The 53,785-nt window shown below is 70.3% G+C and carries 57 protein-coding genes, 1 tRNA gene and 1 riboswitch (2 of these 59 running past the window's edge); of the genes, 25 read left to right on the forward strand and 33 right to left on the reverse strand.

Annotated elements, in window-relative coordinates:
• Both NVS83_RS01230 and NVS83_RS01235 read right to left on the reverse strand, forming a co-directional pair.
• A protein-coding gene (locus NVS83_RS01230; protein WP_258737692.1) for a cytochrome ubiquinol oxidase subunit I crosses the window boundary here: on the reverse strand, nucleotides 1–591 show its 5' end (the start). 825 nt of this gene lie to the left of the window's left edge; the window shows 591 of its 1,416 coding nt (coding positions 1–591); its start codon is at nucleotides 589–591; its stop codon lies beyond the left edge, outside the window.
• 172 nt (nucleotides 592–763) lie between these two features.
• Nucleotides 764–1,684, reverse strand: a complete 921-nt coding sequence (locus tag NVS83_RS01235; protein WP_258737693.1) for a uracil-DNA glycosylase — start codon at nucleotides 1,682–1,684, stop codon at nucleotides 764–766.
• Nucleotides 1,685–1,801: 117 nt separating this feature from the next.
• On the opposite strand from NVS83_RS01235, the gene NVS83_RS01240 reads away from it, so the two are divergent.
• Nucleotides 1,802–3,475: an electron transfer flavoprotein-ubiquinone oxidoreductase gene (locus NVS83_RS01240; RefSeq protein WP_258737694.1), complete on the forward strand. Its 1,674-nt coding sequence runs from the start codon at nucleotides 1,802–1,804 to the stop codon at nucleotides 3,473–3,475.
• Between the two features lie 10 nt (nucleotides 3,476–3,485).
• On the opposite strand, the gene NVS83_RS01245 is transcribed toward NVS83_RS01240, so the two are convergent.
• Entirely contained in the window at nucleotides 3,486–3,947 is a 462-nt protein-coding gene (locus NVS83_RS01245; RefSeq protein ID WP_258737695.1) for a hypothetical protein, read from the reverse strand.
• A gap of 229 nt (nucleotides 3,948–4,176) precedes the next feature.
• On the opposite strand from NVS83_RS01245, the gene NVS83_RS01250 reads away from it, so the two are divergent.
• From NVS83_RS01250 to NVS83_RS01270, 5 genes are all read left to right on the forward strand, one after another.
• Nucleotides 4,177–5,037: a phosphonate ABC transporter ATP-binding protein gene (locus tag NVS83_RS01250; RefSeq protein ID WP_258737696.1), complete on the forward strand. Its 861-nt coding sequence runs from the start codon at nucleotides 4,177–4,179 to the stop codon at nucleotides 5,035–5,037.
• 14 nt (nucleotides 5,038–5,051) lie between these two features.
• The gene (gene phnD, locus NVS83_RS01255) at nucleotides 5,052–6,053 is read left to right on the forward strand and encodes a phosphonate ABC transporter substrate-binding protein (protein WP_258737697.1); all 1,002 of its coding nucleotides are present in this window, start codon (nucleotides 5,052–5,054) and stop codon (nucleotides 6,051–6,053) included.
• Between the two features lie 184 nt (nucleotides 6,054–6,237).
• Nucleotides 6,238–7,059 (forward strand): phosphonate ABC transporter, permease protein PhnE, encoded by an 822-nt coding sequence (gene phnE / locus NVS83_RS01260; protein WP_258737698.1) that lies wholly within the window; start codon nucleotides 6,238–6,240, stop codon nucleotides 7,057–7,059.
• 157 nt (nucleotides 7,060–7,216) lie between these two features.
• The gene (locus tag NVS83_RS01265; protein ID WP_258737699.1) at nucleotides 7,217–7,462 is read left to right on the forward strand and encodes a hypothetical protein; all 246 of its coding nucleotides are present in this window, start codon (nucleotides 7,217–7,219) and stop codon (nucleotides 7,460–7,462) included.
• Nucleotides 7,463–7,705: 243 nt separating this feature from the next.
• On the forward strand, nucleotides 7,706–9,451 hold the full coding sequence (locus NVS83_RS01270) for an ABC transporter ATP-binding protein/permease (protein ID WP_258737700.1): 1,746 nt from the start codon (nucleotides 7,706–7,708) through the stop codon (nucleotides 9,449–9,451).
• Nucleotides 9,452–9,579: 128 nt separating this feature from the next.
• Here NVS83_RS01270 and clcA read toward each other — a convergent pair whose 3' ends face one another.
• The 5 genes from clcA to NVS83_RS01295 all read right to left on the reverse strand — a co-directional run bounded on the left by clcA (nucleotide 9,580) and on the right by NVS83_RS01295 (nucleotide 16,395).
• Complete coding sequence (gene clcA, locus NVS83_RS01275) at nucleotides 9,580–10,938, reverse strand: H(+)/Cl(-) exchange transporter ClcA (protein WP_258737701.1); 1,359 nt, start codon at nucleotides 10,936–10,938, stop codon at nucleotides 9,580–9,582.
• 160 nt (nucleotides 10,939–11,098) lie between these two features.
• Nucleotides 11,099–12,052: an ABC transporter substrate-binding protein gene (locus NVS83_RS01280; RefSeq protein WP_258737702.1), complete on the reverse strand. Its 954-nt coding sequence runs from the start codon at nucleotides 12,050–12,052 to the stop codon at nucleotides 11,099–11,101.
• Nucleotides 12,053–12,122: 70 nt separating this feature from the next.
• A riboswitch (TPP riboswitch) is annotated at nucleotides 12,123–12,239 on the reverse strand.
• A gap of 87 nt (nucleotides 12,240–12,326) precedes the next feature.
• On the reverse strand, nucleotides 12,327–13,523 hold the full coding sequence (locus tag NVS83_RS01285; protein ID WP_258737703.1) for a winged helix-turn-helix domain-containing protein: 1,197 nt from the start codon (nucleotides 13,521–13,523) through the stop codon (nucleotides 12,327–12,329).
• A gap of 146 nt (nucleotides 13,524–13,669) precedes the next feature.
• On the reverse strand, nucleotides 13,670–15,460 hold the full coding sequence (locus tag NVS83_RS01290; RefSeq protein ID WP_258737704.1) for a M23 family metallopeptidase: 1,791 nt from the start codon (nucleotides 15,458–15,460) through the stop codon (nucleotides 13,670–13,672).
• Nucleotides 15,461–15,642: 182 nt separating this feature from the next.
• The gene (locus tag NVS83_RS01295) at nucleotides 15,643–16,395 is read right to left on the reverse strand and encodes an ABC transporter permease (RefSeq protein ID WP_258737705.1); all 753 of its coding nucleotides are present in this window, start codon (nucleotides 16,393–16,395) and stop codon (nucleotides 15,643–15,645) included.
• A gap of 161 nt (nucleotides 16,396–16,556) precedes the next feature.
• Here NVS83_RS01295 and NVS83_RS01300 point away from each other — a divergent pair, with 161 nt between their 5' ends.
• On the forward strand, nucleotides 16,557–17,390 hold the full coding sequence (locus NVS83_RS01300; RefSeq protein WP_258737706.1) for a universal stress protein: 834 nt from the start codon (nucleotides 16,557–16,559) through the stop codon (nucleotides 17,388–17,390).
• Nucleotides 17,391–17,462: 72 nt separating this feature from the next.
• Here NVS83_RS01300 and NVS83_RS01305 read toward each other — a convergent pair whose 3' ends face one another.
• Both NVS83_RS01305 and yfdE read right to left on the reverse strand, forming a co-directional pair.
• Nucleotides 17,463–19,103 (reverse strand): Na+/H+ antiporter, encoded by a 1,641-nt coding sequence (locus NVS83_RS01305; protein WP_258737707.1) that lies wholly within the window; start codon nucleotides 19,101–19,103, stop codon nucleotides 17,463–17,465.
• A gap of 224 nt (nucleotides 19,104–19,327) precedes the next feature.
• Nucleotides 19,328–20,524, reverse strand: coding sequence for a CoA:oxalate CoA-transferase (gene yfdE / locus NVS83_RS01310; RefSeq protein WP_258737708.1), 1,197 nt, complete (start codon nucleotides 20,522–20,524; stop codon nucleotides 19,328–19,330).
• A gap of 286 nt (nucleotides 20,525–20,810) precedes the next feature.
• On the opposite strand from yfdE, the gene NVS83_RS01315 reads away from it, so the two are divergent.
• Both NVS83_RS01315 and NVS83_RS01320 read left to right on the forward strand, forming a co-directional pair.
• Complete coding sequence (locus tag NVS83_RS01315; RefSeq protein WP_258737709.1) at nucleotides 20,811–22,535, forward strand: DUF3141 domain-containing protein; 1,725 nt, start codon at nucleotides 20,811–20,813, stop codon at nucleotides 22,533–22,535.
• 168 nt (nucleotides 22,536–22,703) lie between these two features.
• On the forward strand, nucleotides 22,704–23,201 hold the full coding sequence (locus tag NVS83_RS01320) for a hypothetical protein (RefSeq protein ID WP_258737710.1): 498 nt from the start codon (nucleotides 22,704–22,706) through the stop codon (nucleotides 23,199–23,201).
• 28 nt (nucleotides 23,202–23,229) lie between these two features.
• Here the strand turns inward: NVS83_RS01320 and NVS83_RS01325 are convergent.
• A tRNA-His gene (locus NVS83_RS01325) sits at nucleotides 23,230–23,306 on the reverse strand.
• 307 nt (nucleotides 23,307–23,613) lie between these two features.
• Between NVS83_RS01325 and NVS83_RS01330 the strand changes: the two genes are divergently transcribed.
• Together NVS83_RS01330 and NVS83_RS01335 are read left to right on the forward strand one after the other, a co-directional pair.
• On the forward strand, nucleotides 23,614–23,844 hold the full coding sequence (locus tag NVS83_RS01330) for a DUF4089 domain-containing protein (protein ID WP_258737711.1): 231 nt from the start codon (nucleotides 23,614–23,616) through the stop codon (nucleotides 23,842–23,844).
• Nucleotides 23,841–25,277 (forward strand): AtzE family amidohydrolase, encoded by a 1,437-nt coding sequence (locus NVS83_RS01335; protein ID WP_258737712.1) that lies wholly within the window; start codon nucleotides 23,841–23,843, stop codon nucleotides 25,275–25,277. The genes NVS83_RS01330 and NVS83_RS01335 overlap by 4 nt, the downstream gene beginning before the upstream one ends.
• A gap of 21 nt (nucleotides 25,278–25,298) precedes the next feature.
• Here the strand turns inward: NVS83_RS01335 and dmeF are convergent, their stop codons facing one another.
• The 4 genes from dmeF to NVS83_RS01355 form a co-directional block, all read right to left on the reverse strand.
• Nucleotides 25,299–26,396, reverse strand: a complete 1,098-nt coding sequence (dmeF, locus tag NVS83_RS01340; protein ID WP_258737713.1) for a CDF family Co(II)/Ni(II) efflux transporter DmeF — start codon at nucleotides 26,394–26,396, stop codon at nucleotides 25,299–25,301.
• Between the two features lie 17 nt (nucleotides 26,397–26,413).
• Complete coding sequence (locus NVS83_RS01345) at nucleotides 26,414–26,692, reverse strand: metal/formaldehyde-sensitive transcriptional repressor (protein ID WP_258737714.1); 279 nt, start codon at nucleotides 26,690–26,692, stop codon at nucleotides 26,414–26,416.
• A 130-nt stretch (nucleotides 26,693–26,822) separates the two neighbouring features.
• Nucleotides 26,823–27,692 (reverse strand): TIGR02186 family protein, encoded by an 870-nt coding sequence (locus NVS83_RS01350; protein WP_258737715.1) that lies wholly within the window; start codon nucleotides 27,690–27,692, stop codon nucleotides 26,823–26,825.
• The gene (locus tag NVS83_RS01355; protein ID WP_258731182.1) at nucleotides 27,689–28,615 is read right to left on the reverse strand and encodes a sulfite exporter TauE/SafE family protein; all 927 of its coding nucleotides are present in this window, start codon (nucleotides 28,613–28,615) and stop codon (nucleotides 27,689–27,691) included. The genes NVS83_RS01350 and NVS83_RS01355 overlap by 4 nt, the downstream gene beginning before the upstream one ends.
• Nucleotides 28,616–28,999: 384 nt before the next feature.
• Between NVS83_RS01355 and NVS83_RS01360 the strand changes: the two genes are divergently transcribed.
• The gene (locus NVS83_RS01360; RefSeq protein WP_258737716.1) at nucleotides 29,000–30,292 is read left to right on the forward strand and encodes a PQQ-dependent sugar dehydrogenase; all 1,293 of its coding nucleotides are present in this window, start codon (nucleotides 29,000–29,002) and stop codon (nucleotides 30,290–30,292) included.
• Nucleotides 30,293–30,354: 62 nt separating this feature from the next.
• Nucleotides 30,355–30,684, forward strand: coding sequence for a c-type cytochrome (locus NVS83_RS01365; protein ID WP_258737717.1), 330 nt, complete (start codon nucleotides 30,355–30,357; stop codon nucleotides 30,682–30,684).
• Here NVS83_RS01365 and NVS83_RS01370 read toward each other — a convergent pair.
• The 3 genes from NVS83_RS01370 to meaB all read right to left on the reverse strand — a co-directional run bounded on the left by NVS83_RS01370 (nucleotide 30,662) and on the right by meaB (nucleotide 32,841).
• A complete protein-coding gene (locus NVS83_RS01370) occupies nucleotides 30,662–31,351 on the reverse strand; it encodes a pyroglutamyl-peptidase I (RefSeq protein ID WP_258737718.1) in 690 nt (229 codons plus the stop codon). The genes NVS83_RS01365 and NVS83_RS01370 overlap by 23 nt on opposite strands.
• Nucleotides 31,352–31,353: 2 nt before the next feature.
• On the reverse strand, nucleotides 31,354–31,731 hold the full coding sequence (locus NVS83_RS01375; protein ID WP_258731178.1) for a response regulator: 378 nt from the start codon (nucleotides 31,729–31,731) through the stop codon (nucleotides 31,354–31,356).
• A gap of 117 nt (nucleotides 31,732–31,848) precedes the next feature.
• A complete protein-coding gene (gene meaB, locus NVS83_RS01380) occupies nucleotides 31,849–32,841 on the reverse strand; it encodes a methylmalonyl Co-A mutase-associated GTPase MeaB (RefSeq protein ID WP_258737719.1) in 993 nt (330 codons plus the stop codon).
• Nucleotides 32,842–32,930: 89 nt separating this feature from the next.
• Here meaB and NVS83_RS01385 point away from each other — a divergent pair, with 89 nt between their 5' ends.
• A complete protein-coding gene (locus NVS83_RS01385; RefSeq protein WP_258731176.1) occupies nucleotides 32,931–33,134 on the forward strand; it encodes a CsbD family protein in 204 nt (67 codons plus the stop codon).
• 62 nt (nucleotides 33,135–33,196) lie between these two features.
• Here the strand turns inward: NVS83_RS01385 and NVS83_RS01390 are convergent, their stop codons facing one another.
• The 3 genes from NVS83_RS01390 to NVS83_RS01400 form a co-directional block, all read right to left on the reverse strand.
• Entirely contained in the window at nucleotides 33,197–34,057 is an 861-nt protein-coding gene (locus NVS83_RS01390; protein WP_258737720.1) for a branched-chain amino acid aminotransferase, read from the reverse strand.
• 123 nt (nucleotides 34,058–34,180) lie between these two features.
• On the reverse strand, nucleotides 34,181–35,563 hold the full coding sequence (locus NVS83_RS01395; protein ID WP_258737721.1) for a M20/M25/M40 family metallo-hydrolase: 1,383 nt from the start codon (nucleotides 35,561–35,563) through the stop codon (nucleotides 34,181–34,183).
• A 27-nt stretch (nucleotides 35,564–35,590) separates the two neighbouring features.
• A complete protein-coding gene (locus NVS83_RS01400) occupies nucleotides 35,591–37,285 on the reverse strand; it encodes a helicase HerA-like domain-containing protein (RefSeq protein WP_258737722.1) in 1,695 nt (564 codons plus the stop codon).
• A 182-nt stretch (nucleotides 37,286–37,467) separates the two neighbouring features.
• Between NVS83_RS01400 and folP the strand changes: the two genes are divergently transcribed.
• On the forward strand, nucleotides 37,468–38,310 hold the full coding sequence (gene folP / locus NVS83_RS01405) for a dihydropteroate synthase (RefSeq protein WP_258737723.1): 843 nt from the start codon (nucleotides 37,468–37,470) through the stop codon (nucleotides 38,308–38,310).
• Nucleotides 38,300–38,887: a 2-amino-4-hydroxy-6-hydroxymethyldihydropteridine diphosphokinase gene (gene folK / locus NVS83_RS01410; RefSeq protein WP_258737724.1), complete on the forward strand. Its 588-nt coding sequence runs from the start codon at nucleotides 38,300–38,302 to the stop codon at nucleotides 38,885–38,887. The genes folP and folK overlap by 11 nt, the downstream gene beginning before the upstream one ends.
• Nucleotides 38,888–38,914: 27 nt before the next feature.
• On the opposite strand, the gene NVS83_RS01415 is transcribed toward folK, so the two are convergent.
• Nucleotides 38,915–39,274 carry a hypothetical protein gene (locus NVS83_RS01415; protein WP_258731171.1) on the reverse strand — a complete coding sequence of 120 codons (360 nt, stop codon included), beginning with the start codon at nucleotides 39,272–39,274 and terminating at the stop codon, nucleotides 38,915–38,917.
• A gap of 192 nt (nucleotides 39,275–39,466) precedes the next feature.
• On the opposite strand from NVS83_RS01415, the gene NVS83_RS01420 reads away from it, so the two are divergent.
• The 3 genes from NVS83_RS01420 (at nucleotide 39,467) to NVS83_RS01430 (ending at nucleotide 41,321) form a co-directional block, all read left to right on the forward strand.
• Complete coding sequence (locus tag NVS83_RS01420; protein WP_258737725.1) at nucleotides 39,467–40,456, forward strand: zinc transporter ZntB; 990 nt, start codon at nucleotides 39,467–39,469, stop codon at nucleotides 40,454–40,456.
• Nucleotides 40,457–40,537: 81 nt separating this feature from the next.
• Complete coding sequence (locus NVS83_RS01425; RefSeq protein ID WP_258737726.1) at nucleotides 40,538–40,924, forward strand: hypothetical protein; 387 nt, start codon at nucleotides 40,538–40,540, stop codon at nucleotides 40,922–40,924.
• Between the two features lie 19 nt (nucleotides 40,925–40,943).
• Entirely contained in the window at nucleotides 40,944–41,321 is a 378-nt protein-coding gene (locus tag NVS83_RS01430; RefSeq protein WP_258737727.1) for a YkvA family protein, read from the forward strand.
• Nucleotides 41,322–41,415: 94 nt separating this feature from the next.
• Here NVS83_RS01430 and NVS83_RS01435 read toward each other — a convergent pair whose 3' ends face one another.
• The gene (locus tag NVS83_RS01435; protein ID WP_258731167.1) at nucleotides 41,416–42,012 is read right to left on the reverse strand and encodes a superoxide dismutase; all 597 of its coding nucleotides are present in this window, start codon (nucleotides 42,010–42,012) and stop codon (nucleotides 41,416–41,418) included.
• Between the two features lie 220 nt (nucleotides 42,013–42,232).
• Entirely contained in the window at nucleotides 42,233–42,448 is a 216-nt protein-coding gene (locus NVS83_RS01440) for a hypothetical protein (protein WP_258731166.1), read from the reverse strand.
• On the opposite strand from NVS83_RS01440, the gene NVS83_RS01445 reads away from it, so the two are divergent.
• Nucleotides 42,419–43,411 (forward strand): hypothetical protein, encoded by a 993-nt coding sequence (locus tag NVS83_RS01445; protein ID WP_258737728.1) that lies wholly within the window; start codon nucleotides 42,419–42,421, stop codon nucleotides 43,409–43,411. The two genes, NVS83_RS01440 and NVS83_RS01445, sit on opposite strands and share 30 nt — an antisense overlap.
• A 9-nt stretch (nucleotides 43,412–43,420) precedes the next feature.
• Here NVS83_RS01445 and NVS83_RS01450 read toward each other — a convergent pair whose 3' ends face one another.
• Together NVS83_RS01450 and msrB are read right to left on the reverse strand one after the other, a co-directional pair.
• Entirely contained in the window at nucleotides 43,421–45,565 is a 2,145-nt protein-coding gene (locus tag NVS83_RS01450; RefSeq protein ID WP_374115004.1) for a S9 family peptidase, read from the reverse strand.
• A complete protein-coding gene (gene msrB / locus NVS83_RS01455) occupies nucleotides 45,562–45,996 on the reverse strand; it encodes a peptide-methionine (R)-S-oxide reductase MsrB (RefSeq protein WP_258737729.1) in 435 nt (144 codons plus the stop codon). Before msrB ends, NVS83_RS01450 begins: the two co-directional genes overlap by 4 nt.
• Nucleotides 45,997–46,347: 351 nt before the next feature.
• Between msrB and NVS83_RS01460 the strand changes: the two genes are divergently transcribed.
• Nucleotides 46,348–46,770, forward strand: coding sequence for a Ros/MucR family transcriptional regulator (locus NVS83_RS01460; protein WP_258731162.1), 423 nt, complete (start codon nucleotides 46,348–46,350; stop codon nucleotides 46,768–46,770).
• 81 nt (nucleotides 46,771–46,851) lie between these two features.
• Here NVS83_RS01460 and NVS83_RS01465 read toward each other — a convergent pair whose 3' ends face one another.
• Complete coding sequence (locus tag NVS83_RS01465) at nucleotides 46,852–47,103, reverse strand: hypothetical protein (protein ID WP_258737730.1); 252 nt, start codon at nucleotides 47,101–47,103, stop codon at nucleotides 46,852–46,854.
• 202 nt (nucleotides 47,104–47,305) lie between these two features.
• Here NVS83_RS01465 and NVS83_RS01470 point away from each other — a divergent pair, with 202 nt between their 5' ends.
• Entirely contained in the window at nucleotides 47,306–47,659 is a 354-nt protein-coding gene (locus tag NVS83_RS01470) for a helix-turn-helix domain-containing protein (RefSeq protein WP_258737731.1), read from the forward strand.
• Nucleotides 47,649–48,185, forward strand: coding sequence for a DUF6456 domain-containing protein (locus NVS83_RS01475; RefSeq protein ID WP_258737732.1), 537 nt, complete (start codon nucleotides 47,649–47,651; stop codon nucleotides 48,183–48,185). The genes NVS83_RS01470 and NVS83_RS01475 overlap by 11 nt, the downstream gene beginning before the upstream one ends.
• Nucleotides 48,186–48,247: 62 nt before the next feature.
• Here the strand turns inward: NVS83_RS01475 and NVS83_RS01480 are convergent, their stop codons facing one another.
• Entirely contained in the window at nucleotides 48,248–48,697 is a 450-nt protein-coding gene (locus tag NVS83_RS01480) for a SufE family protein (RefSeq protein WP_374115015.1), read from the reverse strand.
• Nucleotides 48,698–48,783: 86 nt separating this feature from the next.
• Complete coding sequence (locus tag NVS83_RS01485) at nucleotides 48,784–49,281, reverse strand: DUF5330 domain-containing protein (protein WP_258731156.1); 498 nt, start codon at nucleotides 49,279–49,281, stop codon at nucleotides 48,784–48,786.
• 167 nt (nucleotides 49,282–49,448) lie between these two features.
• Between NVS83_RS01485 and NVS83_RS01490 the strand changes: the two genes are divergently transcribed.
• Together NVS83_RS01490 and NVS83_RS01495 are read left to right on the forward strand one after the other, a co-directional pair.
• The gene (locus NVS83_RS01490; protein ID WP_258737734.1) at nucleotides 49,449–50,195 is read left to right on the forward strand and encodes a peptidoglycan-binding domain-containing protein; all 747 of its coding nucleotides are present in this window, start codon (nucleotides 49,449–49,451) and stop codon (nucleotides 50,193–50,195) included.
• Between the two features lie 6 nt (nucleotides 50,196–50,201).
• Nucleotides 50,202–50,543, forward strand: coding sequence for a DUF1491 family protein (locus NVS83_RS01495; protein WP_258737735.1), 342 nt, complete (start codon nucleotides 50,202–50,204; stop codon nucleotides 50,541–50,543).
• A gap of 8 nt (nucleotides 50,544–50,551) precedes the next feature.
• On the opposite strand, the gene NVS83_RS01500 is transcribed toward NVS83_RS01495, so the two are convergent.
• The 4 genes from NVS83_RS01500 to NVS83_RS01515 form a co-directional block, all read right to left on the reverse strand.
• Complete coding sequence (locus tag NVS83_RS01500; protein ID WP_258737736.1) at nucleotides 50,552–51,880, reverse strand: DUF2336 domain-containing protein; 1,329 nt, start codon at nucleotides 51,878–51,880, stop codon at nucleotides 50,552–50,554.
• Nucleotides 51,881–52,262: 382 nt separating this feature from the next.
• Entirely contained in the window at nucleotides 52,263–52,808 is a 546-nt protein-coding gene (locus tag NVS83_RS01505; protein ID WP_258737737.1) for a DUF1254 domain-containing protein, read from the reverse strand.
• A gap of 25 nt (nucleotides 52,809–52,833) precedes the next feature.
• Complete coding sequence (locus NVS83_RS01510; protein WP_258737738.1) at nucleotides 52,834–53,421, reverse strand: DUF1214 domain-containing protein; 588 nt, start codon at nucleotides 53,419–53,421, stop codon at nucleotides 52,834–52,836.
• 77 nt (nucleotides 53,422–53,498) lie between these two features.
• A protein-coding gene (locus NVS83_RS01515) for a transglycosylase domain-containing protein (RefSeq protein ID WP_258738458.1) crosses the window boundary here: on the reverse strand, nucleotides 53,499–53,785 show its 3' end. The gene runs 1,927 nt beyond the window's last position; the window shows 287 of its 2,214 coding nt (coding positions 1,928–2,214); its start codon lies off the right edge, out of view — the gene reads right to left on this strand; the stop codon is at nucleotides 53,499–53,501.

A 53,785-nucleotide genomic window follows, 5' to 3' on the forward strand; every position in this document is an offset into this window, starting at 1 on the left:
CACGAAGGCGGTGGTGAGGTAGCAGGCCGTCACCATGTGGGCGAAGCGGTAGGGGAAGCTCGGGTTGAAGATGGTGTTCAGCCAGTCGGTCGGGTGGGCGACGCCGTCGATCATGGTGTGACCGGCCGGGGTCTGCATCCAGCTATTGGCCGAGAGAATCCAGAATGCCGAGAGCGAGGTGCCGAGCGCCACCATCAGCGAGGCGAAGACGTGCAGCCCGCGCGGCACCCGGTTCCAGCCGAACAGCATGATGCCGAGGAAGGTCGCCTCCAGGAAGAAGGCGGTGAGCACCTCATAGCCGATCAGCGGCCCGATGACGTTGCCCACGACATGGGAGAAATGGCTCCAGTTGGTGCCGAACTGGTAGGAGAGCACGATTCCCGACACCACGCCCATGCCGAAGGACACGGCGAAGATCTTGGTGAAGAAGCGCGCGATGCGGTGATAGCGCTCGTGCCCGGTGGTCATCCAGAGCACTTCGAGGGTCGCGATATAGGCCGCCAACCCTATGGTGAAGCTCGGGAATATGATGTGGAAGGAGACCGTGAAGGCGAACTGGATGCGAGCCAGAATGACAGGATCGAATTCCATCGGCCTCCCCCGAAATCGTCACCGCTGCCGGAAGGTGACGTCGCTAGACTAGCCTCACCCTTCACGGGATGGAACGACTCAAATCAGCTTGTTGCCAACTGTGCTCCGGTAGTGATGTCAGGAGCGAGACATCCACAGGTGCAGGGCGAGACCGCCGGCGACGTGCCGGCCCTCAGCGTGGGCCGGGCGCGTCCGCAAGCGGGGGCAGACCTGCGAGCCGGGCCTCGACGGCGAGCATGTCGCGCCAGGCCATGCGCTTGCCGAGCGGCGTGCGCAGCAGATAGGCGGGGTGGAAGGTGGCGAGCGCGGCGATCTCGCGCGTGCCGGTGTCGTAGCTCATCCAGCGCCCGCGCGCCTTGGTGATTCCCTCGCGTATGCCGAGCAGCGTCATCGCCGAGGGGCCGCCGAGGCAGACGAGGACGTCCGGGTCGGCGAGCTCGATCTGGCGGCGGATGAAGGGCAGGCAGATCGCGGTCTCCTGCGGCGTCGGGGTGCGGTTGCCCGGCGGGCGCCACGGCACCACGTTGGCGATGTAGGCGGCGCTGCGGTCGATGCCGATCGCCGCCAGCATGCGGTCGAGCAGCCGGCCGGAGCGGCCGACGAAGGGCTTGCCCTCGATGTCCTCGTCGCGCCCGGGGGCCTCGCCGACCAGCATCAGGCGCGCCGCCGGATTGCCGTCGGCGAACACCAGCCGGGTCGCGGTGTGCTTGAGTGGGCAGCCCTCGAAACCCTCCAGCAGGGCGCGCAGAGCCTCCAGCGTCGGGGCGCCGGCGGCAGCCTCGCGCGCCTCCAGCGCCGCCTGGTCGGGCGGCGGCGGCGCGGCCGCGGAGGGGGCGAGGGCGGGTGCCGCCACGGGCGCCGGGCGGGCGGCGGGAGTGGGTCGGGGCGCGGGTTGGGGCGCGCTCTCGGCGCGGGGGCGCGGGGCGACGTCCGGTGGCGCGAGATCGCGATTCGGGCGGCCGGCGGCGCGCTCGCGCGCACTTTCCTCGAAGCGGTCGACCGGCGCCTCGCCAAGCGCGACGTCCGCTCCCGCCTCGACATGGAAGGCGAGCAGTTCGGCGATGAGGTCGCGATCGCTAAGTGTCGGGTGCATCAAGCTGTTCTTTCGTCGTGAGGCTGATCCTAACCGGCGCGCGCGTGGTTGTCAGGACGCCCGCTCCATGAAAGAAGCATGGAAAAACTCCAATCTTCCCAGTCGCCGGAGAACATTATGGACGAGGCCGCCCTGCCTTCCCGCGAGGGGATGGACTATGACGTGGTGATCGTTGGGGCGGGTCCTGCGGGTCTTTCGGCGGCGATCCGGCTGCGCCAGCTCGGCGAGGAGAGCGGCCGCGAGATCTCGGTGGTGGTGGTCGAGAAGGGCTCGGAGGTCGGCGCGCATATCCTGTCGGGGGCGGTGATCGACCCGGTCGGGCTCGACCGGCTGGTGCCGGACTGGCGCGAGGACCCCGACCCGCCGCTGAAGACCCCGGTCAGCGAGGACCGCTTCTACCTGCTCGGCCCGGCCGGCGGGGTGCGGCTGCCGAACTTCCTGATGCCGCCTTTGATGAACAATCACGGCGCCTATGTCGGCTCGCTCGGCACGGTGTGCCGCTGGCTGGCGGCGCGGGCCGAGGCGCTGGGGGTCGAGATCTATCCGGGCTTCGCCGCCAGCGAGGTGCTGTTCGACGGGAACGGCGCGGTGGCCGGCGTCGCCACCGGCGACATGGGGGTCGGGCGCGACGGCGAGCCGACCGGCAACTTCACCCGCGGCATGGAGCTGCGCGGCAAGTACACTTTGTTCGCGGAAGGCGCGCGCGGCTCGCTGTCGAAGCAGCTCATCGCCCGCTTCGCCCTCGCCAAGGGGCGCGAGCCGCAGAAGTTCGGCATCGGGCTGAAGGAGCTGTGGCAGGTGGCCCCGGAGCAGCACCGGCCGGGGCTGGTGCAGCACTCCTTCGGCTGGCCGCTGGATTCGAAGACCGGCGGCGGCTCGTTCCTCTACCACATGGAGGACCGGCAGGTGATGGTGGGCTTCGTGGTCCACCTCAACTACGCGAACCCGTATCTGTCGCCGTTCGAGGAGTTCCAGCGCTTCAAGACCCATCCGCTGGTGCGCCCGACGCTGGAGGGCGGCAAGCGCCTCGCCTATGGGGCGCGGGCGATCACCGAGGGCGGGTTCCAGTCGGTGCCCAAGCTCGCCTTCCCCGGCGGGGCGCTGATCGGCTGCGCCGCCGGCTTCGTCAACGTGCCGCGCATCAAGGGCAGCCACAATGCGGTGCTCTCCGGCATGCTGGCGGCGCAGGCGGCGGCGGACGCGCTGGCCGAGGGGCGGGCGCATGACGAGCTCGCCGCCTATGAGACGGGCTGGCGCGGCTCGGCCATCGGGCGCGACCTCGCCCGGGTGCGCAACGTGAAGCCGCTCTGGTCGAGGTTCGGCACCTATGCCGGGATCGCGCTGGGCGGGCTCGACATGTGGGCGCAGACGCTCCTCGGCGTCTCGCCCTTCGGCACGCTCGGGCACGGCAAGCCGGACTACGCGACGCTGAAGCCGGCGGCGGCGTCGAAGAAGATCGACTATCCGCGCCCCGACGGGGTGGTCTCGTTCGACCGCCTGTCCTCGGTGTTCCTGTCGAACACCAATCACGAGGAGGACCAGCCGGTGCATCTGAAGGTGGCCGACATGGGGCTGCAGAAGGCGTCGGAGCACGACGTCTATGCCGGCCCCTCGGCGCGCTACTGCCCGGCGGGGGTGTATGAGTGGGTGGAGAAGGACGGGGACGAGGTGTTCGTGATCAACGCGCAGAACTGCGTGCACTGCAAGACCTGCGACATCAAGGACCCCAACCAGAACATCACCTGGGTCGCCCCCGAAGGCGGCGGCGGACCCAATTATCCAAATATGTGAACGGGCTTCCTCAGAACAGGCTCAGCACGAAGGCGATCAGCAGGACCGCCGAGCCCCAAAGGTCGCTCACCATCGCCACGCTCTCGCGCAGGCTGCGTTCGGGGCGGCGCAGGTGGTTGAGCCCGGCGAGGCCGAGGAACACGCCGCCGGTGAAGGCGACCGGCAGCACCCAGCTCGTGAACACCATGGAGAGCAGGCCCGCCAGCCCGATCGAGGTATTGGCGAAGCCGAGCTCCTGCGCGATCACATGGGCGCGCGGATCGTCGACGCCGAGAATGCTCTTGAGCGTGAAGCCGGGCTTCCAGATCTGCGAGACGCCGGCCAGCAGCAGCCGCACCCCGACCGCCCAAAAGGCGAACCACTTGATGCAGACCAGGAGGAAGCCGCCGATGCCGGTGGTGGTCGCCAGCTCGGCCGAGATGCTGACGATGGGCAGGACCACCATCGTCAGCAGGATGATCGCGTAATACATGAGCCTCCCCCGCGGGGCGCCATGCCCCTCCATCAGCCCGCCGACTGTGACGCCTCGATGCCGGCGCGGTCAATGAGAGCATCGCGCGCATCGGCCCGGGCGTTCAACGGGACGTTGACGCTGCGGCCGCGCCGGCCGGGGAGCGTCACGCAAACGTAACGCAAGGTTCATCCACGCGTCATTCCGCACCGATACCCCAGACCGGACTTCAACAGCCGGCGGGGGACCGATGGCGGCAGCGCTTCAACTCGACCGCGTGAGCAAGACCTATGGTGCGAAGGCGGGGCCGCAGCTGCGCGCCGTCGACAATGTCTCGCTCGTCATCGGCGAAGGTGAACGCGTCGCGCTGATCGGCGCCTCGGGGTCGGGCAAGTCGACCCTGATCCGCCTCGCCGCCGGCCTCGCCCTTGCCGATGCGCGGGGCGCGGGCTCGGGCGCCGTCCACGCCTTCGGCATGCGGGTGCAGGAGAACGGCCGCCTCGCCCGCGAGGTGCGCGCGGCACGGCGCAATATCGGGCTGGTGTTCCAGCAGTTCGCGCTGTCGGGCCGGCTGTCGGTGATGACCAACGTGCTGGTCGGCGTGCTCGGGCGCATCAGCGCGCTGCGCGGCTCGCTCGGCCTGTTCAACGCCGACGAGCGGCGCACCGCCTATGCCGCGCTGGCCGAGGTCGGCATCTCCCAGCACGCCGCCAAGCGCGCCCGCGAGCTCTCCGGCGGCCAGCAGCAGCGCGTCGCCATCGCCCGTGCGCTGGTGCAGGGCGCGCGGCTGGTGCTCGCCGACGAGCCGATCGCCTCGCTCGATCCGAAATCGGCCAAGCGGGTCATGGACACGCTGGTCACGATGAGCCGAGACCACGGCATCGCGCTCGTCGTCTCGCTGCACCAGGTCGACTACGCCACTGCCTATTTCGACCGCGTGGTGGCGATGAATGGTGGGCGCGTCGTGTTCGACGGCCCGGCCTCCCGGCTCGATGCGGCGTTCCTGACCGAGCTCTACGGCGCCAGCGCCGAGGAGCTGATCCTGCCGAGCCAGTTCGCGGTGACGGCCCCGGCCGGCGCCGACGCCAGAACGTCCCAGACCGTATCCTGACAGGAGCGACAACCATGAAACGCATTCTCGCGGCCGGCCTCGTGCTCGCCGGCCTGACCGCCCCGCTGGCGGCCGAGGAGATGAAGCAGCTCAATTTCGGCATCATCTCCACCGAATCCTCGACCGGCCTCGCCAAGAGCTTCGAGCCGATGCTCAAGGACCTCGAGAAGGCGGTCGGCGTTCCGGTGAAGGCCTATTTCGCGCAGGACTATGCCGGCGTGATCGAGGGCATGCGCTTCAAGAAGGTCGACCTCGCCTGGTACGGCAACAAGTCGGCCATGGAGGCGGTGGACCGCGCCGATGGCGAGGTGTTCGTCCAGACCACCAAGCCGGACGGCACCAAGGGCTACTATTCGCTCATCATCGCCAATGTCGACAACAACGCCGTCAACAATCTGAAGGACGTGGTCGACTGCTCGAAGGGCCTGACCTTCGGCAATGGCGATCCCAACTCCACCTCGGGCAACCTGGTGCCGAGCTACTACGTGTTCGCGCTCAACAAGGTCGAGCCGAACAGCTGCTACAAGCGCGTCGTGGTGTCGAACCACGAGGGCAACGCCCTCGCCGTCGCCAACAAGCAGGTCGACATCGCCACCAACAACACCGAGTCGATGGACCGGCTGAAGCAGCTTCGTCCCGACGACGCCGCCAAGATCAAGGAAGTGTGGCGCTCGCCGCTGATCCCGTCCGACCCGCTGGTGTGGCGCGCGGACCTGCCGGACGACATGAAGGCCAAGATCTACACCTTCTTCCTGACCTATGGCCGTCTCGGCCCGGAGGAGGAAGTGGCCCGCCAGCGCGCCGTGCTCGCCAAGACCTCGGACGGCTGGGGCGTGTTCGTGCCCTCCTCGAACGCCCAGCTCTACCCGATCCGCCAGCTCGAGCTGTTCAAGACCCGGGTGAAGACCCAGAACGACGACAAGCTCTCGGCCGACGAGAAGGCCGCCAAGCTGAAGGAGATCGACGCCCAGCTCGCCGATCTCGACCAGAAGATGAAAACGACCCCCGCCATGTGAGCGGAGGCGCACGATCGCGGCGGGCGGCCAACGTAACGCGTGCCGGCCGCCCGTCCGCGCTCCCTCGTGACTGGTCCCGGAAGGGCATGCCCGCCCTTCCGGGATCTTTTCGGATTTCGGGCCGGCCCGTGACGGCCGCCCCCGCGCGCCGCGCCCGCCGCGCCCCACATGACGAGGCCCCGCCATGTTCGCTTCCAACGCCGTCCACCGCGCCGCGACCGGCACCATGCCGCCGCCCCCGGTCACGCCGCTGGCGACCCGGCTCGCGCGCCTTCTGCTGGCGGCGCTGACCGTCGTGGTGCTGGTGTTCGCCTGGTATGAGGCGGAGATGAACCCGGCGCAGCTCGTGCGCGACGCCGGCAACATGGCGACGCTGGGCGCCGACTTCCTGCGTCCCGACTTCACCTATTGGGACCTCTATTTCGACAGCATGCTGGAGACGCTGGCGATCGCCATATGGGGCACGCTGCTGGCGGTGATCGCCGGCATCCCGCTCGGCGTGATGTCGGCCGACAATGTGGTGCCGGGCTGGGTCGCCTTCGGGGTGCGCCGGGTGATGGACGCCTGCCGCGCCATCAACGAGCTGGTGTTCGCGCTGATCTTCATCGCCGCGGTCGGCCTCGGCCCGTTCGCCGGCGTGCTGGCGCTGTTCATCCACACCACCGGCGTGGTGGCCAAGCTGTTCTCGGAGGCGGTGGAGGCGATCGACCCCGCGCCGGTCGAGGGTATTCGCGGCACCGGCGGGACGTGGCTGCAGGAGATCATCTTCGGCGTGCTGCCGCAGGTGCTGCCGCTGTGGATCTCCTACGCGCTCTACCGCTTCGAATCGAACGTGCGCTCGGCGACCGTGCTCGGCATCGTCGGCGGCGGCGGCATCGGCATGATCTTCAACGACACGATGCGCAGCTTCCAGTATTCGCAGGCCTCGGCGATCCTGATCGTGGTGATCATCACCGTGTCGCTGCTGGACATGCTGAGCCAACGCATCCGCAAGCGCTACATCTGAGGCGAACGCGACGTTCGGGTTGGGGGGCGGGTGCACGAGCGCGCCCGTCGCTTACATCGTCGTGCGTTTTCGCAATGAGCCGGCGTCTACCGGCGGCGGCCCCGTGCACATAGCTCCCTCTCCGAGGGGCGGATCACGCCCATACGGAGTGCCCTCAATGTTCAGCAAGACCCTTGTCGCCGTCGCGGCCGCGGCGGCCGTGGCCGCGTTCGGCGTCAGCGCCGCCTCGGCCGGCGGGCGCAGCAAGGATGACCGCGTCGACTTCTACCGCACCGTGCATGAATCGGTTCAGCCGTGGAAAGCCATGTACGGCATGAGCCCGGCGCCGACCGCGCCGGCGGGTGGCGCGGCCAAACCGGCGGCGAAACCCGCCCCGCGCCCGGCGGCCGGCCCGAAGGGCTGAGCCCATCGCGGGTGAAGACGACTGGGGCGCCCGGCAGCAGGGTCGGGCGCCCTTTCCATGTCGGCTCCCCGCCACCCTCGTTCTTCGCTTCTGGACCCGGCTCCGGAGGCCTGATGACGCAACGTCATTGCTTTCCAAAGTTTAATCCGCTGGCCATCTTTCGGCTGATATTGGCGCGGCTAGTATTCGCCGATCTCTCCTGCTCATCTGTTTTCCCCGGTCCTTGACGTCGGAGTAGCTTTCTTGCGCGCCATTCTTTCCCTGATCGCCGATGTCTGGCGGCTGTCGATCCCCTATTTTCGCGGCGACGACAAATGGCGGGGCGGGGTGCTTCTCGCGGCCGTCATCGCGCTGGAGGTCGGCTGGGTCTATGCCAGCGTGCTGATCAACGAATGGAACAACGCGTTCTACAACGCGATCCAGGAAAAGGACTGGACGGCCTTCGTCCACCAGCTCTGGCTGTTCGGCTTCTACGCCGCGGCGGCGATCGCGATCGCGGTCTACCAGATCTACCTGCGGCAATGGCTGGAGATCCGCTGGCGCACCTGGATGACGCAGAAATACCTCGCTGCCTGGCTCGCCAACGAGACCCACTACCGCATGCGGCTGAAAGGCGACAGCGCCGACAACCCGGACCAGCGCATCGCCGAGGACATCAGCGCCTATGTCTCGCAGACCATCTCCATCTTCATCGGCCTGCTCAGCGCGGTGATGACGCTGGTGTCCTTCGCGGTGATCCTGTGGGGGCTCTCGGGCGACTTCTCCTTCAACCTGTTCGGCCGCGCCTGGGACATTCCCGGCTATCTGGTGTGGGCGGCCTTCGCCTATGCCGCCTTCGGCACGCTGTTCGCGCACCTGATCGGGCGGGTGCTGGTGAAGCTCAACTTCGACCAGCAGCGCTTCGAGGCCGACTACCGCGTCGACCTGGTGCGCGTGCGCGAGAATGGCGAGCAGATCGCGCTCATGGGCGGCGAGGAGGTCGAGCGCGCGCGCCTGCTCGATCGCTTCACCCATGTCGTGCATAATTTCTGGGGCATCATGATCGCCCAGAAGCGTCTGACCTGGTTCACCGCCGGCTACAGCCAGGTGTCGGTGGTGTTCCCGCTGATCGTGGTCGCGCCGGCCTATTTCGGCGGCAAGATCGCGCTCGGCCAGCTCATGCAGACCGCCTCCGCCTTCGGCCAGGTGCAGGGCGCCTTCTCCTTCTTCATCAACGCCTATTCGACGCTGGCGGCGTGGAAGGCGGTGGTCGACCGTCTCACCGGCTTCGAGCGTTCGGTCGAGACCACGCAGGGCGAGGCGCTGAGCTCGGGCTATCGCCGCGTGCCCGCGAGCGACGGCGCCGCGCTGGCGGTGAGCGGGCTGGAGGTGCGCCTGCCGGGCGGCGAGGCGCTGCTGACCGTGGACGGCGTCACCGTGCGGCGGGGCGAGCGTGTGCTGCTCTCCGGCCCCTCGGGAGCGGGCAAGAGCACGCTGCTGCGCGCCATCGCCGGCATCTGGCCCTATGGCCATGGGGAGGTCGCGGTCGAGCCCGGGGCACGGGTGCTGACCCTGCCGCAGCGCCCCTATCTGCCGGTCGGCTCTCTGCGCGGCGCGCTCGCCTATCCCGACCAGATGGACCGCTATTCGGACGAGGAACTGCGGCTCGCGCTGGAGGCGGCGGGCCTGCCCGAACTCGCCGGCCGGCTCGACGAGCGCGGCCTGTGGCCGGCCATCCTGTCCGGCGGCGAGCAGCAGCGCCTCGCCGTGGCGCGCGCGCTGCTGATCCGGCCGGACGTGCTGCTGCTGGACGAGGCGACCTCGGCGCTCGACGAGCCGGGCGAGGCGGCGCTCTACCGCATGCTGCGCGAGAGGCTGGCCGACAGCGCCATCGTCTCGATCGGCCACCGCTCGACGCTGCTCGACCTGCATGAGCGGCACATCGTGCTGGAGCGCCCGGACGAGGGGCCGGCGCGGCTCTCCATGGACGGCGCGCTCGCGGCGGAGTAGGCGCGCCGCGCGATGCCTGAAGCGCGAGGCCGGGTGCCTCGCGCCAGCGGGCACGAAACTTTCGGAACGCCTTGGCCTGTTGAAAGTGCGCGGGCCGGCGCTTTGCCGTCGGCCCGCCTGTGCCGCCCTCAGCGCGCTTCCTGCGGCTGTGCCGCCGCGGGTGAGGGCGCCGGGGCGGCGGGGGGCGTCTCGCTCGCCTGCGCTTCCAGCGCCAGCGTGCGGTCGAGCAGGATCTCGTAGATCGGCCGCCCGCCCAGCCACTGCGCGACCATGTTGGCGAAGATGGTGGTGAGCAGCACCGGCACCAGGATCCCGTAGGAGCCGGTCAGCTCCATCACCAGCACCACGCCGACCATGGGCGCGCCGATGGTGGCCGAGAACAGCCCGCCCATCGCGGCAATGGCGAGCGCCTGCAGCCCGTGCTCGGGCAGCGGCATCACCGTGTCGATGGCGGTGCCGTAGCAGAGGCCGATGGTGGTGGCGAGCGCCAGGATCGGCGCGAAGATGCCGCCGGTGACGCCGGTCGAGTAGCTCGCCATGGTCATGGTGAAGCGCAGCAGCACGATCAGCGCGAGGATGCCGAGCGGCCGGCCCTCCTTGGCGAGCTCGACGGCGAGGATCTCGCCGCCCTTGGTGGCTTCCGGCAGCGCGAACACCAGCACGCCGACCACGAGGCCGACCACGGCCGGGAAGATGTAGAACGACCAGCGCAGCCCGATCCGGCGCACCGTGTCGAGCGACCAGACGAGGGTGCGGTTGAAGCCGACCCCGACCGCGCCGAGGATCACGCCCAGCAGGACGAACAGCGGGTACATGCCCATCGGCACGTCGGGCACCACCAGCAGCATGAAGGGCACGTTGCCGGTGATGGATTCGGTGGCGATGGCGCTGGCGATGGAGGACAGCACGACCGCGATATAGGTGCGCGCGCTGTAGGGGAACTGGCGGCGCGTCTCCTCGATCACGAACAGCACGGCGGCCAGCGGCGCGTTGAAGGCGGCGGCAAGGCCCGCCGCACCGCCCGCCGCGAGCAGGCCGCGCATGTCGCGCGCGGTCCAGCCCATGAGGTCGGACACGCCCTTGGCGATCGAGGCGCCGATATGGATGGTCGGGCCCTCGCGGCCGAGAACCATCCCTGAGCTCAGCGCCAGCAGGCCGCCGAAAAACTTGACCGGGAGCACGCGGCGCCAGTGCACCTCGCGCAGGCCCTCCATCGCGCCCTCGATCTCCGGCACGCCGGAGCCGGCCGCCTCCGGCGCGAAGCGGCGCACCAGCCACAGCGCGACCAGCGCCATGACGGCGGCGACGACCGCGGCGGCGGCGTAGAGCGCGACCCCGTCGAGCCCGAGCGTGTGGTCGAGGAAGGACGGCCAGCCATGGGCAAGGGCGTCGACACCGAGATGGAAGGCGGACCCGACCAGCCCGACGGCCGCCCCGATGAGGATCGCCGCCACATAGTACGCCGCGTTGCCCGACAGATTGGCCATTTCCCCTTCTACACCTCCGGACCGTTCGAATGCGGGCGCATCGGTATCACCCTCGAACCGTGACCGGAAGCACGGAGCGGGCCATTTCTGCCCTCCGGCGGCGCGTATCGTGTCGCGGCGGCCGCATTCGCGCGGCCGCCGGCGGTGCTGGAGCCTTCGATCACGGCAGGACGGGCGCGTAGGTGGCGACCGGCTCCACCGTGTCGATCAGCCCGTGCTGCTTCATGAAGGTGCCGAATCGGGCGTAGCGCGCGCTGTCGAGCGCCGCCGGGGCGTGGGCGAAGCGGCGCAGCGTGTCGTTCCACGCCGTGCGGTTGAGCTCGTCGTCGAGCTTGGGGTTGGCCTTGACGAAGACCGCCCAAGCGTCGTCCGGGTGGTTGAGGATGTAGATGGTCGCGTCCTCGACCGCGGCGAGGAAGCGCTTGAGGCGCGGGTCGCCGAGCTTGTCCTTGTGGGCGACGTAGATCAGCTCGTCGAACACCGGCACGCCGTGCTCCTCGGGGAAGAAGGCGACCGGCTCCTTGCCCGCGAGGCGGATCTGGGTGAGCTCGAAATTGCGGTAGGCGCCGATCACCGCGTCCACCTTGCCGGCCACCAACGCCGGGGAGAGGGCGAAGTTGACGTTCACCATGGTGACGTCGGACGGCTTCAGCCCGGCATCGGCGAGCATGGTGCCGAGCAGCGCGTCTTCGAGCCCGGCCACCGAATAGCCGACCGTCTTGCCCTTGAGGTCGGCGATCGACTTGATCGGCCCGTCCTTCAGCGCCACCAGCGCGGTGAGCGGGGTGGAGACCAGCGTGCCGATGCGGGCGAGCGGCAGGCCCTCCTTCACCGAGAGATAGAGGTTCGGCTGGTAGCTGACCGCGATGTCGGCCTGCCCGGCGGCGACGAGGCGCGGCGGGGCGGACGGGTCGGCCGGCGGCACCAGCTCGACGTCGAGGTCATGGGCCTTGAAGAAGCCCTTCTCCTTGGCGATCACCAGCGGCGCGTGGTCCGGGTTGACGTACCAGTCCAGCAGGACGGTGAGCTTGTCCGCCGCCGCGGCGGGGGTGAAGGACAGGGCGAGGGCGAGCGCCCCCGCGGCGAGGGTCTTCAGGGTAGCGGGCGTGAACATGGATCTCCTCCCGTTCGGAGATCCGGCGCATGAGCTTTCGGGGGGATTGCGGCGCGGGAACCCGCGAAGCGGCCCGCCGACGTTCCGTCCCTTCGCCGGCATGACCCGGATCAGGTTCAAAGGGTCTGGCGGCTGCCATCTCAGCCCCTTGGCCCATGCGGGCCGCGGGACACCCCTCGGATGCGCGAAGGCTAGCAGAGCGGGCGAAGCGGGGCAAATGGCCGGCTAAGCGACGGGCGGGAGCGGGGTAGGCGTGGGCTGGGCCGGGACGGGGTCAGCCGCCCCGCCAGCCGTCGAGATAGACGGTGCGCTCCACGCCGGCGAAGCGGGCGATGCGGGCGAGCTCGGCGTCGAGCGCGTCGAGGCGGCCGGCGGAGGCGCGCACGCCTTTCTCCAGCCACAGCCGGCGCACGTCGAGCGTGCCGGTCTTGCGGTCGGCCTTCATGTCGATCCGCCCGACCATGCGATCGCCCTCGAGGATCGGGAACACGTAGTAGCCGTAGACGCGCTTCGGTGCCGGGACGAACACCTCGATCCGGTAATTGAAGCCGAACAGGCGCTCCGCCCGGTTGCGGTCGCGCAGCAGCGGGTCGAACGGGCTGAGCACGCGCAGCCGCGAGGGCGGGGCGGGCAGGGCGTCGAACGCCTCTCGCGCGCCGGCGAAGGCATGCGAGGCGCGGGCGCGGCTGCCGTCGGCCAGCGCGATGGAGACCGGCTCAAGGCGGTGCGCGTTCTCCCCCACCCAGCGTTTCGCCTCGTCCGGCGAGACGAGGTCCCAGAAGGCGGCGATCTCGCCATGGGTGGCGAAGCCGAGCCGCTCCAGCGCCGAGGCGCAGGCCCAGTCGACGAAGGCGGCGCGGTCGACCTCGCCCGCATAGGGGCCGGCGGGGATCACCCGCTCGGCGAGGTCGTAGACCTTCTGGAAGCCCTCGCGCGCGGCGATGGCGAAGGTGCCCGTGCGCCAGTGATATTCGAGCGCGGTCTTCTCCGGGTGCCAGTTCCACCAGCCGCCGGGCGGGCGCTTGCCGGTTTCGGGGTCCTGCTCGAAGTCGCGGGCCATCAGCCGGCCCTCGCGCCGCACCCGCTCCAGCACGTGGTCGACATAGGATTCGAAGCCGTTCTCGTGCCAGCTCCGCCAGCGCTCGGCGAGGCGCTCGCGCGCCTGCGCGAAGCGGTGCTTCCAGTAGGGGTAGAAGGCGCTGGGGATGATGGCGGCGTCGTGAGTCCAGTGCTCGAACAGCGCGCCGTCCTTCTCCAGCAGCGCGGTGAGGTGCTCGCGCCGGTAGCCCGGATTGCGGGCGAACAGGATGTGGTGATGGGCGCGCTCGACCGTGGCGATGCTGTCCACCTGCACGAAGCCGATCGCCTCGATCAGGGCGAGCAGCCCGGCCTTGTCGAGCCGGCCGCGCGGCTGGCTCAGCCCCTGCCGGGCGATGAAGATGCGCCGCGCATCGGCGTTGGAAAGCTGCATCGCGACCTTCTCACCGATCCGGGGCGCTGGAGCGGACGGGAGGCGTCGGGGCCGCGGATGAGGGCCGTAAGGTGCCGATGCTGGTCATCTGAGGATTCGCAAGGCCAGTGGGTCGCGCGCGAACCCTGCCGCGTTCGCCGCGCCAGTCAAGGGCCGGCGGCGACGCCGACGGGCACGTCGAGCAGTTCGTCGATGCGCTGCTCCTCGTCCTGGAACTTGGAGAGCACCTTGCCGTCGAGCATCCGCCCGCCCGGAAGCCGCACCTTGAGCGGATTGACGCGGCGGCCGTTGATCCAGACCTCGTAATAGAGATGCGGCCCGGTCGACAGGCCGGTCGAGCCCACATAGGCGATGGTCTGGCCCTGGCGCACGCGGTCGCCGACCTTCAGGCCGCGCGGAAAGCCGGAGACATGGGCATAGGCGGTCTCGTAGCCGAGGTCGTGGCGGATGCGGATATATTTCCCGTAGCCCCATTCCTTGCCGATGATCTCCACCACGCCCGCCCCCGCCGCCGCGACCGGCGAGCCGTAGGGCGCGGCATAGTCGACGCCCTCGTGGAAGCGCCGGTCGTGCAGCACCGGGTGGGTGCGCCAGCCGAAGCCGTCGCCCAGGCGCCCGTCGGCGACCGGCTTGCGCAGCAGGAGCTTGGTGATCGAGTGGCCGTCCTCGTCGTAGAAGTCGGTGCTGCCGTCGTCGGGAGCGGTGAAGCGATAATAGCGCCTCGTCTTGCCCTGCGCCGACAGGGCCAGGAACACCAGCTCGGGTTGGCCGAGCGCGTTCGGCGCATAGAGGATGTCGGCCGTGTCGGTCGAGCCGAGCGGCTGGTCGAGGTCGAAATCGCGGTCGCACAGGCGCATGATTTCCGCGACGAGGCCGTCATCGACATGGTTGGACTTCGCCAGCGCGTCGAGGCCGTCGCGCAACGCCTCTCCGGTGAAGGCGTGCAGATCGAGCGCGGCCGGGGCGGAGGCGGTGTCCGGTGGACTGGCGTCGTCCTGCTCGGGCGAGACTTGCGCGTAGCCGCCGGCATCGGTGCGGGCGACGATGGTGACGTCACCGTCCGGGCGCGTGACGCTCACCTCGATGGGGGAGCCGGGCGACGGCCCCTCCGGCCGCTCGACGAGGGTGATCGTCTCGCCGCCCGCAAAGCTTTCCTTGCCGAACCAGTGGCGTCGCGGGAAGGCCGCGAGCACCGCGTCCCGGTCTGCGGGAGGCACCCCCAGCGCGGTCAGGATCGCCGCCAGCGTGTCGCCGTCCCGCGCGACGATCACGCGGCGCTCGGGCTTGGGCGAGGCGGGCAGCTCCGGGACCACGGACAGGTTGACGGGCTCACCGAGGATGCGGGCGCCCGGCCGCGGGGCCTCGTCGTCGGCGAAGGCGGTGACGTGGCGGCGCGGCGCGGGCTGCGAGCTGCCATAGAGGATGATCGGAGGCAGCTCCGGCCGGCGCGCCGGGTCCGCCTGCGGCCGGCCGCCGCCGGCGCTCGCCTGCGGCTCTTCCTGCTGGTCGTCCTCCTTCCGGTCCTCCTCCTTCCGATCCTCGTCGTCGGGCGGGTCCGGGTCGATCTCGGCCAGCCGGGCGGAGACGCGGATGAAGGGGCGCATCGAGCCGCTGTCGCCGAGCTGCTCGACGCGTACACGCGAACGGGCGCCTTCGCGCTGGTCGCGATGGCGGTTCTCGCGGTCGGCGCGGCTCCTCTTCGCCACCGTCTGCCGCGCGAAGCGGGGGGCGATGAAAACGGGCGGCTCGGCGAGCTGCGACCGCCTGCCAACGGCGCCCGCCAGCGCCCCGACGAGCAGGGCGGCGGCCGCGACGCCCATCAGGACGGTCGAGCTCATCCAGCGAAGACCGATCGCCCGCCTGTCGGGCAGGTCCTCGCCGTCGTTCAGCGGGGGATCGTCCCCCAGCCCGACGGCTTTCCAGTGACGCGGGCGCACTAGGTCCGCCCGTCCGTTTCGTGCCTCATGTTCCTGGGATCGTAGATGCGGCCGGGATCGGCCTGGCTGTCAGAGGGCGACTCGATCGAGATATAATGTATCGAGATTGAGGGCGGGAATGTGGCCCGGACCGCCCTTCGGGGCGCGGCGCGCCAGCTTTCCCCGCGGGCGGGCCGTCCCGCTCAGGCCGGCACGGTCTCCGGCGCCCACGGCACCATGCGGGTGAGCGCGCGGTCGACCAGCGCGAACAGCAGCAGCGCCACCGCGAGCAGCACCGCGAGGGCGGCGAACACCATGTCGGTCTGCATGCGGGCGTTGGAATAGATCATCAGATAGCCGAGCCCGGCCGAGGCGCCGACCCATTCGCCCACCACCGCGCCGATCGGCGCCACGGCGGTCGCCACCCGCAACCCCGAGGCGAGGGCGGGCAGCGCCGCCGGCACCCGAATGAAGCGCAGCGTCGCGAAGGTGCCCGCGCCCTGCAGCCGCGCAAGGTCGACGAGGCCCTGGTCGGTGCGCGCGAGCCCGTCATGGAAGGCGGAGGCGACGGGGAAGAAGATGATGAGGCTCGCCATCACGATCTTCGAGGCGAGGCCGAAGCCGAACCAGATGACCAGCAGCGGCGCGATGGCGAACACCGGCAGCGCCTGCGCCACCAGCAGCACGGGGCGCATCGCCCGGCGCGCCATCGGCGACCATGCCATGGCGAGCGCGCAGGCGATGCCCAGCGCCGAGCCGCAGGCGAGGCCGAGCAGCATCTCGCCGAGCGTGATCGCCGCATTGTGGCCGAGTATGGCCGCGTTCTCCCACCCCGTTACCGCGATGCGTAGCGGGCCCGGCAGGATATAGGCGGGGATCGCGAGCAGGCGCACGGCGCCTTCCCAGAGCCCGAGCAGGAGGAGGGTGACGGCGAGCGCGCGCCCCGTGGCGGCCATGCGAGGAATTCCTACATCAGTCGAGACCCTTATAGACGCGGGGACGCAAGGATGCGACTTCGCTTATGCGCATGGACGCGGTATCCCTTGACGCCCGTCAACAAGGCGCCAGTTGTTTGGTCCTAACGTTACGGAACGTAGAACGAGGAGTGAAACGCACCATGATCAAGGACATTCTCGTCAGCCTTCGCGTCGGTGAAGGCGTGGATACGGCGGCGGATTATGCAGTGTCCGCGGCGGCGGAGCTCGGCGCGCATCTGACGGGCGTGGCCGTCACCTATGAGATCGACGTGCCCCCGGTCTACACCGAAGCGTTCTCGACCGATTTCCTCGAGGCCCAGCGGGCCGAGAGCCAGCGCCTGGCGCAAATCGCGATCGACCATTTCGGCGAGGCGGCGCGCTCGATGGGTCTCAGCGGCGAAGTCCGCAAGGTCGACGGCACGCCGGGCGGCGCGGCCGAGCAGATCGGTGTCATGGCGCGGCTCTACGACCTCGCCATCGTCAACCAGTCCGACGCCGACCGCATGGGCGCCGAGGAGGTGATCACCGAGGCGGTGCTGTTCGATTCCGGCCGTCCGGTCATCATCGTGCCGCGCAGCCAGAGCAAGCCGTTCTCGGCCAAGCGGGTGCTGGTGGCGTGGGACGGCGGGCGCGCCGCGGCGCGCGCGGTGTCCGAGGCCCGGCCGCTGCTCGTCCATGCCGACCTCGTCGAGGCGGTGGTGGTGGAGACCGGCAAGAAGAAGGCGAACGCGCTTCCCGGCGCCGACCTCGCCCGCCACCTCGCCCGCCACGAGAAGACGGTCGAGCTGCGCAGCCTGGTGCCGGCGAGCGGGGAGAACGTGGTCGACGTGCTGCTGAAGGAAGTGGCGGCGCGCGACATCGACATGGTCATCATGGGCGGCTACGGCCATTCGCGGCTGCGCGAATTCGTGCTCGGCGGCGTCACCCGCGACGTACTGGACCGCATGACGGTGCCGGTGTTCCTCGCCCACTGAGCCGCGCCTTCCCGCGACGTTCGAGAGGCCCGGCGCCCGCGTGCCGGGCCTTTCTTTTGTCCGGTGCGGGGATCAGCCCTCGGAGGCGGCGCGGAAGGCGGCTTCCGACAGGTCGGTCTCGCGCAGCAGCTTCTGGGCGAGGTCGGTCGAGATGCGGTGCCCGCGCGCCAGCTTGGCGATGGCCGTGCGCTCGGCCTGCAGGGCGAGGATGTGCAGCGCCTCCTCCTGGTGCGTGTCGAGCGTGTCGGCGGCCGGCATGGTCGCCTCCGGCTGGAGCTGGGCGAGGCGGTGGCGGTAATAGTCCGCGACCTCCGCGACGGCGGCGAGATAGGCGCCGTTGCCGCTGTCCTTGGCCTCGCCGGCGCGGGCGAGCGCGGCGATCGCCGCCTTGGCGGTCTCGATGCGGGCGGCGCGCTCCTGCGCGTCATGGTGCGGCTCGGGCGGGGCGTCGATGCCGTTGAGCAGCCCCGGCAGGCTGACATTGGCCACCACCAGCGAGACCAGGATGACGCCGGCGGCGATGAGGATCACCAGGTCGCGCGAGGGGAAGGGCGTGCCGTCCGGCAGGACGAAGGGCAGGCTGAGCGCGCCGGCGAGCGTGATGGCGCCGCGCACCCCGGCGGTCGACATGGCGGTGACGAGCCGCCAGTTCGGCCGCGTGTGGCGCCCCGTCGGGTCCGGGTGCCGCCAGAGCGAGATGGCGATCGACAGCCATACCCAGGCGAAGCGCAGCGCGGCGAGCGCGACGGTGACGACGAGGATGTAGAGCGCCAGCCAGCCGAGCCCGGGATGCCCGCTCTCGGCGGCGCCGGAGCTCACGCGCGACATCACGTCCGGGAGCTGCTCGCCCAGCAGCAGGAAGATCGCGCCGTTGAGCGCGAATTGCAGCGTCTCCCACACCGCGTCGCGGCGGATGCGGGTCAGCGCCTGCGCGCGGCCGGAGACCTCGATCCAGCTCATGGTCATGCCGGCGGCAACCGCGGCCAGCACCGCCGAGCAGCCGATCGTCTCGGCGACCAGATAGGTGGCGTAGGGCGTGAGCAGGCTGATGAGGATCTGGGTCGAGGTGTCCTCGCCGAGCCGGGCGACGATCCAGAACTTCACCACCGACACCGCGAAGCTGAGCGCGAGCCCGACCGCGATGCCGCCTGCCGCCGCCCAGACGAGATTGCCGAGCGAGGGCCAGAACGGGAAGGTGCCGGTCAGCACCGCGGCGACGGCGATCCGCAGGCAGACGAGGCCGGACGCGTCGTTGAACAGCGCCTCGCCTTCGAGGATGCGCAGCATGCGGCGCGGGATCGGCACGTTCGCCGCCATCGCCGTGGCCGCCACCACGTCGGTGGGCGAGAGCACCGCCGCGAGCGCGAAGCACACGGCGAGCGGCATCGCCGGCACCATCAGGTGCAGCAGCAGGCCGATGCCCAGCACGGTGAAGAAGACGAGGCCGAAGGCGAGCGACAGGATGGAGGCGACGTTCGCCTGCAGGTCCTTCTTCGGCACGCGCCAGCCGTCGAGATAGAGCAGCGGCGGCAGGAACAGCACGAAGAACAGCTCCGGCTCCAGCCGCACGCCGAAATTCGTGGTGTGGCCGATGACGGCCCCCGCCGCGATCTGGATCAGCGGCAACGCGATGCGCCCGCCGAGCATGCGGGAGATCCACTGGGTCACGATGACCCCGGCCAACAAAGCCAGCAGAATCCAGATCGCGCTCACGGGGCCAGACCTCGCGCCGGGGAATCAGCGGCGCGCGGCCGGATGCCCCCGCTCGCCGGAAGAGAGGTGACGACGGAACAGGGCCCGTCGTCACCTGAAAAGTTGGAGGGGAGAGGACGACAGCTTGGCTGTCGACGACGAGGCTCGCATGGCGGAACGGGCGGGGCTTTCCGATCGGCACCACTGAGGGCGAAAACGCACGGCCGCGTCGGGAGGCGGGGACGTCAGGGCGTCTTTCCCCTGCCGGCGAATTCGCGCCGCAGGCGCGCGCCGTCGGCGTCGAGCCCGGGCGCGCCGGCCCGCACATGCGGATCGGGATAGCCCGCCATCTTGAACGGGGTGCCCGGCATGGTGATGCCGCCGGCCTCGACCAGCATGTTGCGGGCCGAGACCTGCGGTTGGGAGAGCGCCTGCGTGACGTCGAGCAGCGGGCCGACCGGCACCCCGGCGGCGTGGATCGCCTCCAGCCAGTGCTGCGCCGGCCGGCGCCCGAGCTCGGTCTCCAGCTCCGCCTTGAGGGCGTCGACATGGGCGACGCGGCTCGAATTGTCGCGAAAGCGCGGATCGGTCGAAAGCTCAGGGCGGCCGAGCACCGCGCACAGCGCGCCGAACAGGTGGTCGTTGCCGCAGCAGATGGCGATGTGCCCATCCGCGCAGGCATAGAGGTCGAACGGGGCGAGGAAGGGATGGCGGTTGCCGATCCGGCCCAGCGCATGGCCGGTGGCGGTGAACTCCATCGCCCCGTGCTCGAGGAAGGCGAGGGTGGCGTCGAACATCGACACGTCGACATGGGTGCCGCGCCCGGTCCTCTCACGGGCATAGAGGGCGGCGGCGATGCCGGCGAACATGTGCAGCCCGCCGAGCAGGTCCGAGAGCGAGGTGCCCACGCGCGTCGGCGGCCCGTCCGGAAAGCCGGTCATGCTCATCAGCCCGCTCATGGCCTGGATGATGGTGTCGTAGGCGGGCGCCGCCGCCAGCGGCCCGGTCTGGCCGAAGCCGGAGGAGGAGGCGTAGACGAGGCGGGGATTGATGCGGGCGAGGTCCTCATAGGCGAAGCCGAGCCGGGCCATGACGCCTGGGCGGAAATTCTCCGCCAGAACGTCGGCGCGGCACACCATGTCGAGGAATACGGCGCGGTCGGCCTCGGCCTTGAGGTCGAGCACGATGCTCTCCTTGCCGCGATTGACGAAGGCGAAATAGAGCGAGGTATCGCCGAGGAACGGGCCGTAGGTGCGGGTGTCGTCGCCCCCGCCGGGCGGCTCGATCTTGATGACGCGGGCGCCGAGGTCGGCCAGCATCATGGTGCCGAACGGCCCGTTGAGCACGTGGGTGAGGTCGAGCACCAGCAGCCCGGAGAGCGGGCCGGCCAGCGGGGCGGAATCGGCGCCGGTCTCTTCGGCGGTGCCTGCCCTCGTATCCACGTCCGTCCGCTCCGTCATGGCCCGTCCCTGTTCGCCTGCCGCTCGCCGTCCCGTCCGCGGCGCCGGGGCATGATGGCACTGCAGAACCTGCCGGTTCTACGGGATCACCCGACCTCCATCGGCCGGCGAATGCGATAGATGTGGATCGGGCCCGCCCGCCCGGGCCCATCCCGGAGACGCCGTCATCCCAAAGGCGGACGGCCGGACCGGCGGGCGAACGCAAAAGCGTCACGTCCCAGGCGCATCGAGGCGGGAGCGCCGCCGGGCGCGGCGAGGAGAACCGACTATGACCGGACCATCGGATGCCGTCTTCAACGCCTGGTCGGACTATGCGGTGGATGCCGGGCAGCGATGGGTGCTCTTCCTCGACACGCTGCGCCAGCGCGGCGACACGCAGATCCGCATGGCGGCCGAGCCGCGGGCGATGGTGCTGTGGTTCGACCATGAGGTGGTGATGAGCGGGCGCGGGCTGCCCCGGCCGATCAACTTCGCGCTCCACCGCATCCTGCCGCCGGCCAACATGCCGGCTGACCCGGCCAAGCGGCCGGTGATGGTGATCGACCCGCGCGCCGGGCAGGGGGCGGGCATCGGCGGCTTCAAGCAGGAAAGCGAGATCGGCGACGCGCTCGCCGCCGGACACCCGGTCTATTTCATCGGCTTCAGCGCCGAGCCCGAGCCGGGTCAGACCTTCCTCGACGTGATCGAGGGCGAGATCGCCTTCATGGAGCGCATCGCCGAGGAACACCCGGACGCACCCCGGCCGGCGGCGATCGGCAACTGCCAGGCCGGCTACCAGGTGCTGATGGCGGCGGCGCTGCGCCCGGACCTGTTCGGCCCCTGCCTGATCGTCGGCTCGCCCATGTCCTACTGGCAGGGCCGGCGCGGCGAGGCGGCGATGCGCTATCTCGGCGGGATGCTCGGCGGAAGCTGGCCCACCGCGCTGACCGGCGACCTCGGCAACGGCACCTTCGACGGCGCCTGGCTGGTGATGAATTTCGACCTGCTCGGCCCTGCCAACTACCTGTGGGACAAGCAGTACGACGTCTACGCCCATGTCGACGAGGGCGCCGAGCGCTACCTCGCCTTCGAGCGCTGGTGGGGCGATTTCGTGCTCTTCAACGCCGAGGAGATCCAGTACCTCGTCGACAACATGTTCGTCGGCGACCGGCTCGCCCGGGGCGCGCTGACCGCGCGCGACGGGACGAAGGTCGACCTGCGCGCGCTCAATTCGCCCACCGTGATCCTGACCTCGACCAGGGATCACATCTCCCCGCCGGCGCAGACGCTGGGCTGGATCCCCGACCTCTACCGCGACGTCGAGGAGATCCGCGCGGCGGGGCGCGTCATCGTCTACGCGGTCGAGGACCGGACCGGGCATCTGGGCCTGTTCGTCTCGGCCAGGGTGGCCGACCGCGAGGACGAGGAGTTCGTGCTCACCATGGACGCGATCAACGACCTTGCCCCCGGCCTCTACGAGATGGTGATCACGCCTGCCGTGCAGGATGGCATCGAGGGCGGGCCGCAATGGGCGGTGGCGTTCGAGCCCCGCACGGTGGACGACGTGCGCGCCTTCGGCCGCAACACGCCGGACGAGAACGCGGCCTTCGCGGCGGTGGACCGCATCTCGCAGATCAACCTCGCGCTCTACCGCGCCTTCGTGCAGCCGCTGGTGCGCGCGGGCGTCAATGAGGCGAGCGCGGAGGCGCTGCGCGCGCTCCACCCGCTGCGGCTGAGCTACACCCTGTTCTCTGGGCTCAACCCGTGGACCGCGATTCCCGCCGCGCTGGCGCCGGCGATCCGCGCCCATCGCCGGCCGGTCGCGGCCGACAACCCGTTCATGGAGGCGCAGGAATCGCTCTCGCGGACGATCTCGGCCTCGATCGACGCCTGGCGGGTGATGCGCGATCAGGCGACGGAGGACTGGTTCTTCGGCCTCTACGGCTCGGCGCCGATGCAGCTCTGGTTCGGCGAGGGCCGCAGGGCGCGCCGGCGTCGCCACGCCCCGGCCTAGCGTCTTCGGGCGCGGCGGGTTTCCGTTCGCGAAACCGATCGTCATTAGCCGTACCGGCTGGCCCCCGCGGGGAGGGTGTCGGCGCGCGGATACCTCGTCTAGTCTGCCGTGACGGAACGCTGCGGGTTCCCGCGAATGATTCCGCTGACGCGTGGTGGGGAGGATTCGATGAAGACCGCTGCTTTTGTGCTCGCGCTCGGCTTTGCCGGGGGAATCGCCGCCGCCAGGCCGGCGCTCGCCGCCGGGGCGGGATTCGAGTGCCCGACGCCCAGCGAGCCCGGCGCCAAGCCGACCATCGCCGATGTCCAGAAGCTGCTGCCCTCGGGCGATTCGATGGACGACCCGGCCAAGCTCAACGCCGCGATCGGCACGCTGCGCCAGGACGGGGCGAAGGCGCCCTACATCATCGACCACCTGATCGCCGCCTACTGCCCGACCGTGGCGCAGGACGGCGCGCTCGACGCGGAGGCCCGCACCGCCAAGATGCGCCGCTTCGCCGCGCAGATCACCTCGCTGGTCTATCAGCTCGGCGACACGACGCGGATCATCGTCAGCGTGCCGCTGCCGCCCGAGCTGCTGCAGTCGGCGCAGGCCGCGGCGGCCAAGGCAAAGGTGCCGCTCGACGCGTGGATCGCGCAGTCGATGACGTCGTCACTGTCGGAGTGAGGCGGGAAGGCGCGCGCGGCGCCGATTCTGGTACAGCTGGGTGGGCTCGAACCACCGACCTCCGGTTCCACAGACCGGCGCTCTAACCAACTGAGCTACAGCTGCGTGCCAGAACGGCGCGGAACCTACTTGCGCGGCATCCGCTTTGCAAGACCACCTGTGCAAGACCCCACGGCATGCGCGTCCGCGCGTGCGGGACGGCGCGCGGGAGGCGCCGCGCGCGACGCGAATTGCGCGTGGATCGGGCCGGCGGCGGTGGGTGTGCGGCCGGGAGCGGCGGACATGGGAAAGCCTGATGGCAGCGTGGAAGCCGAGGACATCGCGCCCTTTCTGCCTTGAGGCTGGAGCGGTCGCACGCTTAATGTATGCAATGACGCGTGAAGTGGCGCATAAACAGGCAGGAGCGGGTGCGATGGACGGACGGCAATCCGGGGGCGGGGGCGAGGCGGGCGCCTTTCTCGACACGGCGCTGGCGGTGATGGAGCTGCCGCTGGAGCCGGAGCTGCGCCCGCGCGTGGTCATGCATCTCGAGACCGCGCTCGCCATGGCGCGCCTCGTCAGCACCTTCCCGCTGCCGGATGAAGCCGAGCCGGCGCCGGTCTACCAGCCGGGCGACGCGGAAGCCGGGAGCGTCCGGCCATGAGCGCGCAAGCCGAAGCCGAGGCTGCCGCGCTCGATCCGCTGGCCGCCGAACTGCTCGCCGGCCCGGCGCTGGCGCTTGCCGCCGCCATCCGTGCCGGGAGGGTGAGCGCGCGGGCAGTGACCGAGGCGGCGCTGGCGCGCATCGCCGCTGTCGATCCGGTGCTCCACGCCTTCACCGACGTGACCGCCGCGCGCGCCCGCGCCGAGGCCGACGCGATCGACGCCGCCCGCGCGGCCGGCGCCACGCTCGGCCCGCTCGCCGGGGTGCCGTTCGCGGTGAAGAATCTGTTCGATATCGAGGGCCTGCCGACCCGTGCCGGCTCGCGCATCAACCGCGACCGCCCGCCGGCCGCGCGCGACGCGGCGCTGGTCGAGCGGCTGGGCGCGGCGGGCGCGGTGTGCCTCGGTGCGCTGAACATGGGCGAATATGCCTATGACTTCACCGGCGAGAACGTCCATGACGACCATTCGCGCAACCCCCACGACCCGGCCCGCATGGCGGGCGGCTCCTCGGGCGGCTCCGGCGCGGCGGTGGGCGGCAAGCTGGTGCCGCTCTCGCTCGGCTCCGACACCAATGGCTCGATCCGGGTGCCGTCCTCCTTCTGCGGCATTTTTGGGCTGAAGCCGACCTATGGCCGGCTGTCGCGCGCGCGCAGCTTCCCCTTCGTGGCGAGCCTCGACCATCTCGGCCCGTTCGCGCGCAACGTCGCCGACCTCGCGGCCACCTATGACGCGCTGACCGGCCCCGACCCGGACGATCCCGCGCTCGCGGACCGGCCGGCGGCGCCGACCCTGCCGGGTCTGGAGGCGGCGGGGGGGCTCAGGGTCGCGGTGCTGGGCGGCTGGTTCGCCCGCCAGGGCACGCCGCAGGCCTATGACGCGGTGGCGCGGGCGGCGGCGGCGCTGGGCGCGAGCCGGACGGTCGAGCTGCCGGAGGTGGAGCGCGCCCGCGCGGCGGCCTACATCATCACCATGGCCGAGGGCGCCTCGCTCCATCTCGACCGGCTGCGCGCCCGGCCGGGCGATTTCGACCCGGCGGTGCGCGAGCGGCTGCTGGCGGGGGCGGTGCTGCCGGGCGCGCTCATCGACAAGGCGCAGAAGTTCCGGCGCTGGTTTCACGACCGGGCGCTGGAGCTGTTCGCCGAGTGGGACGTGCTGATCGCCCCGGCGACCCCGGTGCCGGCGCCGCGCGGCGGGCAGACGACCTTCGTGCTGGACGGGCGGGAGATGCTGGTGCGCCCGAATATCGGCATCTACACCCAGCCGATCTCCTTCATCGGCCTGCCGGTGGTGGCCGCGCCCGTGCCGGGCGGCGAGCGGCTGCCGATCGCGGTGCAGCTCATCGCCGCGCCCTGGCGCGAGGACGCGGCGTTGAAAGCGGCGCGGGTGCTGGAAGCCGCCGGCGTCGCCTTCGCGCCGGAGCCGGCGGTGTAGGGCGCGCCGGCCCGGTCCCGCTCAGGCGGCGCGGGAGAGGGCGTTCACCTCGATGGTGACGTGCGACAGCCCCTCGATATGGGCGAGGCTGTCCTTGTAGGCGGCCGGCGCCTCCGGCTCGCTGGCCCGCAGCGCCACCACCGCGGCGTGGTGGCCCGGGCCGACCTGCCACACATGGAGGTCGGTGACCGTCACGCCCGGATGCTCCAGCGTGGAGCGGATGGCGCGGGTGAGGCCGCGCTGCGGGGCGGTGACGTCGAGCAGCACGCCGGAGGTGTCGCGCAGCAGGCCGAACGACCAGCGGGCGATCACCACCGCGCCGACCACGCCGATCACCGGATCGAGCCACACCAGCCCGTAAAGGCTGCCGCCGAGCAGGGCGAGGATCGCGAACACCGAGGTCAGCGCGTCGGTCATTACATGCAGGTAGGCGGCGCGCAGATTGTTGTCGCGCGTCGATTCCTTCTGCTCCGCCCGGGCGCTGCGCGAGGCGTGGGGGTGAGGATGGTCGTGGCCGTGTTCGTGGCCGTGATCGTCCTCGTGGTCATGCTCGTCGTGCGCGTGCGCATGGTCATCGCTGTGCGAATGGCCGTGCCCGTGCCCATGTCCATGGCCATGACTGTGCCCGTGCAGATGGTCGTGGTCGTCGCGCAGCAGCCAGGCGCAGACGAGGTTCACCGCGAGGCCGAACACGGCGACGGCGATCGCCTCGTTGAAGTCGATCGCGATCGGGTGGCCGAGGCGCAGCGCGCTCTCCCAGCCGATCAGCAGGGCGACGAGGCCGAGCACGATGGCGCTGGCGAAGGCGGCGAGGTCGCCGACCTTGCCGGTGCCGAAGCTGAAGCGCGGGTCGTCGGCGTGGCGCGCCGCGTAGCGATAGGCGAACGCGGTGATGAGCATGGCGGCGGCATGGGTCGACATGTGCCAGCCGTCGGCAAGCAGCGCCATGGAGCCGAACAGCGAGCCGGCGGCGATCTCGATCACCATCACGCTGGCGGTGATGGCGATGACGATCCACGTGCGGCGCTCGTGGCGGCCGTGGCGCTCGCCGAGGAAATTGTGCGCGTGCACGTCCGACAGCGTGCCGGCGGCGAGGGCGGAGGCGGTTCTCTCATGCATGGCGGAGCTCCGGCGGTTCACTTGAGATAGGTGCGGATGACGTCGAGGAGCTCGCCGGCTCCCCGCGCGCGGGCCGGGTCGGTTTCGGTGGCCGGGTCGACCACGTGGTGGCGCATGTGGTCCTCGATCAGCTCGACGGTGAGGCCGTTCACCGCGCCGCGCACGGAGGCGACCAGTTGCAGCACGTCGGTGCAGCCGAGCTCGGCCTCCAGCGCGCGCTCCACCGCCTCGACCTGCCCGCGTATGCGGCGCACCCGCGCCAGAAGGCGGGACTTTTCCTTGATGGTATGGGACATCGGACACTCGAATATAGGGTACCCCCCTATACTATCTATGTCGGAGCGAAAGTCATCCCCTTTCGTAAGCTCGTCGCGCGAAAGCGGCGGGCGGGTTGCTGCGGAGGGGACGGAGACGGGTGGCGCGGGGTCAGTCGCGGCGGAAGACGAGATTGGCGATGAAGCCCACGGCGAGGGCGCCGAGCGCGGTCGCGAGCCCGTAGAGCCAGGCGTGCTGCTGTGCAGCGGTGGCGACCGCCTGCTCGAAATCGATCTTCGCCACCTCGAAGCTCACCGAGCGGTCGATCAGCAGCGCGCGGTCGGCAAACACCTTCACGTCGACCGTGTAGGTGCCGATAGGCGCGATGCCGGGGATCGGGATCGCCGCCTGGAACACGCGCGGGGCGATGAACTCGACCGCGTCGGTACGCTCGACATAGAGCCCCTGAGACTGCTTCACCCGCAGGAAGGCCTGCCGGAACGGGTCGTCCGGCACCACGTCGGCATAGTCGGCGCCGACGCGCTGCAGCAGCCGGTTCTGGGCAAGGCCGGCCTGCTCGCGCCGCAGCAGGCCGAGATCGGCCATCGTCGCCGGCGGGCGGTTGCTGAGCACGGCGAGATAGGAGGGCGCGGCGAGGAAGGAGCGGCTGTCGACGTTCACCCACATGCCGAGCCGGCGCTCCTTGCGCCAGGTGACGAAGCTCTCGTTCGGACCGCGCACCGTGGCGACGACGTCATACGTTTGCGTAGCCCCGTCGCCCGCGGTCGGCTCGATCACGCCGAACAGCACCACGCTGTCGCCGGAGAAGCTGGAGGCGATGGTGACGCGTGCCTTGGAGAGGGAAAGCACCAGATGGCCGGCGCTCGTCGTCGCCGGCGCCTCGGGCGTCGTCTCCGCCTGCTGCGCGCGCGCCGGCGGGGCGGCGAGGAGGAGCGCGGCGAGGGCGGCGAGGAGCGCGAGAGGCGGCGAGCGGCGCCGGGGGCCGGGTGGTGAGTGGCGGCGCGGCGCGGGGCGGGTCATCGCGCGCTCTCGTCGATGGTGACGGCGTAGAGCTCGGCGGGGCGGGCGATCTGGTCGTAGGCGACGCGCAGGCCGACCGCCAGCACCAGCAGGCCGAGCAGGAAGCGCAGGTTCTCCGCCTTCATCGACTGGCCGGCGCGGGCGCCGAACTGGGCGCCGATGGTGCCGCCGACCATCAGCACCAGCCCCAGTACCGCGTCGACGGTCTGGTTGAAGATCGAGTGCAGGACGATGGCCGAGACCATGGTGACGAGGGTCAGCAGCAGCGAGGTGGCGACCGAGGTGATGGTGGGCACCCGCAGCAGGTAGATCAGCGCCGGGACCAGCAGGAAGCCGCCGCCCACGCCCATGAGCGAGCCGAGGAAGCCGATCGAGAAGCCGATGGTCACCACCGGGATGATCGAGACGTAGATGCGCGACTGGCGGAAGCGCATCTTGAACGGCATGCGCAGGAACCAGGGATGCGCGCCGGGCCGCCGCAGCGGCGCCTTCACCCCGCGCCACTGGCGCAGCAGCGCCCGCACGCTTTCGACGATCATCAGCGTGCCGACCGTGCCCAGCAGCGCGACATAGGCGACGGCGATGACGAGGTCGAGCTGTCCGAAGCGGCGCAGCACGTGGAAGGCGAGCACGCCCGCGAGCGTTCCCACCATGCCGCCCGAGAGCAGCACCAGCCCGAGCTGCACGTCCACCAGTTTGCGCCGCATGTAGTTCAGCGTGCCGGAGAAGGAGGAGGCGGCCATGTGGGTCGATACGCTCGCCACCGCCACCGGCGGGGGGACGCCGAGGAAGATGAGCAGCGGCGTCATCAGGAACCCGCCGCCGACCCCGAACATGCCGGACACGAACCCTACCGCGATCCCCATGGCGAGGAGGGTGAAGATGTTCACGGGCAGTTCGGCGATCGGCAGGTAGATGGTCACGGACGGATCCGGTGCACGGGACGATCGGGGCGGCGAAACTCCTCTCCGGCTTAGCAGGATTCCGCTAACAGGGAATGAGCGGCTGACGCAGGCGTGAAGCCCGGCGGGCGCGGAGCACGCCCGCGCGCGAGGCCGCCGGGCGCGCGGGGCGGCTTCATCGGCTCCGCTGGGCTCTGGCATGGAATATGCCCGTATCGAAGAATAGTTCCGGTATCGATGTAGTATTATTATGTTACGTCCCGATTTTCTGTCCGCCCAGTTGCGATAATTCTGAAGAATAGTGCTGAAAGGTCATGGTTTCTGCCTTAACGTGAGGTGTCTCCATGCTAGCGTGCCGGCGCTAACGGACCCGTTCGAGGCCCGATTTCGTCTAGGAGGAACCCCATGGCTATTTTTCGGCGCGGCCAGCGGCCCGCTGCGCTGCTGGCATCGACGATGCTCGCCAGCGCTCTTCTGATCTCGGCGTCGCCTGCCTCGGCGCAGGCGCAGTCCGACAATCTCGGAAAGCTGCACAACTTCCAGACCACCGGCGCGTCCATGGAGATGGAGACCGTGCCGCAGACCGGCGCGCGGGCGGAGGCGTTCAACAAGACGCTGTCCGGCATCAAGCTGCCGGACGGCTTCAAGATCGCGCTCTACGCCATCGTGCCGGATGCGCGCGAGATGGCGGTCGGGCCGACCACCGGAGTGGTGTTCGTCGGCACCCGCAAGTCCAAGGTCTGGGCGGTGACCGACCGCGACAAGGACCGGGTGGCGGACGAGGTGAAGGTGTTCGCGCCTTCCGTGGAGTTCAAGCTGCCGAACGGCGTGTGCTTCACCAAGGACGGCTTCCTCTACGTCGCCGAGCAGAACCGGGTGCTGCTGTTCCCCGCCGCCGAGTTCTTCTACGAGGGTCCCGACGTCGCCGCCGAGCCGGTGGTGAAGCAGGGCGACCTCATCCCCGCGAGCGAGGAATCCTTCAACCACACCGCGCGCGTGTGCCGCATCGGGCCGGACAACCGGCTCTACATAACGATCGGCCAGCCCTTCAACGTGTTCCCGCAGGAGAAATTCGACCTCTACAAGAAGCATGGCATCGGCGGCATCGTCGCCATGGACCGCGACGGCAAGAACCGCGAGGTCTATGCGTGGGGCATCCGCAACTCGGTCGGCATGGACTTCAACCCCGCCGACAAGACGCTGTGGTTCACCGACAACCAGGTCGACGGCATGGGTGACGACATCCCGCCCGGCGAACTGAACCGCGCCACCGGGCCGGGCCTGAATTTCGGCTTCCCCTATTATGGCGGCGGCTCGGTGCGCACCACCGAGTACAAGGACCAGACCCCGCCGGCCGACGCGGTGATGCCGCAGGTCGAGATGACCGCGCACGCGGCCGATCTCGGCATGGTGTTCTACACCGGCAAGCAGTTCCCGGAGAAATACCGCGGCGGCATCTTCTCGGTGCAGCACGGCTCGTGGAACCGCACCACGCCGGTGGGCGCGCGGGTGATGTTCACCCCGGTCAACGAGGACGGCTCGGCCGGCGAGACCATGCCCTTCGCCGAAGGCTGGCTGACCGACAATGGCGAGTATCTCGGCCGCCCGGCCTCGGTGACGCAGCTCAATGACGGCTCGCTGCTGGTCTCCGACGACACGTCCGGCGCGATCTACCGCATCTCCTACGAGGGCAATTGAGCGCTCTTTCCCGCGGCCGGGCGTCCGGCCGCGGGTTCTCCTTTCGAACGCCGGGATTTGCGATGAAATGGACCGACTGCGTGCCGCTCCTCGCGGCATCGATGATGATGTGCGCCCCCGCCATGGCCGGAGACGCCAAGCTCGGCAAGGCCAAGGCCTCGGCGCAGTGCGCCGTGTGCCACGGGCCGACCGGCATCTCCCAGCTTCCCGAGGCGCCGAACCTCGCCGGTCAGGTGGAGATATATCTCGTCAAGGCGCTCAACGACTTCCGCTCGGGCGCGCGCAGCAACGAGATGATGACGATCGTCAGCAAGGGGCTTTCCGACGCCGACGTCGCCAATCTGGCGGCGTGGTACGCCTCGGTCGAGGTCAGCGTCCAGGCGCCGCAGTGAGCCGGCCGGCGCGGTGCTGGGCGAGGAGCGCGACCAGCACCGCCTCGAGCCCCGTCTCGATACGCGACGCCGACAGGCGCCCCGGGCGCGGGCGCGGAATGTGGACGAACACGGCGATCCGCCCCGTGCGCCGCGCCCAGCCATAGGCGGTGTAGGCGAGCGCGTTGCAGACATAGCGGCCGGCGTCGCGCGAGCCGCTCGCCGGCACCCCCGACTGCCGCAGAGCGTGGAGGAGCGGCGCGCCTGCCGCGGCGCAACCGATCACGTCGGGCGCCGCCCCGCCCGCCGCCAGCCGGCGCGCGGCCGGGCGGCGGCGTCCCGCGTCCGGGAACAGGCCGGTGGCGCAGCGGCCCAGCGTCTCGATAGAGACGCGCGAGCGCCGGCCGGCGAGGCCGACCATCAGCACGATATCCGGGTCGAGCCGGTCGAGCGTCTGAGCGAAGCGGGCGGCCTCGTCCCAGAGCGTCGGCAGCACCAGCGTCTCGGCCCGGGCGGCGCCGAGCCGGCGGCTTCGCGCCAGCGCGCGGGCGAGCGGGCCGGAGGGGTTGGCGGGAGCGCCGGGGAAGCGGCCGAATCCGGTGATGAGGATGCGCGGCGCATGGCCGGCCGCACCGGGCGCCGGCGCGCGGACATCGTCCGCCGGAAGGGATGCCGCATGGGCGGGCATGGTCAGGGCTTGAGCAGCGCCTGCGCGAGCGCGCCCCGCAACTCGGAGAGCTGGAACGGCTTGGAGAGCATGGGGCGGTCGCGCCATTCCTCGACGATGTCGCCGTCCTGGTAGCCGGTGGAGAAGACGAACGGAATCCCGAGCCCGGTCACCGCATTGGCGACCGCATATCCGCGCGTGCCGCCGAGATTGAGATCGAGCACGACGATATCGATCTCGCTGTGGCGGGCGGCGATGAAATCGAGCGCCTCGCCGACGCGTCCCTCGGAGCCGATCACCGTCGCACCGAGCTCTTCGACCATGGCTTCCATCATCATAGCGACGAGCGACTCGTCCTCGACGATGAATACCCGACGGCCGGAAAGCTCATGATTCGACATTTGTGCTGCGCCGCCCCCAACGGCTCGCGGTCCGCCATATCGGCGTGAACCCGTCTCGCCTCCTCAATGCCGTCGCTTGCTCATCAGTGTTTCCCCTCATTTCGGCTTTTTTGGGGGTCACAGCCCGAGCCGCACGGCAATTTTCGAGGCGCCGAGCGTCGGCGCCAGCGTGCCCTCGGCGACCGCGCGCTCGATCGCCGGCACATCGGCGCGCAGGCTCGCATCGCCGCGGATGCGATCGCGCAGGCGGTCGTCGAACAGCGTCCACATCCACTTCACCTGCTGGGCGCTGCGCTTGGCGGCGAAGGCGCCGGCCGCGCGCCCTCGCTCGCCATGGAGCAGCACCTGCGCCCACAGCTCGCCGATGCCCGCGCCGGTGAGGCCGGAATAGGTCAGCACCGGGGTCGACCAGTGCGGCTCGCGCGCGCCGAGGACGTGGAGCGCGGCACGGTATTCGGCTGCCGCCGCCTTGGCACGCGGGAGGTTGGCGCCGTCCGCCTTGTTGATGGCGACGATGTCGGCGATCTCGATGATGCCCTTCTTGATGCCCTGCAACTCGTCGCCCGCCCCGGGCAGCATGAGCACCAGGAAGGTGTCGGTCATGTCGGCGACCGCGGTCTCCGACTGGCCGACGCCGACGGTCTCGACCAGCACCACGTCATAGCCCGCAGCCTCGCACAGCAGCAGCGTCTCGCGGGTGCGCGCGGCGACGCCGCCGAGCGTGCCGGCGGCCGGCGAGGGGCGCACGAAGGCGCGCCTATCCATCGACAGGCGGGCCATGCGGGTCTTGTCGCCGAGGATCGAACCGCCGGTGCGGCTGGAGGAGGGGTCCACCGCCAGCACCGCCACCCGGTGGCCCTGTTCGAGCAGATAGGTACCCAGCGCGTCGATGGTGGTCGACTTGCCGACCCCGGGCACGCCGGTGATGCCCACACGCGCGCCCTTGCCGGTGTCGGGCAGGATTTCCTGCAGCAGTTGCTCGGCGATCGCGCGGTGCGCGGGCTTGCGCGATTCGATCAGCGTGATCGCCCGGGCGAGCGTCGCGCGGTGCCCGGAGCGCACGCCGCGGGCAAGCTCGTCGGCCGGGGGAAGGGGAGGAGCGTGGATCAAAACCGTGGCCTGCGCGTTATCAGGGCGATGCTAGCAGCGACCACTCCGCCTGACGAGGCGGGGTATTTTGTTCACACGGGAGAACCCCCATGAACTGGGATCGCATTGAAGGCAATTGGAAGCAGGTCAAGGGTCAGCTGCGCCAGCAGTGGGGCAAGCTGACCGATGACGACCTCGACCGCATGCACGGCAAGCGTGAGGAACTCGAAGGCGTGCTCCAGGAGCGCTATGGCCTCGCCAAGGATGAGGCCAACCGGCAGATCGACGCGTGGAGCAACCGCTTCAAGATGTGAGCGGTCGCCCGCCCGCGACAAGCGGAGCCCCCGCCGGCCGGCGGGGGCGTTTTTTTGCGCGCTCAGCCGTGGGCGTAGTCCCAGTAGAGCTCGCGCGCCTTGCGGTAGACCGGGCCCGGCTGAAGGTCGCGGTCCTCGATCCGGGTGATCGGCGCGACCTTGGAATAGTTGCCGGTGGTGAAGAGTTCGTCCGCGGCGCGGAAATCCTCCCAGCGCAGCGAGCCCTCGACCACCTCGATGCCTGCCTGGCGCATCAGCGCGATGGTGCGGGTACGGGTGATGCCGGCGAGGAAGGTGCCGTTCGCCGCCGGGGTGAAGGCGACGCCGTCCTTCACCATGAAGACATTGGCGGTGGCGAGCTCGGCGACGTTGCCCAGCATGTCGCACAGCGCGGCATTGTCGAAGCCGCGCTTGTGGCATTCGACCAGCGCGCGGGCGTTGTTCGGGTAGAGCGCGCCGGCCTTGGCGTCGGTGACCGCGCATTCGATGGTCGGCCGCCGGAACGGCGAGAGTGTGATCGAGGTGCCGTGCGAGGGCTCAGGCATCTTGGCCTCGTAGAGGCTGAGGCACCAGCGGGTCGATTCGGCATCGGCGTCGACCGTGCGCGCGCCGGGATATTCGGCCCAGTACATCGGCCGGATGTAGAGCGCGGCATCGGCCGGGAAGTGCTTCAGCCCCTCCGCCGTCATCGCCATCCAGTCCGCGACCGACACCATCGGCTTCAGCCCCATGGCGAGCGCCGAGCGGTTGACCCGCTCGCAATGCAGGTCGAGGTCCGGGGTCACGCCCTCGAAGGCGCGGGCACCGTCGAACACCGAGGTGCCGAGCCAGGCGGCATGGGTGCGCACGCCCATGATCGGCACGTTGCCCTCGTGCCAGGCGCCGTCGAGATAGGTCCAGGTGCGGGACCAGCTATGGGTCATCGAAGATTCCTTTCCTGCACCCGCCGTTCCGGGCCGTCGCGCCCCTTGTCGGCCCGCGCGCCGGCCGCGGCAACCCGATTAACGTCGAATGCCGCAGCGTGAGAGGGCCGGCGCGCCTCCCGCCTAGCCGGCCAGCGCCGCGAGGATGCGCACCCAGCTTCGGATGCCCTTGTGGAACGAGGCGAGGTCGTATTTCTCGTTCGGCGAATGGATGCGGTCGTCGTCGAGCGAGAAGCCGACCAGCAGCGTGTCCTGCCCCAGCAGCTTCTTGAACTGGCCAACCACCGGGATCGACCCGCCCTCGCCGATGGTGACCGGCGGCTTGCCCCATTCGGCGGCCAGCGCCTGCGCGGCCCGGGCGAGGTCCGGATTGTCGTGGGCGACGGCGACCGCGGCCGAGCCCTCGCCGCCGAGGAACTCCACCGAGCAGTCGGCGGGAAGGCGCGAGCGCACGAAGGCGCGCACCGCGTCGCGCACCTGCACCTGGTCCTGGTTCGCGACGAGCCGGCAGGAGATCTTGGCGGTGGCGATGGCGGGGATGACGGTCTTCGAGCCCTCGCCGATATAGCCGCCCCACATGCCGTTGACCTCGAAGGTCGGGCGCGAGGAGATCATCTCCACCAGCGAGCGGTCCTTCTCGCCGATCGGCTCGGAAAGCCCGATCGGGCCGAGGAAGTTCTCCGGCGTCAGGTCGAGGTCGGCCCAGCTCGCCTTCATGTAGTCGGGCGGTTCGATCACGCCGTCATAGAAGCCGGGGATGGCGATGCGCCCGTCCGGCCCGTGCACCTCGGCGATGATCTTGGAGAGCACGTGCAGCGGGTTGGCCGCCGCGCCGCCGTAATAGCCCGAATGCAGGTCGCGATCGGCGCAACGCACCACGATCTCGTCATGCATCAGCCCGCGCAGCGAGAGGATGATGGCCGGGGTCTCGGGGTCCCACATGCCGGTGTCGCAGACGAGCGCGAGGTCGGCCTTCAGCGCGTCCCTATGCGCGGCGATGAAGGGGGCGATGTTGGCCGAGCCGCTCTCCTCCTCGCCCTCGACCATCACCGTCACGTCGACCGGCAGCTTGCCGGTGACCTTGACGAAGGCGCGGCACGCCTCGACGAAGGTCATGACTTGGCCTTTGTCGTCGGCCGAGCCGCGGGCGACGATCTGCTTCACCCCCTCCGCGCTGGTGGCGATGCGCGGCTCGAAGGGCGGGCTGTTCCACAGGTCGAGCGGGTCGACCGGCTGCACGTCGTAATGGCCGTAGAACATCACCCGCCGCGCGGCGCCGGTGTTCGAGCGGCCGGTGACGATGGGGTGGCCGGGCGTGTCGTTGAGCTTCGCCTCGAAGCCGAGCCCGGCGAGGTCGTCCGCCAGCCACTGGCCGGCGCGCCGGCACTCGGCCGCATAGGCGCTGTCGGTGGAGATGGAGGGGATGCGCAGCAGCGCGAACAGGCGTTCCAGGCTGGCATCGAGATCGGCGTCGACGGCGGCGAGGACGCGGTCGAGATCGGACATGGCGCTATCAACTCACGTGGGGAAGGTTCATTTCCGGCGCTTGGCGGACCCGCCGCCGGCGAAATCGTCGAAGATCTGGGCGAAGTCGTCCGAGGACGAGGCGCCCGCGCCCGAGCGGGAGCTCTTCGCGCGGGCCGGGGTCGGGGAAACGGCGCGGGTGGAGCGGGCGCGCCCGCCCAGCACGTTGCGCAGGATGGCCTTGGTCGCCTGGTTGACGACCTCGCGCGTGACCTGTCGGGCGACCTGCTCGCCGATGCTCATGCGCCCGCGCGAGGGCGTGCCGAACAGCCCGCCCAGCACGCCGTCGAGCCAGCCGCCGCCGGACGCGGCGCCGGCCTCGGTGGGTTTGGGCTCGGTCGGCTTGGGCGAGGCGGGATTGGGCGAGGCGGGCGTCTCGGGCGCCTCGGCCGGCGCGGTCTCGTCGGCGCGCTTCGCCAGCATCTCATAGGCGGATTCGCGGTCGACCGGCGTGTCGTAGAGCTTGCCGACCGGGCTGTTGCGCATGTTCACCTTTCGCATCTCCGGGTCGATCGGTCCGACCCGGGCGGTCGGCGGGCAGATGGCGGTGCGCTCGACCATGGCGGGGGTGCCGTTGCCCTCGAGCATCGAGACCAGCGCCATGCCCTTGCCGAGCTCGGTGATGACCTGCGCGGTGTCGAGCTTCGGGTTGGGCCGGAAGGTCTCGGCGGCGGCATTCACCGCCTTCTGGTCGCGCGGGGTGAAGGCGCGCAGCGCGTGCTGCACCCGGTTGCCGAGCTGGGCGAGCACGCTCTCGGGCACGTCGAGCGGGTTCTGGGTGACGAAATAGACGCCGACCCCCTTGGAGCGGATGAGGCGGACCACCTGCTCGATCTTCTGCAGCAGCGCCTTGGGCGCCTCGTCGAACAGCAGGTGCGCCTCGTCGAAGAAGAACACCACCTTCGGCTTGTCGGGATCGCCGACCTCGGGCAGCTCCTCGAACAGCTCCGACAGCAGCCACAGCAGGAAGGTCGCGTAGAGCTGGGGCGAGCCCATCAGCTTGTCGGCGGCGAGCAGCGAGATGGTACCGTAGCCGGTGCGCGGGTCGACCCGCATCAGGTCGGAGATCTTCAGCGCCGGCTCGCCGAAGAACTTGTCCGCGCCCTGGTTCTCCAGCACCAGCAGCGCGCGCTGGATCGCGCCGACGGTGGCGGGGGAGACGTTGCCGTAGGTGGTGGTGAGCTGCGCGGCATTCTCCGCCGCGAAGGCCAGCATGGCGCGCAGGTCCTTGAGGTCGAGCAGCAGCAGGCCGCGCTCGTCGGCGATGCGGAAGACGACGTTGAGCACGCCCTCCTGCACGTCGTTGAGGTTCAGCAGCCGCGCCAGCAGCAGCGGGCCCATCTCCGAGACGGTGGCGCGCACCGGGTGGCCCTGCTCGCCGAAAAGGTCCCAGAAGATCACCGGGAACTCGTCCGGCACGTAGTCGGCGCCGATCTCGGCGAAGCGCTTGACGATCCAGTCCTGCCCCTCGCCGGGCATGGCGACGCCGGACAGGTCGCCCTTGATGTCGGCGGCGAAGACCGGCACCCCGGCACGCGAGAAGCCCTCGGCGATGGTCTGCAGCGTGACCGTCTTGCCGGTGCCGGTGGCGCCGGTGGCGAGGCCGTGGCGATTGGCGAGCTTGAGGGTGAGGTATTCGGGCTTGCCGCCATCCTCGCCCGTGCTTTTGCCGACGAAGATCTTTCCCTCGACCTCTACGGACATGGCCGCCTCCCTGGGAGCGAACGCTGGGCTACCTTTAGAGCGCAGCGGAGGGGCCTTCGGCAAGGGGCGTAGTGCGGGGCCTGGTGCAAGCGGGAACGGTGACGTCGCGTGACATCAGGGTACTTGCCTTCCGGCTGGCAGCGCGCGATGTGAAGCACAAAGCTGGAAACGCCGGAAACGCCATGGCTTCACTGACGCCGCCGACCCAACGCCTGTTCGACGCGCGCGGACGCCGGCTCGACTATGCCGGCCGCACGCTGGTGATGGGCATCCTCAACGTCACGCCCGATTCCTTCTCCGACGGCGGACGCAGCGCGCGGCTCGACGACGCGGTGGCCAATGCCGAGCGCATGGTGGCGGAGGGCGCGGACATCATCGACGTCGGCGGGGAATCGACCCGGCCCGGCCACACGCCGGTGCCGGCCGAGGAGGAGATGGCGCGCGTGCTGCCGGTGCTCGACGCGCTGGCCCACCTGCCGGTGCCGATCTCGATCGACACCCAGAAGGCGAAGGTGGCCGAGGCGGCGCTGGCGCATGGCGCTGCGATCGTGAACGACATATGGGGCCTGATGGGCGACCCCGACATGGCCCGCGTCACCGCCGCCCATGAGGCGGGGCTGGTCGCCATGCACAACCGGGCGAGCGTCGACGGCTCGGTCGACATCGTCGCCGACATGCTGGCCTTCTTCGACCAGACGCTGGAGCGGGCGGCGCGCGCGGGCATCCGGCCCGAGCGCATCAGCCTCGACCCGGGGATCGGCTTCGGCAAGACCTTCGAGCAGAACCTGAAGGCGCTGGCCTCGCTGTCCGAGATCGGCCGGCTCGGCTTCCCGATCCTGCTCGGCACCTCGCGCAAGTCGCTGATCGGCAAGGTGATCGACGCGGCGCCGGCCGAGCGGCTACCGGGCACGATCGCCTCCAACGTGATCGGCATCATGGCCGGCTGCGCCATCATCCGCGTGCATGACGTGGCTGCCCATGTGCAGGCCGCCCGGGTGACGGAGGCGATCCTCCGTGCCGCCTGACGAAACGGCGAACAACCCGCCGGCCGGCCGGTCGACGCCCGAATTCTTCATTCGCCGCCCGCGCAAGGTGGAAAAGCGGGTGGCCTATCTGTGCCTCGGTTCCAATCTGGGCGACCGCGCCGGCACCATGGCGCGGGCAGTGGGGCTGATCGCGCGCACCGGGCTGAAGATCATCGCCCGCTCCTCGCTCTACGAGACGCCGCCCTGGGGGCCGGTGCCGCAGGGGCCGTACCTGAACATGGTGGTGGCGGTGGAGACCGAGCTTTCCGCGCGCGAGCTGCTCAACATGCTGCTCGGCGTCGAGCATGCCTTCGGGCGCGACCGCACCCGCGAGGTGCGCTTCGGCCCGCGCACCATCGACATCGACATCCTGCTGTTCGGCGACGAGACGATCGCCGAGCCGGACCTCGAGATTCCGCATCCGCGGATGATGGAGCGCGCCTTCGCGCTGATCCCGCTGAACGAGATCGCCCCCAACCTTTCGGTCGGGGGCGTACCGGTGCGGGTCGCGCTGGATGGGCTGGACCGCACCGGTATCGTCAAGATCGAGCCCTCGCCAGCGGACGGGGAGGGCTAGCCGGCCGCGCCGCGCGGGCGCGCGCCGTCAGCGGCAGATGCGCACGTCGCGCGCATAGGGCCGGCCCCAGCGGTTGTAGTAGGTCTCGGTGCGGGTCCAGCAGTGCGGGCGGCGATAGTAGCCCGAGCGGTGGTAGTAGCCGGGCCCGGGGGCGGGCACGTAGCGCGGGCCATAGGCCGGCGGGGGCGGCGGGCCGTAATTGTTGGCGGCCGAGGCGGCGAGGCCGCCCACGACGAGCCCGCCGACGATGCCCGCCGCGATGGCGGCGCCGGTGTTGTTGCCGGCCTGCGAGGGGGTGGGCAGGGCGGTGGCGAAGGTGGCGCCCGCGAGAGCGAGCGCGGCGAACCTGGCAATGTTGGCCTTGGTGATCGAGCGAAGGTTGATCATGGCGTCCTCATCTGGTCTCAGCACTCACGGGGGGCCGTGTGGCCGTCGATGGAGACACGCTAGAGCCCGATCGCCGAACCGGGACTGAACCGGCTGTTGCATTAGGTTCATCAAGCTGAACGCATTCCATGGGGAGCGTTCATCGACCATTCATCGCCGCCGGGCGGCGCGCATGCACGGGGGAGCCTGATCTTGCCTGACTACGACAGTGAGGGGCTGGTCACCGCCTGGATCATGGACGGCGCCGGCGGGGCGAAGCGGATCGGCTGGAGCGAGATCCGTCGTGGCCCGGAGCCGGGCGCCGGGTTCCAGTGGATCCACCTGCAGCAGCTCGACCGCGGCCATGCGCGGACCTGGCTCGGCGACGAGAGCGGCATCGAGCCCTCCATCGCCGATTCTCTGGTGGCGGAGGAGACGCGTCCGCGCTGCTCGCTCTACGAGCACGGTGCCTTCCTCAACCTGCGCGGCATCAACCTGAAGCCTTATTCGCTGCCCGACGAGATGCACTCGATCCGCTTCTGGGTGGAGCCGAACCGCGTGGTCTCGGTGCGCCGCGAGCCGCTCTCGGCGGTCGGCGACTTCGAGGACGCTCTGGCGCGCGGGCGGGCGCCGCGCACGCCGGGCGAGTTCGTCGCCGACCTGTCGATGCGCCTCGTCGACCGCATGGACACGGTGATCACGGCGCTGGCCGAGGAGGCGGACGAGCTCGAGGAGCTGGTGCTCAACGCGACCCTGTCCAATCTGAGCGCCAAGGTCTCGGAGGTGCGGCGCGTCGCCATCCTGCTGCGCCGCTACATCGCCCCGCAGCGCGAGGCGCTGAACCATTTCTCGCTGGAGGACGCCGAATGGCTCTCCCAGCGCGACCGCAACCGGCTGCGCGAGGCCGCCGACCGGGTGACGCGCTTCGCCGAGGAGCTCGATTCGGTGCGCGACCGCGCGGCCGTGATCTACGACCAGATGGTGGAGCGCCGCGCCGAGCAGATGAACCGCTCCATGCTGATCCTGGCGGTGGTGACGGTGGTGTTCGCGCCGCTGACGCTGGCGACCGGCCTGATGGGCATGAATGTCGGCGGCATTCCCGGCAGCGACGACCCTTCCGGCTTCTGGACCGTGACCCTGCTGGCGACGGCCGCCGGCCTCGCCATGGCGGCGGTGCTGTTCCGCTGGGCGCGCTGGATCTGAGGCCGGCGGCCCCGGCCCGGTGGAGCGCGGCGCCGCACGGGCGTAGAATGGCGTAACGGAAGGAATGCGCGGGAGGAGGCCATGCACGCGCCGACATTGCCACACTCCAGGCCGCGGGCCGCGGGACGTGCGCTCGCGGGATTTGCCCTGCTCGGGTTTGCCCTGCTGGGCTCCGCGGGCGAGGCGCGGGCCTACCAGTTCACCGGCGCCTTTCCCGGCGGCGACTGCACGGCGATGGCGCGGACCATTCCGCCCTCGAAGCTCTGGTACGGCCATTTCACCGGCCAGCGCGAATGGGGCGTCTATCTCGACCGGCTGCAGACGCGCACCGTCTCCGGCTGCTTCCGCACCAAGGCGCAATGCGAGAACTGGCTCTACCAGTGGCGCTCGACCTACCAGTACAATTTCTGGAACGATTACTGCGTGATCAGCAACCAGCCGCGCCCGCGGCGCCCCTATGCCGGCTGAGGCCGCGCCGGGGTCGGCCATGCTGGCACGGGCGAAAATATGGGCGCGGGCGATCAGGCAGGACGTGCTGGCGCTGTGGATCGCCGCGCGCGACCCCCGGACGCCCTGGTACGCCAAGGCCGCCGCGGCGGCGGTCGCGGCCTATGCGCTCAGCCCGATCGACCTCATTCCCGATTTCATCCCGGTGCTGGGCTATCTCGACGACCTGGTCATCGTGCCGCTCGGCATCGTGCTCGTCGTCCGGCTCATTCCCGGCCCGCTGATGGCCGAGTACCGGGCCGAGGCGGCCGGGCGGAGCCGGCCCTCGAGCATGGCCGGCATGGTCGCGATCGGGCTGATATGGGTCGCGGCCGCCGTGCTGCTGCTGTGGTGGCTGTGGCCGGGTGCGGTCTCCTGAGCGCGCGAAACACGCCACCCACATGAAAAGCCGCCCGTGCCGGTGGGCACGGACGGCTTGAATGCGCATCGCGTCGCGCCGGAGCGCGGCGTGATCAGACGGCCTTGGAATAGAGCTCGGCCACGTAGTCCCAGTTCACCAGGCTCTCGACGAACGCCTTGAGGTAATCGGGGCGACGGTTGCGATAGTCGATGTAGTAGGAGTGCTCCCACACGTCGCAGCCCAGGATCGGGGTCGCGCCGTGGACCAGCGGGTTCTCGCCGTTGGCGGTCTTCATGACGACGATCTTGCCGTCCTTGACCGCGAGCCAGTTCCAGCCGGAGCCGAACTGGGTGACGCCGGCCTGGATGAAGTCCTCCTTCATCTTTTCGACCGAACCGAGATCCTCGACGATCTTCTTCTCGAGTTCACCCGGAATGGCGCCGCCGCCGTTCGGCTTCATCCATTTCCAGAAGTGAATGTGGTTGAAGTGCTGGCCCGCATTGTTGAACAGGCCGGCGTTCTTGCCGAAGGAGCCCTTGACGATCTCCTCCAGCGTCTTGCCCTCGAACTCGGTGCCCTTCAGCAGGTTGTTGCCGTTGGTGACATACGCCTGATGATGCTTGTCGTGGTGATATTCGAGCGTCTCGCTCGACATGTAGGGGGCGAGCGCATCGTAGGAATAGGGAAGCTCGGGAAGCGTGAAGGACATTGAAGCTGTCTCCGCAGAATGGAATTCGACCGCACCGCTATACGGCGCTCTCGCGCGGGTGCCGGAACACCGCGAAAGCTCGGCGATGCCTTAGATAGGGCGGTACGCCACGGCGGACAACCAAAAGCATCGCGCGCGTCGCAATTCTTCCCGGCCGGCCGCCGGGCCGCGCACAGTCCTGCGGCGTAACGCTTTCGCAATAGCAGCACTGGACGTAATGTCAGATAGAAGAGGGATCGATGGCGAATCGGTCCGGTGGAGTTTCTTTATGGGTGCAATTCTCATCGGGATCGGCATTGCGGTTGCCGTCCTTGGTATCCTGCTCGGTGCAATTGGCTTCGGGTCGTTCGAGACAACTTCCGGTGCGACGATGGTAACCGCCGGAAGCCTCGGCTTCGTCGGCGGAATGCTGCTCTTCGCGCTCGGCTTCATCCATCGGGCACTGGTGGACATTGCCCACAAGCTCGACGGCGCCGTGCATTTCGAGCCCGAGGAGGAGGAGATGCACCACGGCGCGGCGGCGGGAGCCGTCCTCGCCGGGGAGAGCGAGGCGCTGCCGATCGAGCCCGACCATTTCATGCCGGAGATCGTGCTGCCCGCCGAGCCGGAACCCGCCGCCGCCCCGCCGCCCCCTGGGCCCGCGCCCGAGGCGAAGCCGGCGGAGGAGAAAGGGGGCCTGCCGACCTGGTTCCGCCGCAAGCGCGAGCCCGAGGTCCACGAAGCGCCCGAGCCGGCGCCCGCCCCCGAGCCGGCGGCGCTGCCGGAGCCGCGCGTGCAGGAGCCGCGTGTGCCCGAGCCGCGGGCACAGGAGCCGCGCCCGTTCGAATCGCGTCCGTTCGAGCCCCGTCCTTCGGAATCCCGTGCTGCCGAGCCGCGGCTCGGCTCGCTGCGCCCGGAACCGGCCCGCCGCGAGCCGCCGCCCTTCCTGCGCGAGGGCCGCGAGCGTCTGTTGGGGACAGGTGGTGCGGACACGAGCGCTCCGGCTCCGACGCCCGCGGGCGAGGAGTTCACGCCGCGATTCGGCGAGCCGCGCACGCCCGCCTCCCCGCCGGTGGTGCCCCCGCCCGCGCCTTCCGCGCCCCATCCCTCGGCCCCGATGAGTGAGCCGCGCCCGCCGCGCGTGCGCGACGAGACGATTCCCGATCCCGGCGCGCCGCCGGCCTTCCTGCGTGAATCCGATCTGCTGGGCGGGCCGGAGGAGATGCCCGAGGAGGCGCCGCCCGAGCCGTCCGTCACCGTGCTCAAGGCCGGCACGATCGGCGGCATGGCCTACAAGCTCTATTCGGACGGCTCGATCGAGGCCGACCTGCCGGACGGGACGCTGCGCTTCGCCTCGCTGCAGGATCTGCGCGACCATGTGTCGGGCGGCGGCGCGCCGCGCCCCGGCGGCGAGGGCTGAGGCACCGCCTCAGCCTTTTCCGGCGGTGCCGGTCACGCAGGCGATGGCGAGCGCGAAGGCGTAAACCATCGCCGTCTCGTCCAGCCGGTCGAAGCGGCCCGAGGCGCCGCCATGGCCCGCATCCATGTTGGTGCGCAGGATCAGCGGGTGCGGATCGGTCTTGGTCGCCCGCAGCTTCGCCACCCATTTCGCCGGCTCCCAATAGGTGACGCGCGGGTCGGTAAGGCCGGCGAGGGCGAAGATGGCCGGATAGTCCTTTGCCGCGACATTGTCGTAGGGCGAATAGGCGCGGATGGTGGCGAAGGCTTCCGGGTCGAGGATCGGGTTGCCCCATTCCGGCCATTCCGGCGGCGTCAGCGGCAGCGTGTCGTCCAGCATCGTGTTGAGGACGTCGACGAAGGGCACTTCGGCGACGATGCCGGCGAACAGGTCCGGGCGCATGTTCGCCACCGCGCCCATCAGCATGCCGCCGGCCGAGCCGCCATGGGCGACGATGCGGTCGGGCGCGGCCACGCGCTCGCCGGCGAGATGCTCGGCGACGGCGATGAAATCCTTGAAGCTGTTGGTCTTCTTCGCCAGCTTACCTTCGCGGTACCAGCGCCAGCCCTTCTCCGTGCCGCCGCGTATATGAGCGATGGCATAGACGAAGCCGCGATCGACCAGCGACAGGCGCGAGGTCGAGAAGCCGGCCGGGATCGAGATGCCGTAGGCGCCATAGCCATAGAGCAGGCAGGGCGCGGTGCCGTCGAGCGGCGTGTCCTTCGCGAACAGCAGCGAGACCGGGATCAGCTCGCCGTCGCCGGAAGGGGCCATGAGGCGGCGGGTGACGTAGTTGCCCGGCTCGTGGCCGGAGGGCACTTCCTGGCGCTTGCGCAGCTCGCGCGCGCGGCTCGCCATGTCGTAGTCCCACACCTCGGCGGGCGTGGTCATCGAGGAATAGGTGAAGCGGATCTCGGTCTTGTCGAAACCGTAGCCGGGATCGAAGCCGAGCGAATAGGCCTCCTCGGCGAAGGCGATGGCGTGCTCGGCCCCGCCCGCAATCTCGCGCACGACGATGCGGGGCAGCCCGTCCTCGCGCTCCAGCCGCACCAGATGGTCGCGGAAGGCGCTGTGGGAAAGGATGAGGCGCCCGGGCCGGTAAGCGACGAGATCGCGCCAGTTCGCCCGCCCCGGCGCGGCGAGCGGGGCGGTGACGATCTTGAAGTCCTCAGCACCGTCCGCATTGGTCTCGATGACGAGGCTGTCGACGCCGTCGAGCGCGGGGTGGTGCTCGACCCCGTAGCGCAGGCCCGGCTCGCGCGGCTCGACCCGCATGAAGGGCACGAGCGGCGCCTCGAGATCGATCAGCCAGACCTCGCTGGTGTCGTGGTCGCCGCAGGAGACGAGGCCGAACCGGCCCGACTGGGTGCGCCCGAGCGAGACGAAGAAACCCTTGTCCGGCTCCTCATAGACCAGCTCGTCGCTTTCCGGCGCGGTGCCGAGCCGGTGGCGATAGACGAAGCTCGGACGGTGCTCGGGGTCGCGGCGGACATAGAAGAGATAGGTCCCGTCGGCGCTCCACAGCACGTCGCCGGTGGTCTCGGCGATCACGTCCGGCCGGTCGGTGCCGGCGGCGATGTCGCGCACGCGCAGCGTGTAATATTCCGAGCCGGCTTCGTCGGCGGTCCAGGCGAACAGGGCATGGTCGGGCGACTGGTGGGCGTCACCGAACTGGAAATAGGCCTTGCCGGCGGCGAGCGCGTCGCCGTCCAGCAGCACGGTCTCCCCGGCGATGGCGCCGGCCGGGCGGCGGCAGATCAGCGGGTGCTGGCCGCCCTCGCGGAAGCGGGTGAAATAGGCGAACGGCCCGTCGGTGGCCGGCACCGACGAATCGTCCTCCTTGATTCGCGCTCGCATCTCGCGGACCAGCTCGCGGCGCAGTTCCGCATGCGGGGCGAGCCAGGCCTCGGCGGCGGCGTTCTCGGCCTCCAGCCAGGCGCGGATATCGGGCGCGAGCACGGCCGGGTCGCGCATGACCCCGCGCCAGTTGTCGGCGCGAAGCCACGCATAGGGGTCCACCAGCGTCTCGCCGTGGAAGCTGCGGATGAGAGGCGGGTGGGCGGACGCCGTGCCGTCCGCCGGGTTGCTCGCGACCCCGTCGGTGAGGCGGCTCACGAGGCGCTGCCGTCCGCCGGGGTGTCGGCGCGGAAGGAGAGCGCGACCCCGTTCATGCAGTAGCGCAGGCCCGTGGGGCGCGGCCCGTCGGGAAAGACGTGGCCGAGATGGGCGTCGCAGGTCGCGCAGCGGCTCTCGATCCGGTGCATGCCGTAGGAATGGTCATGGACCTCGACCACCGCTTCGGGGTCGACCGGGCGGAAGAAGCTGGGCCAGCCGGTGCCTGATTCGAACTTGGAATCGGAACGGAACAGCGGGGCGCCGCAGCACACGCAGCTATAGACGCCCGGCTCCTTCTGCGACAGATGCGGCCCACTGAAGGCGCATTCCGTGCCATGCCCCCGGGTAACGCGGTATTGCTCGGGCGTGAGCTGGGCGCGCCACTCGGCGTCCGTCTTCACCACTTTGGGATGGCGGGATCCTTCGTTCATGGCTTTTCCCTTGAGTTTTCAACGCCCAGATAGTCGCCCCCGCGCGCGGCTGCAAGCCTTGAACGCCTTCACGAAGCTGTGGCTGCTACTGAACAGCCGACTTTTGGACACGATTTCAGCTTGATACCGCTGTGGGTGTATAGGGGGCGGAGCATTCGAGAGCACAGATATGGGAGTTTTTGTTGCGAAAAATCTTGCGGCGCGTGCGTTCTAAGTCTATCTAGCAACGCATATCCGGTCGCCGAGTGAAGTTCGCTGCCAGATAACGTATTTGAGATGCACTTTGGCGGGCGCCTGCCGCGGCCGCGGGGCAGCACTCCTGTCTATACACATCATTATGAAGATTGGCTCATGAGTGAAATCACGGATGCCGAGACTTACATCGAGCTCGCCGCCGATATCGTCTCCGCTTATGTAAGCAACAACGCCGTTTCGGCGAACGACCTTCCGCTCCTGCTCGGCGACGTGCATACCGCCCTGCAGCGCCTCGGCAAGGGGGAGGTCGAGCCTGTCGTCGAGCCCCTGCGCCCGGCGGTGCCGCTCAAGAAGTCCATCGCGCCCGATTACATCGTGTGCCTGGAGGACGGCAAGAAGTTCAAGTCGCTCAAGCGTCACCTGCGCACGCAGTACAATCTGACGCCCGAGCAGTATCGCGAGAAGTGGAACCTGCCGGCGGACTACCCGATGGTGGCACCCAACTACGCGGCCGCGCGCTCCGCGCTCGCCAAGCAGATGGGCCTCGGCCAGCAGCGCCGCCGCAGCGCCCGGCGCTGAGCGCCGCACCGAACGCTTCTGCATCCGAAGGGGCGCCGCATGGCCTGCGGCGCCCTTTTCGTTTTTCCGGCGCTTTCCCGGTCATTTTCCCGCGCCCGTGCCGCCGATCTCGGCCATGAGCCGCGCCAGCGCGGCGTGGCGCAGCGGGTCGTAGGCCTGCCCGCGCCGAGCCGCCCGGCGCTCTGCCCGCAGCAGGCTGCGCAGCCGCGCCGAGCGCTCCTCGCGGCTTCCTCCCAGGAACGGCCGCAGCGCCTCGCTGCGCGCGGCGATGGCGGACTCCGGTTCGTGCACGCGCTGGGCGCGGATGCGGCGACGCTCTCGACAATGCGGCATGGACGACCTCGCTGGGCTGAGTTCCCGGAAAGGGCCGATTATCGGGGCGGTGGAGGAGGGTGCGGATATAATTCCTATCGCGTGAGGCCCGCCGGAGGCGTGGATCGGCCCGAAGTGGATGAAAACATATAAGATTGTATTTCCTATTGAATACAACCAATGAGTGTGTAACGATTAAATTCCTATTCAGGGGAATTCAGGCATGCACACTCAGATCTCTCCCACCGTTCCCGAGCTCTGCCACATGGCCGCCCGCCTCGTCGCCGACGAGACCGGCGTGCCCCTCAGCGAGGTGCTGCACGCGTGCCGCCTCGCGCGGCCGGTCTCGGCGACCCGCGCCCTCGCCATGTATCTCGCCCATGTCGGCCTCGGCCTGCCGATGAGCGCGGTGGGCCGCGCCTTCGGCCGCCACCGATCGACCGTGGCCCATGCCTGCCGGACCGTGGAGGAGCGCCGCGAGACAGCCCGCTGGGACCGCAAGGTGTCCGAGCTCGAGGCGCGAATGATCCGCGCGCTGGCGCAGGTCCCGGCAGGGGAGGCGCTTCATGCCGCGTGAGCGCCGACTGGGAACGCGTGTGATCGAGATGGCGGGCGAGGCGGGCGAGGTGGTGATCGACCTCGACGAGAGCCCGCTCGCCTGGCTGGCGAGCCGGCGCGGCCGCGACGGGCAGGCGCTGATCGCGCCGGTGCAGCTCATCGCCGGCGAGCGGCTGCGCGCCGACTTCACCCGCGCGCAGATGACTCCCCGCCTGACCGCCGACTGGAGCGCCATGCCGAAGGGCCCCCGGCGCGGCGGGGCGGCCGGGCTCGCGCTTTCCGAGGCGGTGCTCGCCGCCAAGCAGCGGCTGGCCCGGGCGATGGAGGCGGTGGGACCGGAATTCTCCGGCCTGCTGATGGATGTCTGTTGCTTCCTCAAGGGAATGGAGCAGGTCGAGCGCGAACGCGGCTGGCCGGCGCGTACCGCCAAGGTTGTGCTGGCGCTAGGCCTCGACCGGCTGGCGCGCCATTACGGCCTCGCCGGACGGATCGAGGGGCCGCGGCGCAGCCCGATCCGCGCCTTCCGCGCCCAGCCCGACGCCTGACGCAGGGGAGGGGGCCCTGAGCGCGGCAGGGCTCGCGCCGCGGTCCCCTCAGGAGGTTGTCTTCAGGAGGCCGTCGCCAGCACCGCGCGGGCGTCGGCGCGGATACGCTCGACCATGGAGCGCAACCCGTTGGAGCGCTGCGGCGTGAGATGGTCCTTCAGCCCGATCCGCTCGAACACCGGGGCCGGGTCGGTGCCGGCGATCTCCGCCGCGGCGCGTCCCGAATAGAGCGCCAGCAGGATGGCGATGAGGCCGCGCACGATATGGGCGTCGGAATCGCCGAGGAAGGCGAGATGCGTGCCGTCCGGCGCGGATGCCGGGCGGCTGACCATCCACACCTGGCTGGCGCAGCCCTGCACCTTGGTACGGTCGGTGCGCTCCTCCTCCGGGAAGGGGGGCAGCGTGCGGCCGAGCTCGATCAGGTAGCGGTAGCGATCGTCCCAATTATCGAGGAGCTCGAAGTCCTCGATGATCGCTTCGATCTGCGCGGTGGTCGCGTTCGGTGAAGTCATCATCAGCGCCTTTCCCACCGGATATAGGCGCGGGGCACCCCGGGACGCAATGGCGCGGGGTGCGAACAAGCCCCTAGGACGGGACGTCAGGCCGGCTTTTTCGGCGGGCGCGGCACGCCCGGCGTCGTCGCGGCCGGCGCCCCCACCGGCTGGGCCGGCGGGGAGAAGATGAGGTCGGTCGCGGTGGCGTCGAGCGCGGGACGCACCGGCCCCTGCCATTCCGGCGCGAGGTCGTGGGTGGTCAGCGTGTCGTCGGCCGGCGCGCCGGCGGAACGGACGGCCGCCTTGCGCTTCTCCTCCGAGATCTGCTCGACCAGATAGGACAGCGCATAGCGCGCCCCGGCCTCGGCCCGGCGACCGATCAGCTCGAAAAGCTGGGCCCCGACGGCGCAGGCATGGGGCTGGCGCTCGCAGAAGCCGCCCGCATCGGCGACCGCCGACGTCGCCGCCGAGAGCGCCTCGGCGGTGCCGAGCCTCGGCGCGCCCGCACCCTCCGCCGACTCCTGCGAGGGAGCGCCGGGAACGCCGGGCAGCAGCAGAAACACGATCGTCAGCCAGAAACCGACACGCAACAGAAAGAACATGATACGCCTCGCCACTGCGGCTTACGCCTCCTGCGCGGCAGGATAAGGCCAAGGGGTTGCTCAACCCGCCTCTCGATCTCGCGAATTTGTGCCGATCGCGGAAAGCCGATGTTAAGCACGCCGGGCGCTTAGTGTTCGCTTAAGCATGGCGTGGCACAGTTTTTCCTATGGCGCCGAACGGCGCGCGAGTTGCGGTTGATCCTATGCCCCGATCCTATGCCAGCGATCTGCTGGAGGACGACATCGATCTCGACGGCGAACGTGCCGCCGGTCGGCCCTATCAGTCCGGTCGACGGCGCTCGGACGTCTTCATGACCGTTCTGGCGGCGGGCGCGACCGCGGCCGTGCTGTTCAACGCGCTCGGCCTGCAGGAACGCCGGCATTCGGGCGGTACGCCGGCCCCGGTCGCCGCGCCGGCGGCGTTGCGCGAAGTGCCGGCCGCCCCGGCTGCGGCATCTCCCGCCGCCATACCCGCTCCCGCGCCGTCCCCGGCGATGCCGGCGGCGCCCGAGGCATCCACGCCGGCGGTGGGCACGCCCGATGCCGCCCAGTCCGCCGCCGCGCCGGTGATGCCGCTGCCGCCGGTCAAGCCCGCCGCGCCGCCGCGCGCTGCCCCGGCGGTACAGGCCCCGACCGCTCTGGCGCCCGCGCCCACCGCACCGGCTAACGCCGTTCCCGGCGCCGGCTCGCCCCGGCCACCGGCCGATATCGCGGTGTCGCCGCGGGTGATGGAGATCCAGAAGGCGCTGGCCAGCCTTGGCTATGGCCCGATCCATATCGACGGCCGCGTCGGCGACGCGACGCGCCAGGCGATCGAGCGTTTCGAGCGCGACCGCCGCATGCCGGTGACGGGCGAAATCTCCGATCGGCTGGTGCGCGAGCTCGACACGGTGGCCGGTTTCTCGATCCGGTAGCCGGCGATGCGGCTCAAGAGCGCGATCTTCGTCTCCGCCCTGATCCGCCGCGCCGGCGTCGAGGGCGCGTTCGCCGCGGTGCGGCGGCGCGGCTCGGAGGAGGCGGGGGCGATCTTCGTCAAGGTGGCGACGCTGGACGGGCGCGCCGCGCTCTTCGGCCCCGCGCTGCCCTCGCTCGACGCCGCGCCGGAGGAGGGGCGGCTCTTCACCGCGCTGGTGCCGGCCGAGGCCCCCGAGGCGGAGGCCGAGGAGCGCATGCGCCGCGAGATCCGCTTCGATCCAGATCTGTGGTTCGTGGAAATCGAGGACCGCGCCGGGCGCGTCTTCCTGGACCTCGCCCCGTCCTGAACGGGTCGTCAGCCGGGCCGGCGCGCCTCGCCGGGTTCGGCGTGCGCGCGAGCGGCCTCGTGCGTGCGCGCGGTTTCGGGGCGGGCCTCGCCGAAGCGGCGCATCGAGGGCGCGTCCTCGCCGCGTTCGCGCGCCACGCGCCGGCCCGGGCGCCAGGAGGCGACCAGATGCTGGGCGCCGGCGCCGGTGAGCGAATCGAACATGTCGGCGAGGCGGGTCATCTCGGCGGCCGAGCGGCCCGCCACCGGATGCAGCCGGAACAGCACGCGCGAAAGCACGGCGAAGGACAGGCCGAGCGCGCGCGCCGCCACCGCCAGCGCCTGGCCGCTGGGATCGTCGACGATGCGGGCGGCATTGGCCTCGCTTACGCCGAGCGCCTTCTGGATAAGCTGCGCGACTTCGGCCGAGCTGGCGTCGCGCGCGGCCTGAAGCAGCGCCTCGGTCGTCTCCGCGCTGGCGGGAGCCACGCGCTCGGCCATCGGCAGGGGCGGCAGGGTGACAAGGCGGGCGATGATGAGCGCCCGGTCCTCCGGGCTCGCCGCCAGATAGTCCGGCCGCGCGGGCGGGGTCGGGGCGGAAGGCGTGTCGGGAGCGGCGGGGCTGCCCGGGAGAGCCGTTTCGAGCGAGGAAGCGGGCTCGACAGCTTCGGGTGCGAAGGCCTCAGGCACGACTGCCTCGGGCAGGCCGGCCTCGGACCCGGGCATGGAGGCGACGGTATCGGGGGCGAGGGGATCGGCGTCCGGTGTCACCTCGATTGGGGCGTAGAGTTCTTCGGCGCTCGCCTCGGTATCGGGTGCCCTCGTATCGGGTGCCTCGGTATTGGAAGCCGCGGGGGCGGGGATCGCGTCCTCGTTCCGGCCTTCAATTGCCTCTCCCTCGCTCTCCCCATCGGCGCCCTCGCGGGTGCGATGCACCAGCTCGGCCAGCGCCTTGGCGAGGGCGGGGGAGACGTCGCGCCGCGCGGCTATGGCCGCGACATGGGCGGGCGAGACCTCCTGGGCGAGGGCGGCGAGCGTGGCGTCGTCGAGCACAGGCGAGAGCCGCAGCACCGGCCCGGCGAGGGCAAGCGGGCCGCGCGCCAGTTGCAGGGCGAGCTCGCGCGGCAGGTCGTGGCGGGCGGCGAGCGGGCGCACCAGACGGGCGGCCACGGGGACCTCGATGGCCTCGATCAGCCGCGTCGCCAGCCGGGCGAAGCGGGCCTGCTCGGCCTCGTCATGGGACGGCTCGCCCAGATAGAGCTCGACCAGCAGCCGCAGCATCTCCGGCCGCGTGTCGTCGTGTCGGCGACGCGCTTCCTCGATCAGGACTTTGAGGCCGGAGCCGGATGTGGGAGGCATGGGGCGGTCGGGTTCGAGAGGTCAGGCGCCGTCCCTCGGGACTCGCGAAACCAAGCTAGGCGGCGAACGTTAGCAAGCCGTTAACCATGATGGCTCGTTATGGGCAACAACCCGTCGACTTGGCGCAGGGGAAGTTGTCCCAGGGAAGGGCAGACCGGCCCCGGGGAAGGGAATTCGACTGGCGAAAGGGAAGGTGAAATGGGGACCGTGGTTCCGTTTCCGCTTCGTCCGACGCCCGGGGAGACCGCAAGCGCCCGCAAGGCGCCCGGCAACCCGGCCGAGGTCGTCATCCTGCCGGTGATCCAGTGCGTGCGAACCCCCGTCCCGGCGCCGCGCCGGGAGATCGGCCCCCCGGCCGAATCGCTCTGAGGGGCGCCCCGCGCTAGGACGCCGGCCCGCAGCTCGCCGCGCTCATGTGGGCGCGGACGGCCTCGCGCGCGCTGCGCTCGCGCACCAGCGCGCGGATCAGCACGATGCCCTCGTCACTGGGCGATTCCACCACCAGACGGTCGGCCGCGGTGACGTCGGCATTCTCCGGCATCGCCGCCTTCTGGGTCGGGTTCATCAGGTCGAGCTCGATCACCCGGCGGCCGGCCGAGCGGTCGTTGATGGCGTAGAAGGCCAGGCCGAAGCGGGTGTAGAACGACACCGAGGTGTAGTCGGCGGTGGTCGGCACCCGCACCTTCAGCGGGCCGTCGCCGAGGTCGTAGAGGCAGACGGCGGAGATGAAGGCGGGATCGGTGTCCGGCAGCACCGCGCCGAAGGCACTGGGGTCGTCCATCTGCGCGACCGCGTTGACGCTGCCGATGGCCGAGAGCCGCGCATAGGCGTCCTGCTCGGCGTAGTAGGGCAGGATCAGCACCGCCACCAGATGCACGATGCCGCCGAGCACCAGCCCGGCCACGATCGGCAGCACGAGCCGTGTCATCGCCATCTCCTCGCGGGCTGGGTCGTCATGTCTTCGACCATGGGCAGTGCTGGGTGACGAGGCTCGGCATTTCCGGCGCGTCGCTGGTGCGGCTGGCGAGCCCGACCGGCGTGTCGTAGAGCCGCAGCGTCAGCTCGATGCGGTCGCGCGCGCCGGTGGGCAGCCAGTTGCCGGCCCGTGCCCGCGGCCCGAGTTCGATGTCGAGCGTGCCGTCGCGGTTCCACACCACCTCGGCGCTGGTGAAGCCGGTGCGGCCGGCGGCGTTGTCGATCAGCCGGCCGCGCGAATCGGTGACGGTGAGGGTCCAGAACCGCGCCTGCGGGAGCGAGCCCGACAGGCGGATGTCGCAGCGCCCGTCGAGCGCGGTGCCGTCGTCGTCCTTCGTCGCCACGAAGGCGAGGCCGTCGGCGAGCTCGAGCGGCAGTTCCCCCGCCCGCGCCAGCGCGGCGCGCGCATAGGGGTCGGCCTCCTCGGTGCCGGCCTTGGGCCAAGCCTCCCACGGGCCGGAGCGGATCATGCCGGGGCCGTAGCCGCTGACCGTGGTGACCCAGGTCAGGCCGAGGCCGACGGCGGCGCCGACGACGAGGGTCAGGAAGAACAGGAAAGCACGCACGGCACAGAGCAATCCGGTGGAACGGGGACGCCCTCATCGATGGGCGCGCGGGGCGCGAAGGTCAATCGTGCGGGCCTTCAATTGCTGCCGGTGGCCGGCGTGTCGGGGTCGCGCCCGGCCAGGACGCGGTCGGATTCGAGCGAGGCGGAGGGGCCGGGCAGGGGCGCGCGGGCCGCCTCCTTCATGCGGGAGGACAGGCCCATGAGCTGCTCGGCCGAGTCCGGGGAGAGCGTGACTGGGCGCTTGACGCCGTCGATCTCCAGCAGCGAGGCCTGCGCGGAGGCGTTGCTCGTGGGCGCGGGGTGGCCGTCGAGGCCGGGCGTCGGCTTGATCTCGATGCCCTGATGGGCGAACGCCAGCACCT

The organism is Ancylobacter mangrovi (genome assembly GCF_024752335.1).
GTDB classification, from domain to species: Bacteria; Pseudomonadota; Alphaproteobacteria; order Rhizobiales; family Xanthobacteraceae; genus Ancylobacter; species Ancylobacter mangrovi.

Bases quoted from the DNA above. Each gene is read 5' to 3' on its own strand.
- NVS83_RS01245 (WP_258737695.1), bottom strand. From the start codon at position 3,947: ATGTATTACGCGATCATCCTGCTGACGATGGTGGTCCTGCCCATCGTC.
- NVS83_RS01440 (WP_258731166.1), bottom strand. From the start codon at position 42,448: ATGGATGAAGCCGAGCGCGAAGAGCAGCATTCCGCCGACGAAGCCGAG.
- NVS83_RS01330 (WP_258737711.1), top strand. From the start codon at position 23,614: ATGGACGGACGGCAATCCGGGGGCGGGGGCGAGGCGGGCGCCTTTCTC.
- NVS83_RS01315 (WP_258737709.1), top strand. From the start codon at position 20,811: ATGACCGGACCATCGGATGCCGTCTTCAACGCCTGGTCGGACTATGCG.
- NVS83_RS01490 (WP_258737734.1), top strand. From the start codon at position 49,449: ATGGCGCCGAACGGCGCGCGAGTTGCGGTTGATCCTATGCCCCGATCC.
- NVS83_RS01320 (WP_258737710.1), top strand. From the start codon at position 22,704: ATGAAGACCGCTGCTTTTGTGCTCGCGCTCGGCTTTGCCGGGGGAATC.
- NVS83_RS01390 (WP_258737720.1), bottom strand. From the start codon at position 34,057: ATGACCCATAGCTGGTCCCGCACCTGGACCTATCTCGACGGCGCCTGG.
- NVS83_RS01335 (WP_258737712.1), top strand. From the start codon at position 23,841: ATGAGCGCGCAAGCCGAAGCCGAGGCTGCCGCGCTCGATCCGCTGGCC.
- phnD (WP_258737697.1), top strand. From the start codon at position 5,052: ATGAAACGCATTCTCGCGGCCGGCCTCGTGCTCGCCGGCCTGACCGCC.
- NVS83_RS01365 (WP_258737717.1), top strand. From the start codon at position 30,355: ATGAAATGGACCGACTGCGTGCCGCTCCTCGCGGCATCGATGATGATG.
- NVS83_RS01285 (WP_258737703.1), bottom strand. From the start codon at position 13,523: ATGCAGCTTTCCAACGCCGATGCGCGGCGCATCTTCATCGCCCGGCAG.
- NVS83_RS01460 (WP_258731162.1), top strand. From the start codon at position 46,348: ATGAGTGAAATCACGGATGCCGAGACTTACATCGAGCTCGCCGCCGAT.
- NVS83_RS01240 (WP_258737694.1), top strand. From the start codon at position 1,802: ATGGACGAGGCCGCCCTGCCTTCCCGCGAGGGGATGGACTATGACGTG.
- dmeF (WP_258737713.1), bottom strand. From the start codon at position 26,396: ATGCATGAGAGAACCGCCTCCGCCCTCGCCGCCGGCACGCTGTCGGAC.
- phnE (WP_258737698.1), top strand. From the start codon at position 6,238: ATGTTCGCTTCCAACGCCGTCCACCGCGCCGCGACCGGCACCATGCCG.
- NVS83_RS01425 (WP_258737726.1), top strand. From the start codon at position 40,538: ATGCACGCGCCGACATTGCCACACTCCAGGCCGCGGGCCGCGGGACGT.
- NVS83_RS01445 (WP_258737728.1), top strand. From the start codon at position 42,419: ATGCTGCTCTTCGCGCTCGGCTTCATCCATCGGGCACTGGTGGACATT.
- NVS83_RS01395 (WP_258737721.1), bottom strand. From the start codon at position 35,563: ATGTCCGATCTCGACCGCGTCCTCGCCGCCGTCGACGCCGATCTCGAT.
- NVS83_RS01370 (WP_258737718.1), bottom strand. From the start codon at position 31,351: ATGCCCGCCCATGCGGCATCCCTTCCGGCGGACGATGTCCGCGCGCCG.
- NVS83_RS01375 (WP_258731178.1), bottom strand. From the start codon at position 31,731: ATGTCGAATCATGAGCTTTCCGGCCGTCGGGTATTCATCGTCGAGGAC.
- folP (WP_258737723.1), top strand. From the start codon at position 37,468: ATGGCTTCACTGACGCCGCCGACCCAACGCCTGTTCGACGCGCGCGGA.
- NVS83_RS01250 (WP_258737696.1), top strand. From the start codon at position 4,177: ATGGCGGCAGCGCTTCAACTCGACCGCGTGAGCAAGACCTATGGTGCG.
- NVS83_RS01480 (WP_374115015.1), bottom strand. From the start codon at position 48,697: ATGACTTCACCGAACGCGACCACCGCGCAGATCGAAGCGATCATCGAG.
- NVS83_RS01475 (WP_258737732.1), top strand. From the start codon at position 47,649: ATGCCGCGTGAGCGCCGACTGGGAACGCGTGTGATCGAGATGGCGGGC.
- NVS83_RS01295 (WP_258737705.1), bottom strand. From the start codon at position 16,395: ATGGCCGCCACGGGGCGCGCGCTCGCCGTCACCCTCCTCCTGCTCGGG.
- NVS83_RS01470 (WP_258737731.1), top strand. From the start codon at position 47,306: ATGCACACTCAGATCTCTCCCACCGTTCCCGAGCTCTGCCACATGGCC.
- NVS83_RS01505 (WP_258737737.1), bottom strand. From the start codon at position 52,808: ATGACACGGCTCGTGCTGCCGATCGTGGCCGGGCTGGTGCTCGGCGGC.
- clcA (WP_258737701.1), bottom strand. From the start codon at position 10,938: ATGGCCAATCTGTCGGGCAACGCGGCGTACTATGTGGCGGCGATCCTC.
- NVS83_RS01360 (WP_258737716.1), top strand. From the start codon at position 29,000: ATGGCTATTTTTCGGCGCGGCCAGCGGCCCGCTGCGCTGCTGGCATCG.
- NVS83_RS01465 (WP_258737730.1), bottom strand. From the start codon at position 47,103: ATGCCGCATTGTCGAGAGCGTCGCCGCATCCGCGCCCAGCGCGTGCAC.
- NVS83_RS01345 (WP_258737714.1), bottom strand. From the start codon at position 26,692: ATGTCCCATACCATCAAGGAAAAGTCCCGCCTTCTGGCGCGGGTGCGC.
- NVS83_RS01430 (WP_258737727.1), top strand. From the start codon at position 40,944: ATGCTGGCACGGGCGAAAATATGGGCGCGGGCGATCAGGCAGGACGTG.
- NVS83_RS01385 (WP_258731176.1), top strand. From the start codon at position 32,931: ATGAACTGGGATCGCATTGAAGGCAATTGGAAGCAGGTCAAGGGTCAG.
- NVS83_RS01235 (WP_258737693.1), bottom strand. From the start codon at position 1,684: ATGCACCCGACACTTAGCGATCGCGACCTCATCGCCGAACTGCTCGCC.
- NVS83_RS01500 (WP_258737736.1), bottom strand. From the start codon at position 51,880: ATGCCTCCCACATCCGGCTCCGGCCTCAAAGTCCTGATCGAGGAAGCG.
- NVS83_RS01485 (WP_258731156.1), bottom strand. From the start codon at position 49,281: ATGTTCTTTCTGTTGCGTGTCGGTTTCTGGCTGACGATCGTGTTTCTG.
- NVS83_RS01280 (WP_258737702.1), bottom strand. From the start codon at position 12,052: ATGTTCACGCCCGCTACCCTGAAGACCCTCGCCGCGGGGGCGCTCGCC.
- NVS83_RS01400 (WP_258737722.1), bottom strand. From the start codon at position 37,285: ATGTCCGTAGAGGTCGAGGGAAAGATCTTCGTCGGCAAAAGCACGGGC.
- msrB (WP_258737729.1), bottom strand. From the start codon at position 45,996: ATGAACGAAGGATCCCGCCATCCCAAAGTGGTGAAGACGGACGCCGAG.
- NVS83_RS01300 (WP_258737706.1), top strand. From the start codon at position 16,557: ATGATCAAGGACATTCTCGTCAGCCTTCGCGTCGGTGAAGGCGTGGAT.
- NVS83_RS01350 (WP_258737715.1), bottom strand. From the start codon at position 27,692: ATGACCCGCCCCGCGCCGCGCCGCCACTCACCACCCGGCCCCCGGCGC.
- NVS83_RS01435 (WP_258731167.1), bottom strand. From the start codon at position 42,012: ATGTCCTTCACGCTTCCCGAGCTTCCCTATTCCTACGATGCGCTCGCC.
- NVS83_RS01265 (WP_258737699.1), top strand. From the start codon at position 7,217: ATGTTCAGCAAGACCCTTGTCGCCGTCGCGGCCGCGGCGGCCGTGGCC.
- NVS83_RS01495 (WP_258737735.1), top strand. From the start codon at position 50,202: ATGCGGCTCAAGAGCGCGATCTTCGTCTCCGCCCTGATCCGCCGCGCC.
- NVS83_RS01415 (WP_258731171.1), bottom strand. From the start codon at position 39,274: ATGATCAACCTTCGCTCGATCACCAAGGCCAACATTGCCAGGTTCGCC.